Origin of the sequence: Streptomyces sp. NPDC001678 (assembly GCF_042892945.1) — a bacterium.
GTDB lineage: Bacteria > Actinomycetota > Actinomycetes > Streptomycetales > Streptomycetaceae > Streptomyces.
Genome location: NZ_JBIAUP010000005.1, coordinates 397761 through 455431 on the forward strand (window position 1 = coordinate 397761; position 57671 = coordinate 455431).

General features: G+C 71.2%; 45 protein-coding genes (1 of these 45 only partly in view). 22 read left to right on the forward strand and 23 right to left on the reverse strand.

What is annotated here, in order from left to right:
* Positions 1 to 100 precede the first annotated feature (100 nt).
* Positions 101 to 2023, reverse strand: a complete 1923-nt coding sequence (locus tag ACFYZR_RS13660; RefSeq protein ID WP_391909457.1) for an AAA family ATPase — start codon at positions 2021 to 2023, stop codon at positions 101 to 103.
* Positions 2024 to 2545: 522 nt separating this feature from the next.
* Positions 2546 to 3139 (reverse strand): uridine kinase, encoded by a 594-nt coding sequence (locus tag ACFYZR_RS13665; protein ID WP_391909460.1) that lies wholly within the window; start codon positions 3137 to 3139, stop codon positions 2546 to 2548.
* A 172-nt stretch (positions 3140 to 3311) separates the two neighbouring features.
* On the opposite strand from ACFYZR_RS13665, the gene ACFYZR_RS13670 reads away from it, so the two are divergent.
* Positions 3312 to 4679, forward strand: coding sequence for a peptidase C39 family protein (locus ACFYZR_RS13670; RefSeq protein WP_391909463.1), 1368 nt, complete (start codon positions 3312 to 3314; stop codon positions 4677 to 4679).
* A gap of 632 nt (positions 4680 to 5311) precedes the next feature.
* On the forward strand, positions 5312 to 7540 hold the full coding sequence (locus ACFYZR_RS13675; RefSeq protein ID WP_391909466.1) for a putative bifunctional diguanylate cyclase/phosphodiesterase: 2229 nt from the start codon (positions 5312 to 5314) through the stop codon (positions 7538 to 7540).
* A 25-nt stretch (positions 7541 to 7565) separates the two neighbouring features.
* Here the strand turns inward: ACFYZR_RS13675 and ACFYZR_RS13680 are convergent, their stop codons facing one another.
* The 4 genes from ACFYZR_RS13680 to ACFYZR_RS13695 form a co-directional block, all read right to left on the reverse strand.
* Entirely contained in the window at positions 7566 to 7994 is a 429-nt protein-coding gene (locus tag ACFYZR_RS13680; protein ID WP_391909469.1) for a DUF779 domain-containing protein, read from the reverse strand.
* A 157-nt stretch (positions 7995 to 8151) separates the two neighbouring features.
* Positions 8152 to 10683 carry a tetratricopeptide repeat protein gene (locus ACFYZR_RS13685; protein ID WP_391909472.1) on the reverse strand — a complete coding sequence of 844 codons (2532 nt, stop codon included), beginning with the start codon at positions 10681 to 10683 and terminating at the stop codon, positions 8152 to 8154.
* 127 nt (positions 10684 to 10810) lie between these two features.
* Complete coding sequence (locus ACFYZR_RS13690; RefSeq protein ID WP_391909474.1) at positions 10811 to 11548, reverse strand: class F sortase; 738 nt, start codon at positions 11546 to 11548, stop codon at positions 10811 to 10813.
* Between the two features lie 19 nt (positions 11549 to 11567).
* The gene (locus ACFYZR_RS13695) at positions 11568 to 12293 is read right to left on the reverse strand and encodes a hypothetical protein (RefSeq protein ID WP_391909477.1); all 726 of its coding nucleotides are present in this window, start codon (positions 12291 to 12293) and stop codon (positions 11568 to 11570) included.
* 502 nt (positions 12294 to 12795) lie between these two features.
* On the opposite strand from ACFYZR_RS13695, the gene ACFYZR_RS13700 reads away from it, so the two are divergent.
* From ACFYZR_RS13700 to ACFYZR_RS13710, 3 genes are all read left to right on the forward strand, one after another.
* Positions 12796 to 14412 (forward strand): phosphodiester glycosidase family protein, encoded by a 1617-nt coding sequence (locus ACFYZR_RS13700; RefSeq protein WP_391909480.1) that lies wholly within the window; start codon positions 12796 to 12798, stop codon positions 14410 to 14412.
* A gap of 309 nt (positions 14413 to 14721) precedes the next feature.
* Positions 14722 to 15612: a hypothetical protein gene (locus ACFYZR_RS13705; RefSeq protein ID WP_391909483.1), complete on the forward strand. Its 891-nt coding sequence runs from the start codon at positions 14722 to 14724 to the stop codon at positions 15610 to 15612.
* Entirely contained in the window at positions 15609 to 15731 is a 123-nt protein-coding gene (locus tag ACFYZR_RS13710; RefSeq protein ID WP_391909485.1) for a hypothetical protein, read from the forward strand. The genes ACFYZR_RS13705 and ACFYZR_RS13710 overlap by 4 nt, the downstream gene beginning before the upstream one ends.
* A 771-nt stretch (positions 15732 to 16502) precedes the next feature.
* Here ACFYZR_RS13710 and ACFYZR_RS13715 read toward each other — a convergent pair.
* The 4 genes from ACFYZR_RS13715 to ACFYZR_RS13730 form a co-directional block, all read right to left on the reverse strand.
* Entirely contained in the window at positions 16503 to 17237 is a 735-nt protein-coding gene (locus ACFYZR_RS13715; protein WP_391909488.1) for a DJ-1/PfpI family protein, read from the reverse strand.
* A gap of 289 nt (positions 17238 to 17526) precedes the next feature.
* Positions 17527 to 17997 (reverse strand): DUF4265 domain-containing protein, encoded by a 471-nt coding sequence (locus ACFYZR_RS13720; RefSeq protein WP_391909491.1) that lies wholly within the window; start codon positions 17995 to 17997, stop codon positions 17527 to 17529.
* A gap of 182 nt (positions 17998 to 18179) precedes the next feature.
* Positions 18180 to 18557 carry a hypothetical protein gene (locus ACFYZR_RS13725; protein WP_391909493.1) on the reverse strand — a complete coding sequence of 126 codons (378 nt, stop codon included), beginning with the start codon at positions 18555 to 18557 and terminating at the stop codon, positions 18180 to 18182.
* Positions 18558 to 18575: 18 nt separating this feature from the next.
* The gene (locus tag ACFYZR_RS13730) at positions 18576 to 28229 is read right to left on the reverse strand and encodes a DNRLRE domain-containing protein (RefSeq protein ID WP_391909496.1); all 9654 of its coding nucleotides are present in this window, start codon (positions 28227 to 28229) and stop codon (positions 18576 to 18578) included.
* Between the two features lie 561 nt (positions 28230 to 28790).
* Here ACFYZR_RS13730 and ACFYZR_RS13735 point away from each other — a divergent pair.
* Complete coding sequence (locus tag ACFYZR_RS13735) at positions 28791 to 30893, forward strand: tachylectin-related carbohydrate-binding protein (RefSeq protein WP_391909499.1); 2103 nt, start codon at positions 28791 to 28793, stop codon at positions 30891 to 30893.
* A gap of 201 nt (positions 30894 to 31094) precedes the next feature.
* Positions 31095 to 31631 carry a hypothetical protein gene (locus tag ACFYZR_RS13740; protein ID WP_391909502.1) on the forward strand — a complete coding sequence of 179 codons (537 nt, stop codon included), beginning with the start codon at positions 31095 to 31097 and terminating at the stop codon, positions 31629 to 31631.
* Positions 31632 to 31832: 201 nt separating this feature from the next.
* On the opposite strand, the gene ACFYZR_RS13745 is transcribed toward ACFYZR_RS13740, so the two are convergent.
* Together ACFYZR_RS13745 and ACFYZR_RS13750 are read right to left on the reverse strand one after the other, a co-directional pair.
* Positions 31833 to 32237, reverse strand: a complete 405-nt coding sequence (locus tag ACFYZR_RS13745; RefSeq protein WP_391909505.1) for an FKBP-type peptidyl-prolyl cis-trans isomerase — start codon at positions 32235 to 32237, stop codon at positions 31833 to 31835.
* Between the two features lie 198 nt (positions 32238 to 32435).
* The gene (locus ACFYZR_RS13750) at positions 32436 to 32777 is read right to left on the reverse strand and encodes a DUF6083 domain-containing protein (protein ID WP_391909508.1); all 342 of its coding nucleotides are present in this window, start codon (positions 32775 to 32777) and stop codon (positions 32436 to 32438) included.
* Between the two features lie 583 nt (positions 32778 to 33360).
* Between ACFYZR_RS13750 and ACFYZR_RS13755 the strand changes: the two genes are divergently transcribed.
* Together ACFYZR_RS13755 and ACFYZR_RS13760 are read left to right on the forward strand one after the other, a co-directional pair.
* Positions 33361 to 34008 (forward strand): hypothetical protein, encoded by a 648-nt coding sequence (locus ACFYZR_RS13755; RefSeq protein WP_391909510.1) that lies wholly within the window; start codon positions 33361 to 33363, stop codon positions 34006 to 34008.
* Positions 34005 to 34460 (forward strand): hypothetical protein, encoded by a 456-nt coding sequence (locus ACFYZR_RS13760; protein ID WP_391909513.1) that lies wholly within the window; start codon positions 34005 to 34007, stop codon positions 34458 to 34460. The genes ACFYZR_RS13755 and ACFYZR_RS13760 overlap by 4 nt, the downstream gene beginning before the upstream one ends.
* A gap of 1613 nt (positions 34461 to 36073) precedes the next feature.
* Here the strand turns inward: ACFYZR_RS13760 and ACFYZR_RS13765 are convergent.
* Positions 36074 to 37597, reverse strand: coding sequence for an aldehyde dehydrogenase family protein (locus tag ACFYZR_RS13765; protein ID WP_391909516.1), 1524 nt, complete (start codon positions 37595 to 37597; stop codon positions 36074 to 36076).
* A 97-nt stretch (positions 37598 to 37694) separates the two neighbouring features.
* Positions 37695 to 38954, reverse strand: coding sequence for a GAF domain-containing protein (locus ACFYZR_RS13770; RefSeq protein WP_391909519.1), 1260 nt, complete (start codon positions 38952 to 38954; stop codon positions 37695 to 37697).
* Between the two features lie 202 nt (positions 38955 to 39156).
* Between ACFYZR_RS13770 and ACFYZR_RS13775 the strand changes: the two genes are divergently transcribed.
* From ACFYZR_RS13775 to ACFYZR_RS13810, 8 genes are all read left to right on the forward strand, one after another.
* A complete protein-coding gene (locus ACFYZR_RS13775; RefSeq protein WP_391909522.1) occupies positions 39157 to 39414 on the forward strand; it encodes a holin in 258 nt (85 codons plus the stop codon).
* A gap of 454 nt (positions 39415 to 39868) precedes the next feature.
* The gene (locus ACFYZR_RS13780; protein ID WP_391909525.1) at positions 39869 to 40000 is read left to right on the forward strand and encodes a lasso RiPP family leader peptide-containing protein; all 132 of its coding nucleotides are present in this window, start codon (positions 39869 to 39871) and stop codon (positions 39998 to 40000) included.
* 149 nt (positions 40001 to 40149) lie between these two features.
* Positions 40150 to 41838, forward strand: coding sequence for an asparagine synthase-related protein (locus tag ACFYZR_RS13785; RefSeq protein ID WP_391909528.1), 1689 nt, complete (start codon positions 40150 to 40152; stop codon positions 41836 to 41838).
* Entirely contained in the window at positions 41835 to 42098 is a 264-nt protein-coding gene (locus ACFYZR_RS13790; RefSeq protein ID WP_391909531.1) for a lasso peptide biosynthesis PqqD family chaperone, read from the forward strand. The genes ACFYZR_RS13785 and ACFYZR_RS13790 overlap by 4 nt, the downstream gene beginning before the upstream one ends.
* Positions 42095 to 42595, forward strand: a complete 501-nt coding sequence (locus ACFYZR_RS13795) for a lasso peptide biosynthesis B2 protein (RefSeq protein WP_391909534.1) — start codon at positions 42095 to 42097, stop codon at positions 42593 to 42595. Before ACFYZR_RS13790 ends, ACFYZR_RS13795 begins: the two co-directional genes overlap by 4 nt.
* Complete coding sequence (locus ACFYZR_RS13800) at positions 42592 to 43542, forward strand: ATP-binding cassette domain-containing protein (RefSeq protein WP_391909537.1); 951 nt, start codon at positions 42592 to 42594, stop codon at positions 43540 to 43542. Before ACFYZR_RS13795 ends, ACFYZR_RS13800 begins: the two co-directional genes overlap by 4 nt.
* Positions 43539 to 44315 (forward strand): ABC transporter permease, encoded by a 777-nt coding sequence (locus ACFYZR_RS13805; protein ID WP_391909540.1) that lies wholly within the window; start codon positions 43539 to 43541, stop codon positions 44313 to 44315. Before ACFYZR_RS13800 ends, ACFYZR_RS13805 begins: the two co-directional genes overlap by 4 nt.
* 181 nt (positions 44316 to 44496) lie before the next feature.
* Positions 44497 to 45204: a hypothetical protein gene (locus ACFYZR_RS13810; RefSeq protein ID WP_391909543.1), complete on the forward strand. Its 708-nt coding sequence runs from the start codon at positions 44497 to 44499 to the stop codon at positions 45202 to 45204.
* A gap of 203 nt (positions 45205 to 45407) precedes the next feature.
* Here ACFYZR_RS13810 and ACFYZR_RS13815 read toward each other — a convergent pair whose 3' ends face one another.
* A complete protein-coding gene (locus tag ACFYZR_RS13815) occupies positions 45408 to 45584 on the reverse strand; it encodes a zf-HC2 domain-containing protein (protein WP_391909546.1) in 177 nt (58 codons plus the stop codon).
* A gap of 49 nt (positions 45585 to 45633) precedes the next feature.
* Between ACFYZR_RS13815 and ACFYZR_RS13820 the strand changes: the two genes are divergently transcribed.
* Positions 45634 to 46242 (forward strand): sigma-70 family RNA polymerase sigma factor, encoded by a 609-nt coding sequence (locus ACFYZR_RS13820; protein ID WP_391909548.1) that lies wholly within the window; start codon positions 45634 to 45636, stop codon positions 46240 to 46242.
* A gap of 98 nt (positions 46243 to 46340) precedes the next feature.
* On the opposite strand, the gene ACFYZR_RS13825 is transcribed toward ACFYZR_RS13820, so the two are convergent.
* From ACFYZR_RS13825 to ACFYZR_RS13835, 3 genes are read right to left on the reverse strand one after another with little or no spacing between them, the layout of a single operon-like run.
* Positions 46341 to 46844, reverse strand: coding sequence for a copper chaperone PCu(A)C (locus ACFYZR_RS13825; RefSeq protein WP_391909551.1), 504 nt, complete (start codon positions 46842 to 46844; stop codon positions 46341 to 46343).
* Entirely contained in the window at positions 46841 to 49144 is a 2304-nt protein-coding gene (locus ACFYZR_RS13830) for a heavy metal translocating P-type ATPase (protein WP_391909553.1), read from the reverse strand. The genes ACFYZR_RS13825 and ACFYZR_RS13830 overlap by 4 nt, the downstream gene beginning before the upstream one ends.
* Positions 49144 to 49368, reverse strand: coding sequence for a hypothetical protein (locus ACFYZR_RS13835; protein WP_391909556.1), 225 nt, complete (start codon positions 49366 to 49368; stop codon positions 49144 to 49146). The genes ACFYZR_RS13830 and ACFYZR_RS13835 overlap by 1 nt, the downstream gene beginning before the upstream one ends.
* Positions 49369 to 49624: 256 nt before the next feature.
* On the opposite strand from ACFYZR_RS13835, the gene ACFYZR_RS13840 reads away from it, so the two are divergent.
* Entirely contained in the window at positions 49625 to 50962 is a 1338-nt protein-coding gene (locus tag ACFYZR_RS13840; protein ID WP_391909559.1) for a cytochrome P450, read from the forward strand.
* Positions 50963 to 50970: 8 nt separating this feature from the next.
* Positions 50971 to 51906, forward strand: a complete 936-nt coding sequence (locus ACFYZR_RS13845; protein WP_391909562.1) for an L-tyrosine/L-tryptophan isonitrile synthase family protein — start codon at positions 50971 to 50973, stop codon at positions 51904 to 51906.
* A gap of 30 nt (positions 51907 to 51936) precedes the next feature.
* Here ACFYZR_RS13845 and ACFYZR_RS13850 read toward each other — a convergent pair whose 3' ends face one another.
* Complete coding sequence (locus tag ACFYZR_RS13850; RefSeq protein ID WP_391909564.1) at positions 51937 to 52347, reverse strand: hypothetical protein; 411 nt, start codon at positions 52345 to 52347, stop codon at positions 51937 to 51939.
* A gap of 439 nt (positions 52348 to 52786) precedes the next feature.
* On the opposite strand from ACFYZR_RS13850, the gene ACFYZR_RS13855 reads away from it, so the two are divergent.
* On the forward strand, positions 52787 to 53119 hold the full coding sequence (locus tag ACFYZR_RS13855; RefSeq protein WP_391909566.1) for a hypothetical protein: 333 nt from the start codon (positions 52787 to 52789) through the stop codon (positions 53117 to 53119).
* A gap of 2 nt (positions 53120 to 53121) precedes the next feature.
* On the opposite strand, the gene ACFYZR_RS13860 is transcribed toward ACFYZR_RS13855, so the two are convergent.
* Genes ACFYZR_RS13860 through ACFYZR_RS13870 form a run of 3 tightly spaced genes read right to left on the reverse strand, consistent with a single transcriptional unit; the run spans position 53122 to position 56057 of the window.
* On the reverse strand, positions 53122 to 53919 hold the full coding sequence (locus ACFYZR_RS13860) for an ABC transporter ATP-binding protein (RefSeq protein ID WP_391909569.1): 798 nt from the start codon (positions 53917 to 53919) through the stop codon (positions 53122 to 53124).
* Entirely contained in the window at positions 53916 to 54989 is a 1074-nt protein-coding gene (locus ACFYZR_RS13865) for a FecCD family ABC transporter permease (protein ID WP_391909572.1), read from the reverse strand. The genes ACFYZR_RS13860 and ACFYZR_RS13865 overlap by 4 nt, the downstream gene beginning before the upstream one ends.
* Positions 54990 to 56057: an ABC transporter substrate-binding protein gene (locus ACFYZR_RS13870; RefSeq protein WP_391909575.1), complete on the reverse strand. Its 1068-nt coding sequence runs from the start codon at positions 56055 to 56057 to the stop codon at positions 54990 to 54992. It abuts the gene before it with no gap.
* A gap of 138 nt (positions 56058 to 56195) precedes the next feature.
* Between ACFYZR_RS13870 and ACFYZR_RS13875 the strand changes: the two genes are divergently transcribed.
* Entirely contained in the window at positions 56196 to 56927 is a 732-nt protein-coding gene (locus ACFYZR_RS13875) for a PIG-L deacetylase family protein (RefSeq protein ID WP_391909578.1), read from the forward strand.
* Between the two features lie 6 nt (positions 56928 to 56933).
* On the opposite strand, the gene ACFYZR_RS13880 is transcribed toward ACFYZR_RS13875, so the two are convergent.
* Positions 56934 to 57671: the 3' portion of a PP2C family protein-serine/threonine phosphatase gene (locus ACFYZR_RS13880; RefSeq protein WP_391909580.1), read on the reverse strand. The gene runs 405 nt beyond the window's last position; only the last 738 of its 1143 coding nucleotides appear in the window; its start codon lies beyond the right edge, outside the window; its stop codon occupies positions 56934 to 56936.

The window sequence follows — 57671 nt, forward strand, 5'->3', positions numbered from 1 at the left end:
AGGAAACGGGAAGGGGCGGGACCGGGGCCCTTCCCCCGCCGCGACGGTGATCAGCCACCGTGGCGTGGCCCGGCGGTGCCGGAACCCCGGGCGGGAGCCGTCACGGCGCCGGATCCTGCGGATCCCCCTGCCGGCGCCGGGGCGACCCCCACCCCGGCCCCGAGAGAACCTCCCCGTACGCCTGCATGAGATCCGGCAGCCGCAGCGTCGCGAGATCGTCCCGCGTGGGCGTCCCCGCGTACCCCGAGAGCCGCAGATCCCGGTACGCGCAGCTCTTCTCGTACAGGGTGCGCAGGAAGCGCCCGTTGCCGAGCTCGTCGATCCAGCCCTGCTCCACCACGTGGGCGCTGATGCTGCGCAGTTCCTCCAGTGCCTCCTCGTCCCAGGCGTCACCGTTCTCCGCGGCGAGGACCTCGCCGATGCTGGTGAGTTCGGCGGGGCGGTAGCTGGGGAAGTCCACGCGGGTGGTGAAACGGGAGTGGAGCCCGGGGTTGGCGGCCAGCAGGCGGTCCATGCCCTCCGGGTAGCCGGCCAGGATGACGACCAGCCGGTCGCGGTTGTCCTCGGCACGCTTGAGCAGGACCTGGAGGGCCTCGTCGCCGTAGGCGTCGCCCTTGCTGTAGCCGGAGTTGGAGAGGCTGTACGCCTCGTCGACGAAGAGCACCCCGCCGAGCGCGGAATCGATCAGATCGTTGGCCTTGACGGCCGTCTGGCCCAGGAACTCGCCGACCAGGTCGGCCCGCTGGGCCTCGACGAGATGGTCGCCGCCGAGCAGCCCCAGGGCGTAGAAGACCCGGCCGAGGATCCGGGCGACGGTGGTCTTGCCGGTGCCGGAGGGGCCGGAGAAGACGAAGTGACGCTTGGGGGGCTGGACGGGCAGTCCCTGACCGGCCCGCAGCCGGGCCATGTGCAGCTGCGCGGACAGCGCCCGCACCTGCCGCTTGACGGGCTCCAGGCCGACCATCCGCTCCAGCTCGGCGAGGGCCTTGGCCAGCAGGACAGGGTCCGAGCGGCCGGGCGCGGGCGGCGGGCCGCCCTGGGCCGGGACGCGGAACTTCTCCCGTACGCCGTCGGCCTCGACGGGGGCGTTGCCCGGGGTGCCGCCGGGGGTGGGCGCGGGGTCGGGATCGGTGCCGGTCAGCAGGTCGAGGGGGTCGGTGAAGGGCTGGGGCTCCGGCTCCCCGCCGGGCTCTTGCGGCTCGGGGGCGACGGGCCCGCCGAGCGGTACGGGCGCCAGGTCCGCCGGGTCGTCGTCCAGGCCGTCCGCGTCCGCGATGGCGGTGAGCCGGGCGGCGGTGTCCATGAAGGACGGGTCCACCCGGTGGACGGCCCGGTAGAGGGGGAGGGCGGCGGCGCTGCGGCCCGTGCCCTCGTGGGCGCGGGCGAGCCAGTAGCGCAGCTCCTTGCGCTGGGGCTGCTCGCTGCGGCAGCGCATCAGCGCGGCGGCCAGCAGCGGCTCGGCCTGTCCGTACATCTCCAGGCGCACCCGGGCCATGCCGCCGAACAGGCCCGCCTCGATGCCGAGCAGCGCGTCGTCGAGGAGCGGCTCGGTGTGGCGGACGAGCTGCTCCCAGTCCTTGACGAGATACGCGCGGCAGGCGTGGAGGAAGCGCACCTGGGCGTCGGTCTCCGCGGGCGGGCAGCCGGCGAGGGCGCGGTCGAGCTCGGGGACGTGCCGGCTGTCGAGCCAGTGGGAGGCATGGGCGAGCAGCAGATCGCGATGGCTCTCCAGCACCGGCTGTACCCACCAGCCCAGCCAGTACCAGGAGTTAAGGGGCCGCCGGTGGCGGGCGCGCTGCTCGCCGAAGCGGTCGCGGTGCCGGTACATCCGCAGCAGCGCGGTGGTGGTCTCCGCGCGCAGCGCGTGGAGACCGAGCCAGGCGTCGGCCATCCCCGGGTCGGCGCGGACCGCCACCCGGAACTCCTTCTCGGCCTCGGTGTACGCGCCCATGGTGTAGGCGTCGACGGCGCGCAGCCAGGCGAGATCGGCCGGGGCGGGCGGGCCCTGCATGCCGAGATCCATCACGTCCCCCACAAACCTGCCCCCGTAGCGTGCCGTGCCGACGGGCGAGTGCCTTGGCCGCGCCTTTCCGAACCGCTGTGCTGTGGACGGGAGTTGACCATCAATGCCCGGCGCGTCCCGCGCGGCCGGCCCGGGGCCGCCCGCCATCGGGTGCGCCGTCTCGCATCGTACCTGCGCGATCGGTGTCGGCCGAAGGGTGTGGGGGAGCGGTTCGCGGCACGGGCGTGAGCCGGGGGCGGCCGGGAAAGCGATCCGGAGAGCGATCACCCAGGGTGACCCCGTACGGCGGTGCGAGGGGACAAACGGTGCGAATCGCCGGGCGAGGGGCAGTACGAAGCCCCCGATCACGGGGGAACAACCGGGGGCTTCGCGTCTGCAAGCGGCTTTGGCGGGCCGCACATTGAGAACGTAAGTCCTGTAAGCCCCCTGGGTCAAGCCGAGTTGAGGCAGTAGGCGGGGAACCTACGCACCCTTAGCGCGGTTCGGGCGTGGGTGTGCACGGAGAGTGAGGGGGCGTGGGGGTCAGTCGGTTTTCGGGCGCCTCTCCAGCATCTCGTATCCCTCGTTGCACTGGAGTACCAGTAGACCTGCGTAGGGCCGGGAGGGGTCGGCGGCGAAATGCGCGCGCTCCGCTCGCTTCCAGCCGTCCCAGAATTCGGTCAGTTCGGGACCGTCGCGGAGTTGACCCCTTTCCCAGGAGCCCTCGTCCGCCAGCTCCATCCACAGCAGGCACGCGAGAAACGGCCGCAGTTCCCGCCGTCCCGCGCCCACGCCCTCCAGCAGGACCACGGGGGCGGCGGGCAACTCCCGTTCCTCCGGCGGGAATCGGCGTGCCACCCAGTCGTAGACGCGGTACCGCGCTGTCTCACCGCGCGCGAAGGGGTCCAGTACCCACGACCTCAGCCGCCCGGTCCACTCGAACAGCTCCTCGTGCGTCGCGAGGTCGTCGAGGTGGAGCACGGGGGCGCCGCCCAGGGCCGCCGCCAGCCGCTCGCTGAAGGTGGTCTTGCCCGAGCCCGCGTGCCCGTCCACCGCGACCAGCCGTACGGGGCCGACGGACGGGGGCAGCGCGCTCAGCCGGCGGGCCAGGCCGCTCAGCGTGGTTCGTTCGTTCACCTCACCACCCTAGGACCGGGTGGCCGGGACCCGTCCGTGCCCGCCGCGGTATGGGGGACGCGCCGTGCGGGAATCACTGGCCTGGGCCGCCCGGTGGCGCGATAGTGGTCCGGCCTGCCGGGCCGGTCCGGCGGGCCCGCGGCACCGACCACACACGACTCTGGGGGACCACATGTCCAGCAGACCCACACCGCGCCGCACCGTGCTCACCGCGGCCCTCGCCCTCACGGCCGTGACCGGGCCGCTCGCCTCGGTCTCCGCCGCGGGCGCCCCGGCCGGCGGCGCCGCCCGCCCGGAGGGTTCCGTCGACTACCGCGCCTGGTCCACCTTCCCCCAGTGGGCCGGCGGCAAGGGCGCCGGCACCAAGGTCGTCGGCGGTGACCGCCCCGGCCTCGTCATCGACCGCCCCCTCGGCACCGTCGATCACACCGACCCCCACACCGGCACCACGGCCCGCTGGGAGTACGCGACCTGGCTCTCCCCGCTCCGCCGCCCGGACGCGCCCGCCACGGAGATCGTGGTCTCCTGGAACGCCCGTACCCCCGCCGGCACCTGGCTCCAGGCCGAGCTGCGCGCCGCCTACGCCGACGGCACCCGCACCCCCTGGTATGTGATGGGCCGCTGGACCTCCGGTGACGCGCCCGGCGACATCCGGCGGACCTCGGTCGACGGCCAGGGCGACAAGCGCAGCAGCGTCTCCACCGACACCCTCGCCGTCGACGACCGCGCGAGCGGCACGCGCCTGGCCGCGTACGAGCTGCGGCTCACCCTCTACCGCCGGCCCGGCACCGGGCTCACCCCCACTGTCTGGCGGCTGGGCGCCATGGCCTCCGACATCCCCGACCGCTTCACGGTCCCCGCCTCGCGGCCGGGGGAGGGGGCGGGCCACAAGCTGCGGGTCCCGCGCTACTCGCAGGAGATCCACAAGGGCCAGTACCCGCAGTACGACAACGGCGGCGAGGCGTGGTGCAGCCCCACCTCCTCGCAGATGGTGATCGAGTACTGGGGCCGGCGGCCCTCGGACCGTGACCTGGCCTGGGTCGACCCCTCCTACGCCGATCCCCAGATCTGCCACGCGGCCCGGTACACCTACGACAGCCAGTACAAGGGCTGCGGCAACTGGCCCTTCAACGCCGCCTACGCGGCCACGTACCGCGACCTGACGGGCGTGGTCACCCGGCTGCGCTCGCTCGACGACGCCGAGCGGCTGGTCCGCGCGGGGATCCCGGTCATCACCTCGCAGTCCTTCCTCGCCACCGAGCTCGACGGCGCCGGCTACGGCACGGCGGGACATCTGATGTGCGTGATCGGTTTCACCGGGAGCGGCGACGTCATCGCCAACGACCCGGCCAGCCCCTCCGACGCGGCGGTCGAACGCGTCTACAAGCGTCGGCAGTTCGAGAACATCTGGCTGCGGACCAAGCGCCACAACGCCCAGGGGCAGGTCAGGAGCGGCTCGGGCGGCGTCTGCTACCTCTACTTCCCGGTGCGCCCGACGACCCGCCAGGCACGCGCGCTGGCCTCGGTCGGGGTGCGCTGAGCGGTCCGGCCCCGGCCCACCGGGGCCGCCGTCCGGCCCGGCGGACGATCCCCCTCATCCGGGACCCCCCACGTGTACCGCACATACACCCTCCATGTGATCATTTGCAGCGGTGGCCGGGAAGCGGCCGATAGCGATCGATTTCGTGATCATCGCCACGTCTCGCCACCGCGGTGGTCGTGATGAACCCCTGGGGCGGAAGAGATGCATGTCACGCGATCGGGTGGTTTCGAACTGCCGTGGAGGACGCATCCGCAGGAGGCGAAGGTGGCCGATGGCCGAATGCGGATGAGCCATTTCCGCTTGACGCTTCCATTCGAACGAACGATCAGTAGCCTCTGCTCAGCACTCCCCGACACCCTTGTGATGAGCTGGAGACACAGTCTGATGGAGCGTCCCACCAGGGCCCCCCGGGGCATCGACCCGTCCCTGCCGCGCGAGACGGGTCTGCCGAGGGTCACGCCGGAGAAGAAGCGGTACGGCATCGACCGTGCGGTTTGTTCTTCGACGCTGACACGCCCTCAACAGGACGCCGTGACCGTGGCCGCCACCCGCATCCGGAACGGGAATCCCATACGGACGCGGCACGCCGGGGCGGGGTGGCAGCCGTGACCGGACGGTTCAGTGGCAGAATGCTGCCCGTGAAGCAAACCGCCTCCCCGGTTTCGTACGCCGCAAGGGAACCGGCCAACGGAACCGCCGGCTGCGATCTGCGTGACGACCGGCTGCGGCGGTTCGCCGCCATATGGAGCCGGGCGGTCCACCCGTCGCTGACGGCCTCCGTCTCCCGCGCCGAGTTCGAACGTCACCTCGTCCCGCTGGCCGCCGTACTCCGTGACGCCCTCCACGCCCGGCCGTTCGACCCCCGGCCCGCCCATGACGTCGGTGCCGCGCTGGTCGCGGCGCACTGCACCGAGGCCGAGGCGCTGCCCCGGATCCTCGGCGTCATCGACGCCTACCTGGTGCTCTACCTGCCGCCCGGCCACCCCATGCCCGCCGAGGAGAGCCGCGCCCGCTGCTCCCGCCTCCAGCACGCCGTCGCCGCCGGCTTCTCCCAGGCCCTCGCCGAACACGCCCGCGCCGAGGAGGCGGCCGCCGCCAAAGCGGCCCGCGCCGCCCTCGCCGAGGCCGAACGCGCCCTCCACACCAGCGAGGCCCGGTTCCGCGCCGTCTTCGAGGACACCTCCGTGGGGGTGGGCATCGCGGACGTCGACGGCCGCATCATCGACATCAACGGCGCGCTCCAGGGCATGTTCGGCAGCCCCGGCCGCAAGGTGACGGGACGCAACGTCGGCGAGCTCGTCCACCCCGACGACGCCCCCGAGTTCTGGAGCCTCTACCGCGAGCTCGTGCGCGGCGACCGCGACCACTACCGCGTCGAGAAGCCGTACTACCGCAGCGACGGCAGCGTCGTGTGGACCGACATGTCGGTCACCCTCCTGCGCGACGCCGCCGGGGAACCCCAGTACCAGCTGGCGCTGATGGAGGACATCACCGAGCGCCGCCAGCTCCACGCGCGCCTGCGCTACGAGGCCACCCACGACCCCCTCACCGGCCTGCCCAACCGCACCCTCTTCTTCGAACGCCTCGACCAGGCCCTGGAGACCGGGACCGACGGGGAGGGAGCCGAGGAGACAGCCGGCCGCTTCGGCCTCTGCTACCTCGACCTCGACGGCTTCAAGGCCGTCAACGACAGCCTCGGCCACGCGGTCGGGGACCGGCTGCTCGTCGCCGTCGCCGAACGGCTGCGCGCCTGCGCCACCGGGCCCCGGGAACTCGTCGCCCGCCTCGGCGGCGACGAGTTCGTCGCCCTGATCACCGGCCCCGCCGCCCCCGGCGAGACGACCGCGCTGGCCCGGCGGATGCTGACCGCCCTCGCCGAGCCCGTCCACCTCGACGGCCGCGACCTGTCCGTACGGGCCAGCATCGGCATCGTCGACGGCACCGCCGGCGAGCGCGGCGCCGCCGAGGTGCTGCGCAGCGCCGACATCACCATGTACCGGGCCAAGGCCGCCGGCGGGAACCGCTACGAGCTCGCCGACGCCGACTCCGACGCCCGCGCCATCGCCCGCCACGGCCTCACCAACCGGCTGCCCGCCGCCCTCGACAACGGCGAGTTCTTCATCGAGTACCAGCCGCTGGTACGGCTCGAGGACGGCACCGTACGGGGCGCGGAAGCGCTCGTCCGCTGGCTCCACCCGGTGCACGGGGTGCTCGGCCCGGACCGCTTCATACCCCTCGCCGAGAGCACCGGCCTCATCGTCCCGCTGGGCCGCTGGGTGCTGGCCGAGGCCGCCCGTCAGGCCCGCGCCTGGCACACCGAGGGCCTTGAGGGCACCCCCTTCCGCGTCAACGTCAACCTCTCGCCCTCCCAGCTCCGCTACCCCGGCCTCGTCGCCGACACCGTCGCCGTGCTGGACGACGCGGGCCTCGACCCCTCCGCCCTGTGCCTGGAGGTCACCGAGAACGCCCTCATCGGCGCCGACGAGGAGGAGCTGCGCCCGCTGCGCCAGCTCGCCGACCTCGGCGTCGACATCGCCCTCGACGACTTCGGCACGGGCTACTCCAACCTCTCCTACCTGCGCCGGCTGCCCGTCAGCACGCTCAAGCTCGACCGTTCCTTCACCCGCGGCATGCAGTGCGCCCCCGCCGACCCCGTCGATGTGAAGATCGTCGAAGGCATCGTCTCGCTCGCCCACACCCTCGACCTGTCGGTCACGGTCGAGGGCGTGGAGACCGGCACCCAGGCGGACCACCTGCGGCTGCTGGGCTGCGACACGGCCCAGGGCTGGTACTACGCCCGCCCCGGCCCGCCGGACCGGCTCCACACGCTCTCCCTGGCGGACGCGGCCTCCGTCTGACGGACGGAGGCCGGCGGGCGCCGGCTCAGCCGGTGGGGGGTGTGGCGGCGGCGCCGTCGAGGGCGCGGGCCTCCCGGTCCGTCAGCAGCCGGGAGCGGATCAGGAAGCGCACCCCCTCCGGCGCCTCCAGCGAGAAGCCGCTGCCCCGCCCCGGCACCACGTCCACCGTCAGATGGGTGTGGCGCCACCGCTCGAACTGCTCGGCCGACATCCAGAAGCCGACCGGCTCCGCCAGCCCGTCGACGACCAGCTCGGCCAGCAGCACGTCCGAGCCGCCCGTGCGGAACTCACCGCGCGGGTAGCACATCGGCGAACTGCCGTCGCAGCAGCCGCCCGACTGGTGGAACATCAGCGGCCCGTGCCGCTCGCCGAGCCGCCGCACGAGCCCGGCGGCCGCGGGGGTGAGGGCGATCCGCGAGACGCCCTCGCCGTTCCCGTGCCCGTACCCGCTCATGGGTGGTGCCCTTGCCGCCGGCCTAAGTGCGGATTCATGGAATGTCCCTCCTCCATGTGCGCCCATGTGCTGAGGGACGACAGCCTGCCCCGAGCCGGGAGCTGATCGCCAGAGGAACGCGACGGAGTCCGCCACCGGGACCTCACCTCCCGGGGCGTCATCCCGGGGCCGTGTACCAGTCGAACTCGTGGCCGACGAACCGGTAGGGCCCGCCGGGCCGGACGAGCGTCCAGTCGTAGTCGGGCATGCTGTCCCAGGACCGCTGGAAGTCCGCCAGCGCCTCCTGGGTGCGCTGCTGCGCGCAGTACACCGCGCCGCGCCGGGCGAGCGCCCAGTCGTTGTCCGGCCGGATGCGCAGGGCCTCGTCGAGATCGCGCAACGCCTCCTCGAACCGGCCCTCGCGCCGGTGGACCTCCCCGCGGCCGGCCAGGCACCAGTCGTAGCCGGGGCGCAGCTCGATGGCCCGGGTGAGGTCGGCGTCCGCCTCGTCGTACCGCTCCAGCAGCCGGTACGTCGCGCCGCGCACCGCGTGCGCCCACCACGAGTCCGGCTTGAGGCGCAGGGCGTGGCCGCAGTCGGCGAGGGCCAGGTCGTAGTGGCCCGCCCAGCGGTGGGCGCAGGCCCGCCCGATGAACAGCGGCGAGTCGTCGGGCCGGTGGCCGAGCGCGCGGGTGAAGGCGCCGGCCGCCTCCTCGGGCTGGCGGGTGCACAGATAGGACCAGCCGCGTTCGGCGTGCGCCCAGTGGAGTTCGGGGTTGATCTCGACGGCCCGCGCCAGGTCGGCCAGCGCGTCGCCGAAGCGTCCCATCAGCCGGTGGGTGGCACCCCGCCCGGCCAGGGTCACCGGATCGCCGGGGGCGAGCTCCAGGGCGCGGGTGAAGTCCGCGCGCGATTCCTCGAGACGGGACATGGCGCGGTAGAGGGCACCGCGTCCCCGGTGGACGCGCGGGGAGGCCGGATCCAGCTGGAGGGCGTCCCGGTAGTCCGCGAGCGCCTCCTCGGCGCGCCCGGCCCTGCGGTGCCGCTCGCCCCGGGCCACCAGCGCCGCGACCCGCCCGGCGGTGTCCAGACCGGCCCCGCCCAGCAGGACGTCCAGGGCGGGGGTGACGTCGGCGCGTTCGTCCGGCAGGACCTCCAGCAGCCGCTGCCCGAGGCTCCGGACGGCCTCCAGACCGGCCGTCTCGCCGGCCTGCGCCAGCATGCCGGCGCAGTCCCGGACCCGGGGCGGCTCGCAGGCGCAGGCGTCGACGAGGAAGCGCGTCACGGTGCGCGGCGAGCCCTGCGGGAACGCGCACACATGGTGGTAGCGCTCCTCCAGCGCGTACCGCAGCCAGCGGTCGTCGGCCCAGCGCTCCTCCGGGGCCAGGGCCTCCTCCAGCCGCAGCCGCCACCCCTCGAACGCGCCGGCCAGCGCCCGGTGCCGGTCGTGCCAGCGCTGGGGCGAGTGGTGGCGCTGATGGCGCAGGAAGGCCGCGCGGATGGGCTCGTTGTACTGGCAGACGCCGCCCTGGTCGGTGACGAACGCCAGGGTGCGCAGCCAGCCGAAGAGACCGGCGGCCTCCGGGTCGGCCGCGGCCCGGTAGACGTCCTCGTCGAGCAGGCGGGGGACGGCGCACGCCAGCGCCGCGGCCCGCCGGACCGGGTCGTCCACCCCCTTGAGGACCCGTTCGACCGTGGCGCCGCTGACGTCGGCGAGATGCGGGTCGCCGGGGCCGTTCTCGGCCATCAGGGCCACCTGCCGGGGCAGCCTGCCGGACTCGCGCAGCAGCACGGCGACGCCGTGTTCGTCGGTGATGCCCTTCGAGGCCAGCAGCTGCCGGGCCTCCGCCTCGGTGAAGACGTCGAGCGGCATCTGCTGGACCACGCCCAGCCGGTCGCCCCAGCCGGAGTAGCCGAGCGGCTGCTGTCCCGCGAGGGCGATCACGGCGTTGCCGGGGAGCGTGCCGTGGACGTCGCTCAGGAGGAGCTCGCGCAGCCACTCGTCGAGCACCGGCGCCGTGCGCTCGTAGTCGTCGAAGAACAGCGCCACCCAGGGGCGGCGGCCCGCGATGTCGCGGAGGTCCTTGGTGAAGACGGGCGTGAGCGTCCGCACCGGGGACATCACCAGGTCGACGTCCTCGCGGTTGTGGAAATGACCGCCCAGCCACTCCCGCAGCCGGTCCGCCGCCTGGGCGAGCTCGGTGGCGTCGGCCGCCTCGGCGACGAACCCGAGGCCGGGCACCAGCCCCAGCGAAGCCAGCCCGATCCGCGCCGCCACCCGGCTGGAGGCGGAGGGGGAGCCGTCCCGGTCCCGGCCGGGCGCCGGCCGCTCCGCGTGGGCCAGGGCCTCGGCCTCGCGCAGCTTGCGGTGGTAGGTGGCGAGGAGGCCGTCGGACTTCTTGAGGGGGAAGCCCTGGCGCGCCAGCTCCGCGCCGATGGCCGCCATGGCGTCGACGACGGTGCGGGCCGCGTCGGTGACGTACGCGGTCAGGGCGCCCTGCGCCCGGGCGCCGCTGATCATCTGCTGGAGGAGGAAGGTCTTGCCCACTCCGCTGGCGCCGTGGAGGTGGAAGACGAACCGGTGGGAGGGGTCGTCGGCGGGCTGCCGTAAGTTCTCCTGGAAGCAGGCGAGCTCCGCCTGCCGGCCGACGAGTCCCGAGCGATGTTGACGAGCGATCAGTTCCTGTAGTGACGTGCCCTGCTCCGGCATCGAACCCCCCGTGCCGTGTCGGTACGGGGCCAGTATGCGCGCCGGGGCGAACGGTGGCGGACGCAGCGAAGCGCTTCGGACCGGAGTCCGAAGCGCGCGGCGAACGGCACGGGTGGAGCGGCGTGGCCTATGTGTCGGAGGTGCCCTGGGCCTGGCCGTCGGAGGAGCCCTGGGTGTCGGGGGCGACGCGGGGCTCGGGGACGGTCCGGCCGGTCCCGGTCAGATAGGCCGAGACCACCAGGTTGGCGGTGTACTCGTGCTGGGCGCGGTCGTAGTCGCCGCCGCAGGTGATCAGGCGGAGTTCGGCGCGCTGGGTGTCCCGGGGGCCGTAGACCTTGTCGTCGTCCCAGTGGTCCTTGTCAACGACGGTGATGTCGTCGACGGTGAACTCGGCGGTGGAGCCGTCCACACGCGTGACGTTGATCTTCGCGCCGCGCTTGAGGGAGCTCAGTTCGTAGAAGACCGCCGGTGAGGTCGTGGTGTCGACGTGCCCGACGAGCACGGCGGTGCCGGTGCTTCCGGGCGCGGGGCCGTCCTGGTACCAGGAGACGGCGTTGGGCCGCTCGTACGGCGGCGGTTCGACGCCGCCGCGCGGGTCGAGCCCGTGCCCCTCGATCGGGGCCTTCAGCCCCACCGCCTTGATGGCGAGCGCGAGGGGGCCCGCCCCCGGCAACGGTTGGTGTGCCGGGGGCAGGCCGCGCGCAGGGGGTCGGCCCGCGGTGGCCACGTCACCGGGCTTGGGGGCCGAGGCTATCGGCTCCTCCGCGGTGTCGTGACCCCAGAGCCACAGGGCCAGCAGCAGAGCCACCCAGGCCACCCCGGTCAGCAGGCGGCGGTTCGAACCGCCTGTGCGCGCTTCTGACATGACGCCGGTTCGCTCCCTGTCACCGCTTGGCCGCGCTGGCGCGGCGCCGGTACCAGATCAGCCCACCGGCCATACCCACCGTGGCGCCCGCGAGGGCGAGTGCGGGGGCATCGACGGACGTGGACTCGGACGCGGCCACCGGCGCCATGGCGCCACCACCCGCGTGGTTGCGGCCGTGCGGCCGCTCGTGGTCGCGGCCGTGGTCCTCACGTCCGTGATCGCGGCCGTGGTCCTCACGCCCGTGGTCGCGCCCGTGGTCGTCCCGGCCGTGGTCGTCCCGGCCGTGGTCCTCACGTCCGTGGTCGCGGCCGTGGTCCTCACGCCCGTGGTCCTCACGCCCGTGGTCACGTCCGTGGTCGTCCCGGCCGTGGTCACGTCCGTGGTCCTCGTGGTCCCGGCCGTGGTCACGCCCGTGGTCGTCCCGACCGTGGTCGTCGTGGTCGTCCCAGTCGTGGTCACGCCCGTGGTCGCGGCCGTGGTCCTCGTGGTCGCGACCGTGATCACGGCCGTGGTCGTCGTCGCAGTCGTCGCGGTCGCGGTCGTGACGGCCGTGACCGTGGCCGTGGTCGTGGTCGCCACGGCCGTGGTCGTCGTCGCAGTCCTCGTCATGACCGGTGTGCTGCACGACGCCGCTGGTGGGCGGCTTGACCGGGGTGTTGGAGGAGCCGAGGGCGAACGCGGCGGGCGCCGCGCAGACGGCGACTGCCGTCAGGGTGCCGCAGAGAGCGGTACGGATTGACTTCATTGGGTGTACCTCCTTCGTTTCCGAGGTTCACCCCCCACTCCGGACGGAGCATCCGCAGGGTAGTTGTATTGCTCCATTCGGTAAGCAACATGGGCCGGTCGGGGGAGGGCGATGGGGCTCGCGGCTGAATCCGGGGCCTGTACGGCGTGGCGGGGCGGGGAGGAAGCGCGGGGGAGGTAGGGGGGCGGCGGTCGCCGGTGATCGCTGGTGATCGCCACCCCGCGCGCGGGCCGCGGGCGGGTGCGGGCGGGTGCGGGCGGGGCGCCCGGGCCCTCGCGGCCGGTGCGGCCCGTGTCCACGCGACGACGGAGGCGGACCTCCGGAGGGTGAACCGGCCCAACTCCTCGGGCACAGCGGCATCTTGTTTCCGCTCCATTACGCCATGCTGAGCTGAGCGTTCTCGTGGGCGACACGCTGCGCGGCCACACTGCGGCGACAGCCCGCGCCACGACACAGCGCCACGACACAGCGCCACGACACAGAGAGGGCAGGGAGGATAGTGGTGAAGATCAGACGCATGCGCCGGCCGGTGCTCACCGCCGGTCTGGCCGCACTGACGCTCGTTCTGCCCGCCACGGGCCTGCACGCCCAGGCGGCCGCTCGATCCGCCGCTCGTTCCACCGTACAGTCCGCCGCTCAACCCGCCGTACAGCGACTCCCGTTGGGGGACGCCAACCTGCCGGAGACGCGCACGACCACCCAGGTGGCCCCGGGGGTGACCTGGACCCGGATCAAGCGCGGCCGGCCCGACGCCCGTGACCACTGGACCATCGAGGTCGCGCTGCTGAAGGACGAGAGCGCGGCGCGCTCCCTGGCCGCCCGGCTGGACGACGCCGGGTTCGAGCCCGTCGTCAGCCGGGTGGACGAGCGCCCCCAGGACCTGCCCTCGAAGAAGCCGTGGGGCTGGCGCGTACGGGTGGGCGAGCTCGCCGACCAGGAGTCGGCCGCCCGGCTGGTGAAGGACCTGAGGGCGGCGGGCTTCCGCCCCACGCACACCTATTTCACGGGGGAGGACGGCACCGGCCGCACCGGCCCCTGGGTCGTCGACGTGCTGCGGGTCTCCGCCGCGCAGCGGAACCGGGTCCAGGTGCGGCAGTCCCTGGACCGGGTGCCGGGTGGCGAGACGCTGGCCGACATAGTCAAGCACATGGGCGGGATAGCCGGGATCAACGGCAGCTACGGCTCGGACGAGGAGGACGGCACCTTCGGCGACGTCGCCGGCCTGTCGGTCGTCGGCGGCAAGCTCGTCAGCGAGGCGGTGCAGGGGACCAGCGCCCTCGTCCTGCCCTCCGACCGCCGCGCACGCCCCTCCGTCCAGCAGCTGAGCACCAACCTGCGCCTGCGCTCCGCCGACGGCGCCCAGCGCGAGCTCGACGGGCTGAACCGCTCCCCGGGAAAGATCCGCAACTGTGGCGGCACCGGGGGCGACGTCCCCACCGAGCGGCCGCGCCACGACGTCCTGTGCACCGACGACTCCGAGGTCATCCAGTACACCGACTTCTTCTACGGGCCCACGCACGCCGGTGACGGCGTCGCGGTGGTCATCGACAAGAACGGCAAGGTGCTGGAGGTGCGTGACCGGCGCGGCGGCACGTTCCCGTCCGGCACGACGCTGCTCGCCGGCACGGGCGACGGCGCCGACTGGCTGCGCGCCCACGCCCGCAAGGGCCAGGTGGTGAACGTGACGGCCACCGTCCTCGACCGCAACGGCCGGCTCCTGACGGACACCGCCGGACGCGCCATGGACGTCGCCTCGGGCGGCCCACAACTGCTCCGGAACGGTCGCGTCGACATCCCCGCGGACACCGAGGGCTTCAACTACCCCGACGATCCCGGCTTCTTCGACTACTTCAGCACCCACCGTCACCCGCGCAGCCTCGCCGGCGTCACGGACGACGGCTCACTGCTGTTCGTGGCCGTCGACGGCCGGCGCCCGGGCTACAGCTCGGGGCTGTCCTTCCGGGAGAGCGCGGAGGTCATGCGCTCCCTCGGCGCGGTGAACGCCCTCAACCTCGACGGCGGCGGATCCACCACCATGGTGGTCGGCGGCCGGCTCATCAACCGGCCTTCCGACAACACGGGGCCGCGGCTAATGGCCAACGCGCTGATCATCCACTGACGGCCGGCCCTTGCGGCGTGGTCCCGACGGGAGCCGTCCCGTCGGGACCACGGCTCGCGTTCGTGGGGTCTCGACGGGTCTCGTCAGGTCACTTCAGCACTCTTCAGGTGGCGACCGCCGTTTCGGTGGAGGTCCTGGAACGGCAGCTGGATCGGATCTTCATGGAATGAGAAATCCGTGACTCGGTGATTCCGTGACTTGGTGATCCGGGATGTCGTTGATATCCGCATGGGCAGTGCAGGGAATTCATCGGGGCGACGGGACCGGGCCGGGCCGGGCGGCCCAGGGCGCGACGGATCCAGGAAATTCATGGAAGTGGCTGCCTACGTGGTCGCCCCCGGCTCACTCCTGGCCGGTCTTCTCTACTACATGGGCAGGTCGTATACGAACGCCTATTACGCGTTCTTCGGTATCCCGGTGGGCGATCTCCAGCTGTCGTCCCAGAGCTATGTGTCCGCGAGCCCGGCGGCGGTGTTCCTCCCGCTGTGGTTCCTGCTGTGCTGCGGCCTGTTCGTGGCCCTGGTGCAGGGCCCCGTCCTGAGCTTCCTGGCGCGACCGCAGGCCAGGCGACTGCGCTGCCGACTGCGTCTCGTGCTCGCGGGGGCGGGCGGCGTGGTCGTCCTGCTGGGATTCGCCGTGTTCATCGACCCGGCCTGGCTGAATTCGGCCATGAGCCGGATCTCGTCACCCCGGATCCGGGCAGTGCTGCCCTCGCTGGTGGTCGCCACGGGAACCGCGCTTTCATTCTTCGCGTTTCAGCTGTACCGGGTCGACGGATCTCGCGCGATCCGGCGGGTCGGCAGAGCGATCCGCGGCTTTCTGCTCGCCCTGCTGGCGATGAGCCTGTTCTTCGGCGCGGCACGGTTCGCGGACCAGGCCGGCAGCACCCAGGCCGACCGCGCCGCCGCGGATGGATTCCGGGGGAGCGGGAACATCCACGTTCTCATCGACTCGAGTTCCCCCATTCACCATGACGCGCCCGGGATCAGCTTCTACGACCTCGGCCCGAAGTACGCCCCGTTCCGCTACCAGTACCGGGGGTTCGTACTGCTGGCGAAGACCGCTTCGCACTACTACCTCGCGTCCCGGGTCCGTCGCGGTAGCGACAACCGTGACCTGACCGTCGTCCTGCCCGACGACAACACGATCCGGGTCGAGCTCCTCAGCGTGGCGGACGGCCAGTCTATGGAGATGCGGTGACGGGGGCGGTCGGCGTCACGCTGACGGGGGGCGGCGTCGGCGGCGAGGGCGAGGGCTTCGGCGAGGTTGCGATCGATGGCATGGACGATCCCGGCGCCGTCCCCACCCCGGACAGCTGAGCGCGGAAGTCCGTATCCGCGGCCGAGGTGTCCACGGTGAGCTCGGCGGTGTGCGGGCCGACCGAGGCAGGGGCGAACCTGATCGTCAGGTAACAGCGGCTTCCTGCCCGGAGGGTCTTTCCCGTACACGGATTGCCGACCACCGAGAAGCTCCCCTCCCCTCCCACGTGCACGACACCCACGGTGAGCTCACCGCCGCCTGTCGGAGCCGCGAGCCCCAGGGGCGCCTCCGTAGGCTTGAGGGCTTTCCCGCCGCCCCCACCATCCCTACCTCCCCCACTCCCCCCTTCGGCCTCCAAGGCGATGGCCTCGTCCTTATGGCCGCCGACCTTTGTGTCCGGAAACTCGGCTGCCTTGGCCTGGCCTCCCTGACTGCCCGGAAAGAGCGACTCGAGGGTGTTCACGCCCGCATTGGCGGACCCGGTGGCCGTCGGCTTGGGCCCGCTCCCCCCACCACCCCCACACCCGACCACCATCCCGAGCACCCCGACGAGCGCACCGCACACCCGCAGCCCCTGTCCGGCCCTGGACGGCCAACGACCACCGCTCGCTCTCCCAAGGGCCACGCGGCTCGCCTCCTCTGACTTTCGCGCTCGGCCGGGCTTTCTCCCCTCAGCCTGCCCCCTTCGGAATCACTTGTTCCGCTTTACGGAGCCGGGTGTCACCCGTTCGGCGCACAGACGCGATCCGTCGGACAGCACTGCTCAGCGCCCTTGGCGAAACCCCGGTGGGGTTCGGAGCGGATGACGCACCGGACGTCCAGCGGGACGCTCAGTACCCTTCGACCAGCTTCAGCGCCAGCCGCCGCGTCGCCTCATCGGCCTTCTCCGGGTCGCCCGTGTCGAACGGCGGGTGGGGGTCGTACTCGATGGCGAGCTGCATCGCCTTGGCCGTCGCCTCGTCCGAGAGGCGGGCGGCCAGGTGGATGCCCATGTCCAGGCCGGCGGAGACACCCGCGGCGGTGATGATCTTCCCGGTCTCGACGAACCGGCCGGGTGCCGGGACCGCCCCGAGTTTCTCCAGGTAGGGCCGCGAGGCCCAGTACGTCGCGGCCGGGAGGCCCTTGAGGAGACCGGCGGAGGCGAGGAGGAGCGACCCGGTGCAGACGGACGTGGTCCACGTCGTGTGCCGGTGGACGCGGCGTATCCAGTCCAGCAGGGCCGGGTCGTCCATGGCGGCGACGATGCCGCGATTGCCGCCACCGGGGACGACGAGGACGTCGGCGCGGGAAACTTCGGACAGGGACCGCTCGGCACGCAGGGCGAGTTGACCGGTGTCGGTACGGACCGTTCCGGTCCGGCGAGCCACGGTGAACACGCGGACGCCGGGCAGCCGGCAGAGCGTCTCGTAGGGCCCGACCGCGTCCAGGGCGGTGAACCCGTCGTACAGCAGAACTGCGACCCGGATGCGCTTCTCGGCTGCTCGCGCGGGACCGGCAGCCGCGAGGCCGACGGCCAGCGTGCCGACCGCGGCGGTGCCCAGCAGGGCGCGACGGGTGGTTTCCATGGCGCAACTCCCCCTTGAGACACTTGACTTCAAGGGAGTCGGGCGGTGGAGCGGATCAGTTCCATGGGAATGCGCTTGAAGTCGGCTTTCGGGTCGGCTCTGCTCGTGGGCTATGGCCATGCCCACGGCGGTCGGCCTGCATCGGTACTCCACCGAGGATGCACTGCTGCGCAGAGAAGGCGTTGAGGAACCGTCCCTGGGCATCATTTTCTGCCTGGGAACCTTCAATGGGGCTCTGCCTGACGGATCAGGCAGAGCCCCATTGGCTATTCGACCAGATGGCTACGACTCAAAGTTGCCCATAGTGGACCGACGAGATTGCTGCCTCCTCGTAATCCCAGGTCCCACGTTCTGCTTCGGCATCCAGCGCCGAGCGAACCGTGCTGTAGGACTGCTCTGCGGGCACATCGATGGCGAAGAGACCGTTCATGCGCGTCCGGCGGACGGAGAGCCCGAGTTCGGCCATCTTCCGCTCCAGGAGGGCCTCCGCCTGCCGACTGCCCTTCTCGAAAACGATGACCCGCAGCGTGGAATGACCACTGTGCTCCAGGACCTTGTCCACCCAGGGAACTTCAGGCCGGCCGTTGTGCATTACACGCACGACGTCGCCGACGGCAAGTCGCTTGGCGAAAGCCGGAGGACTCGCTAGTCGGTAACGGTGATCGTCGAGAGCGATTGCGGCTACCTCCTCCTGTTCGAAGGGAGGCCAGTCCCCTTCTTGCCGGAGTCGAATGTGAACCACTTCATGTGTGGACGCCATCAGTTCCCTTGCCGCTTGTTCATTGCCATGGGCGCACTCACCAGTGTTGTGGGCCGTCGCTCTTTCTTCTGTTGCAGGGTACCGATGGCCCTCATGGCTTGAAGCAGGGTGGCAGCTTGCGCAGCAGCAAAGAGCAGCCCCGGTGCTCGGAATCCCGGGCACCGGGGCTGCAGATGAAGAGGTCACCCCTGAGTGAACCTCAAGAAGAGCTTTTGGGCCTCCTCCGGGTCATCCATGGCGACCTCGAGCCGTACGACTCCAGGTTGCACAGAGAATTTTCGGCAGAAGTCCTCACCTACGAGGTCCGCAACTTCTACCTCGCCGTTCGGGCAGCTGAGCAACCCTTCGTACACGCGGACGCCCTCAAGCGAGTCGCCTTCGTGGCCTACCGAGATCTCCACCTCGTCGATATCCCCGTGCACTACTCCGGCGACAACGCACGTCTCGTTGGCCTCCACGGGGGACACGACCGGATCGATCTCTGGGATGTCGCCACCAGTACCAGTGGACTCGACCCTGACCACGCCCCAGGGGACACTCACGCGGAAGATGTCCAGCATTCCGAATCCTCTCTTGCCTCAGAGGCCATCGTACGGGTTGATTTTATCCCGTTTCATCTGCGCAGCCGCCCTTCCTTGTGCAGCACTACAACTCCTGCACTGCGGGAGCAAGATCTGCGGTACGTCCTTGTTGATGAAGGTGGAAACGGGCTGGTGATCCTTCACCCAAGTCCCCGTCTTGTAACCAGACTTCTTGACTCCGCAGGAGTGGCATCCGTACTTGTCGCCGATGTCATTGATGCTGTCCTTCTCCCGTTTCAGCCAGTCTCGGCCGGGGCCACGTGCAGGAATTGATTCCTCAGCGAAGGGCCCGGGGAACATGAGTTCGCAGGCTTCTCCGTATCCGCCCTTCTTGCCACCTACATTGTGAACCAGGGCCGACGCCGGGCCTGCTTGGACATAATACGTGTGGATCCCGCTGACCGAGAGGTTGAACACCTGCTGGACCGCGGTCCACGCACGCGTGGCCGTGACCTTGACCCACGTACCCGCCGAAGTGCGCAGGAGCGCCCCCGGCCTTACTTCGCCGGCCTTCGCCCAGGTGTGCTGGTCCTCCAGCCAGAAGGGGTGGCCTTCGGTGGCGGTGATGGTGTCAGTGGCGTCGCCCTTGTCGCCGTCGGTGTCGACCGTGAGCCGCACCAAGTGCTTCTCACCGTTTCCGACAATGACGTCCTCCACCGGACGGGCTTCGGTCCTGCCCGTCGTGGGGTCGGTCGCGAGGATCTTTTCACCGATCTGGATGTCCTTGATCGGCTTGGTGGATCCGTCGGCCATCACCACCAGGGTTTCCGGGGTGAAGCTGTTCGGGACAGGACAAGTAGTGGCCTCGGAGGCTTCCGAGACGAGCTTCTTGGCCTTCTCCATTCCCTTGCCGCTTTCGGCAAGGTGCTCCACCTTGCCGGCCATCCGCGCGGCCTTCGCCCCGCGCACGGCTGCCGTGGACCCCGGAACGAAGACGCTCGCGACCGTGACCGCCGTCCAAAGGCACGCCTCGACGTCACCCTTGGTCGCGCACTTGATCGCGTCGTTGACGCCGGTGACCTCGGCGGCGAACTCCAGCCCCGCCTTCAGGTACGGTGCCGCGGTCTGCGCGAACTCCGACACCGCTGTGATCGCCGTGTCGACGGCCGAGACCATCCGGGCGCTCACATCGGCCACGACCTTCGCGACCTCGGTGGCGACCTTGGCCACGTCCTGGACGAAGTGCTTGGTCTCCTGGACGATCGCCGCCGGGATATTGACCGCGATCTGTACGGCCGTCTTCATGCCGGCATAGACCGGACGGAGTGCCTTGGCCAGCACGGGAATCGGGTTGTGCGTCGCGACGTACTTCTTCGCGGCGCGCGCCTTGTCGCTGATGTATTGCTTGCTCTCGCGGTAGATCTGCGCCGCGGACTTGTAGACCCTTGTGGACTGGTTCCTTATGTAGTTGGCGCCGGACGAGATCTTGTTGCCGAGCCATCGGGTACCGGACGAGACCTTGTCGGCGAGCCAGCTGGCGCCGGACGAGATTTTATTGCCGAGCCACCTGGCGCCGGACGAGATCTTGTTGCCGAGCCATTGGGCGCCGGATGAGATCTTGTTACCGAGCCAGCTGGCGCCGGATGAGATCTTGTTGCCGACCCAGCTGGCGCCGGACGAGACCTTGTTGCCCACCCACTTGGCGCCGGACGAGACCTTGCTCGCCGCCTTCTTGATCCACTTGGGCCAGTGGCCCGTCGGGTCCGTGTAGTCCAGCGGATCCGCGTTGCCGTACGTGTAGCGGTTCGCTTCCACGGACGGGGTCGGGTCGAGGGTGTAGCTGTCGCGTGATGTGAAGGAGCCCGTTCCGGAGTCGTACCAGCGTGCGGCCATGCTGACCTGCTGGGTCTTCGGGTCGGTCCAGTCGCCCTGGTAGCCGATGGAGATCTGCTCACCGGCAGTCGCCGTCGTCTTGCCGAACGGGTCGAAACCCACTGACGAAGCCAGCGACTTCGGGTCGGTGTCCTTCGCGTCGACGGTGCCGACGACATCGCCGTGCCGGTCGTCCATGGAGAGGCGGGTGGTGCCGCCCTGGGTGACGGAGATCAGCTCGCCGGTCAGGCCCCGGCTGTAGACACCGCGCCCGTCGGTGACGACGTCGTCGTCCAGGCCCGAGTAGGTGTGCTGGGTGCCGTCGCGGTCGACGAGGCGGCCGAAGGCGTCGTACTCGTAGGAGGTCTCGCCCTGCTTGGCCAGCTGGCCGAATGCGTCGAAGCGGCTCTCCTCCACCAGACCCGATGTGGACGACGTCTTGCGCGTGCCGCGCGGGGTGTAGGTGTAGGCCGAGTCGCCGTCCGACATGAGCCGGTTGCGAGCGTCGTATGCGGCCTTGCGGTCGCCCGACTGGACGCGGTTGCCGGAGTCGTCCCACCCGTAGGCGGTGGTCTTGCCGGTCTTGTCGGTCCAGGAGGTCAGACGTCCGGCGTCGTCGTAGCCGTACTTCTGCTCGCCCGCGTCAGCGGTGCCGGTCGTCTTCTTCGATATCAGGCGGTCGTTGTCGTCGAAGCGGTACTCGGCCGTGGCCAGTACCGTCTCCGACCCCGCGGACTTGGTGACATCCGAGGTCTGACGGCCCAGCGAGTCGTAGCCGAAACTGCGGCTGACGCCGGGGGAGTCGATGCCTTCCAGGGCGCCGGTCCTGTCGTAGCGGTAGCTGAACAGCTGCTGCGACTGGGCGTCCTTGACGGACTTCAGCCGTCCCTTCTCATAGCCGAACACCGCGGTGCCGGCACCGTCGACACGGGTGAGCAGGCGCCCGTCCTCGTCGTAGCCGAAGGTCGCGTCCCCGGAGCCGCCACGGGCCGCGGTCAGCAGACCACGGTCGTCGTACTCGTAGGTGTTCACGCCCTTCGGCGCGGTGGAGGAGACCACGCGGCCGTTGGCGTCGTACTCGTAGACGCGGTCGGGGGTGGAGACCTCCGCGCCGCTGCCGGTCTCGCGCAGCAGCAGACCCGACGGGTCGTACGTGCGCAGGCGCTCGATCTTGCCGGGCTCGGTCAGCTTGACCGGATTGCCGACGGCGTCGTAGGCCGTGGTCCAGGTGCGGTCGGATGCAGCCGGGTACTCCTTCGTCTGCGGTTCGATCGTCGACTCGGGCAGGCCGAGGGTGTTGAAGGTGTAGCGGGTGGTGTTGCCGCGGCCGTCGGTGTAACGCGTCCGGTTGCCGTTCGCGTCGTAGCCGAAGGTCGTGGTGATGTTCTTGCCGGAGCTGACGGGCTCCGTCTGCTGGACGAGCTGATTCTGCGCGTCGAAGACGAAACCGGTGGTCTTGCCCTTGGCGTCGGTGGAGGAGACGAGGTTGCCCGCGGCGTCGTAGCGGAAGCTGCGGTCGCGCAGCGGGTTGTCGTCCTTGTCCAGCCACACCTGGCCGGTCATCCGGCCCGCCTGGTCGTACGTCTGCCGCACCTGGCGGCCCAGCGCGTCGGTGTTGCTGATGACGCGACCCGACATGTCGTAGCCGGTGCGGGTCTTCACACCGGCCGGGTCCTCCGTGCCGGTCAACTGTCCCAGCGCGTCGTAGGAGTAGCGTGTGGTGTCACCGGACGCCGAGGTCTCCGCGACCATACGGTCCGCGTCGTCGTAGGCGAACGTGGACGTGAAGTACCGGGTCTGCCCGGACTTCCGCTCCACCTGCGTCGCCGTCGCCAGCCGGCCCAGGCCGTCATAGGTGCTCTCGATACGTGCCCCGGTGGGGTCGGTGGCCGAGAGCTCCTCGCCGGTGCGGCTGTAGGTGTACGACCACACGGCGCCCGCGCCCGACGGCACGGACTTGCCAGGCTCCGTCACCAGGCCCAGCAGCTTCGAAGCACGTGGCTCCTCCCGCTGCACCAGACGGCCCAGCTGGTCATAACGGAAACGCTTGGTGTTGCCGAGCGCGTCCGTGGCCGCGGTGATACGGCCCGCCGAGTCGTACTCGTTACGGCTGACCGGGGTGATGGGCTCCGAAGCGCCCGGCGGGGTGTACGACGGGGACGTGCTCTTCGTCGGCTGTCCGGCCTTGTTGAAGTCGATCGAGGTCAGCCTGCCCTGCGGGTCCTTGGACTGGGTCGCCTCGTCGAAGGCGTTGTAGCCGGTGACCGTGGTCGGACGCAGCTTCACCGGCTTGCCGGAGTCGCCCTCCTGGCCGTTCTCGACGTCCGCCGCCGGCTCCGTCACCGAGATGCGGCGGCCCAGCGCGTCATAGGCGTAGGTGGTGGTGAAGTCCTCCGCCTTCGCGCCGTCGACGTTGCCTCGCGGCTCCGTCTCCGCCAGCAGCAGACCGCGCTGATCCCACTGGAAGGTGGTCGTCAGCCGCTGCTTGCCGTTCTGGGTGGTCTCGCTCAGCTCACGCCCGACGGCGTCGTACGTGTAGTCGACGATCTCGGAATTGCTGCTGCTGAACGGGACGTTGGAGGAACGGCCGGTGTGCACGACGCGCGTCACGTTGTCCGCGTCGTCGTAGCTGTAGGCGACCTTGCGGTCCAGCTTGCCGGGGTCCGTGGTAACGCTCTGCGTACGGCCCGAGACGTCGTAGCTGTACTCGGTGACGAGCGAGCCGTTACCGGTCGTCTTGCGGACGAGGCCGCCCAGCGGGTCGTACTCGTTGCGCTCCAGCTCGATGTCCCGCGTGGAGCCGTCCGGCTGCGGTACGTCCAGCGCGCGCACGGACTTCCGCAGGCCGTCGTCGTAGTAACTGAACGCCCGGGTCCGGCCCATGGCATCGGTGTGCCTGGTCAGCCGGCCGGCCATGTCGTAGGCGTAGGAGTCGGTCACGAGGACCTTCTCGTCGCCCGCGCCGTCCTTGGGCGCTTCCTGCGGGTCACCCTTCCAGTCCCGCACCCGCACCTCGGCAACGCTGTTGCGCGGCGTGTAGACGGTCTCCGTGCGGGTACCGCTCGCGTCGACCTCCCAGACACGGTTGCCCAGGACGTCGTAGCCGTAGCTGCTCTCGGAGCCCTCGGCGTCCGTCACCCGCACCGGCCGCGCCGAGTCGTCGTACTCGGTGCGTGTCTCGCGCGCCGGGTCGCCACCGGTGAGGTCGGTGACTTCCGAGCGCAGTTGCAGACCGTCCTTGTCGTACTCGACAGTCGTGCGCTGGGTGTGCGTGACGCCTGTGACCTCGTTCTTCACCCCGGGCTTGGTCGTGGTGACCACCCGGTTGACACCGTCGTAGGTGAAGGAGACGGTCACGCCCTGCGGCTGGGAGTCGCTGACGTCGGTCTCGGTGAGCTTGCGGCCCAGTCGGTCGTATGTGTAGCGCGTGGTCAGCCCCGCCGGGTCGGTGGTCTCGGCGAGATCACCGCTGGCGAAGTAGCCGTACCGGGTCGTCTTGCCCTTGGCGTCGGTCATCGACGCCAGCAGCCCGGCGGGCATCGTGCCCTTGCCGTCGGACGCCGGCTCACTGCCCGTGGTGAAGGTGCGGACCGCCTTGCGGCCGTCCGGCGCCGTCTGTTCGGTCAGCTCGCCCCGGGCGTCGTACGAGTACGCCGTCCGGTAAGTGTTGTCCGAGGCGTTCTTCGACCGTGCGTCACGGGATTCGAGGAGCTTGCCGTTGCGCGGGTCGACCGGGTCCTTGTCGTTGAAGTAGTAGCTGTAGTAGGTGGTCTGGCAGTCGCCCTTGTCGCGGCAGTTGGTGCGTGTGGCGACGTTGCCCTGGTCGTCGAACGTCATGTCGAGCGCGTGACCGTTCTCGTCCACGACGTGGTTCTGCATGCCCCGCTCGTCGTAGCCGAAGCCGCGCACGCCCATGGCGTTGACGGCACCACCGACGAACTCGGGGTCCGGGTAGTCGACCGGAGGCTGGCCGGTGCCCGTCGCACCGCCCTCGAACAGGCCGCCCTCGGCGATACCGGGCGACGCGGAGACGCCCGGCTTCGGCTTCTCGGCGTCCTTGGGCCTGTCGCGCAGCGGCGAGACATAGCGGATCAGCCGGCCCGCGAGCGGGTCGTAGTCGTAGAAGTGCCGACGGTCCTTCGGGTCCGTCACCTGGACGGTGCGGATGAGCTCCTTGTTGTACAGACCGGTGACCGGAGTGCCGAGCTGCCACTGGCCGCCGTTGACGTCGGTCAGCTTGCTGACGCGGTCCACGTTCGTGTCGTACGTGACCTCGGCTGCGGTACGGCCGTTGGGCGTCGTCACCTTGACGAGCTGATCGGCCTGCGCGCGCGCCGCGTACAGCGACTGAACGGCCGCGGTGCCGAGCGGTTTGTGGTGGACGGCGACCTCGCCGATGTCGCCCTTGAAGTACGCGGTGCCCTTGGACGGCGCGGACGGCCACATGTACGCCCAGCCGGTGCCGATCTCGGCGAACCGCTGGACGCTGTGGTCGACCGGCGCGGCGAGGCTGCCGCTGTTCTTGCCGTCGACGAAAAGGGTCTGCCGCGCGCCGTCCGAACTGAGCACGACGTGGTGCCATTTGCCGTCGTTGACGGAGGCGGCGGCGGTGATGGGTGTGATACCGCCGGTGCGGAACTGGCCGCGCAGCTTGCCGTCGGCGCCCACGTAGAGCACGGGGGCGCTGGAGCCGGCCGCGGAGTCGGAGTGCTTGTCCGAGCGGTAGTTCAGCAGCACACCACTGCCGGTGGTGCGGAACCACATGCTGACCGCGAGGTTGCGCTGGAGGTTCAGCAGGTTCTCGGGCAGGGCGACGCGCGAGGAGGTACCGTTGAACGTCGCCGCGTTCACGTCCGTGCCGCTGAGCGGACCGGTCGCGTCGTGGCCGACGTCGACGTACTGTGCCTGATCCTTCCCCTGGTTGACGGTGACCTGGCTGACGGCGTCGTCGCCGGAGTCCTCGCCGAAGCGCCAGTAGGCGTACGGTCCGGAGTCCAAGGCCACGCTGCGGTAGTGCGAACCGGCGGCGTAATCGTAGGTGGTGCAGGTCTTCTCGGGCGAGCAGACCTTGGTCAGCTTGTCGCCGTCGTACTCGTACGTCCACGTCAGCGGCTTGGTGCCCAGCGGGTCCGTGCCGACCGCGGTGACGTGGCCGCCCGACCACTGGAAGTACAGGCTTCGCTTGCTGGTGTCGTTGGTGACCTGGACGAGCTTGCCGTCCACGTAGGTGAGCGTCTGCGTCAGTCCGCTCGCGTCCGTGATCCGGGCGAGTCGGCCGTCGGCGCGGAAGGCGTAGCGCACACCGTTCTTGTCGGCGAGCTCCCAGCCGCCGTCCTTGACGGACGTGAAGACGGCGTCACGGCCCTGCGGCGGCGCGAAGGAGCCGTTGGCATTGCGACCGAAACGGACCTGCTGCCCGTCGGGGTAGCCGATGACGATGTTTCCGGTGCCGTCGTCGTCGGGGGTCACGCGCATGTCGAGGCGCGAGGCCCAGCCGGCGCCGAAGATCCGGCCGGTGACCGGGTCGAGGCTGTTGTAGGTCCGGGTCACGGTGAGGTCCGGACCGACGGTGGGTACCGAGGCGTCCACGGCCGAGGTGGCGAAGTTGCCGACCTGTGGGTCGAACGGCTTGTCCGACGAGCCGTAGGGCGAGCCGGCCAGGTGCGAGGTGACGACCGGCTGCGGGACCGTCGTCAGGAATGTGGTGTACGGCAGCTCGGGGCTGGTGGCGGCGTTGTCCTTGCTCCACGGGCGCCACAGGTACGTCTTGGACCAGGAGAGCTTGCCGGCGGGCACGACCCAGCTGCGGTCGGGGGACCAGTCGGAGAAGAAGCAGTCCTTGGGCTTGTTGTCCTTGCCCGCCTCGCAGACCTCGTAGCGGTACTGCAGTTTCTGACCGGTGTTGTCCATGTCCCGGGCGTTGGCCCACAGCTCGGGCGAGAGCGTCTGCGACTGGTGGCCGTTGGCCGGGTGGAAGGCGTCGACGACCGGCGGGATGGCCACCACGTTCAGCTGCAGCCGCACCGGCGGGATGCCCTCGTCGGTGAAGACGGCCTTGCCCTTGCGGACCATCGAGAAGTCGAAGAGGTACTGACCCGCGTCCGCTTTGTGGACCACGGCGTCGAGCGAGACGCTCGCACCCCGGGGCACGTCCTTGGGCAGCTGCGCGGAGACCGCCTGCTTGACGAGCTTGCCGTCCTTGTAGGCCCGGTAGCCCAGCTCGTATGTGCTGGGCGTCCAGGTCTCGGCACCCAGGTTGGTGACCTTGATCTTGACCTTGCCGTCCGTGCCACGGGAGACCGGTGGCTGCGGCGCGGAGCGCTCGACCGTGTACTTGGCGTTGTACGGAGTGTGCGTCACATACAGCGACGGCGGGTTGGCGCTGCTGGTGCTGGAGAACTTCTTCCAGTTCATCGACTCGGAGTCCGAGCCGCGCAGCGTCAGGCCGTAGTTCGGGCGAGTGCCATTGGCCCAGTCCTCGACCAGGTCACGGCCCTTGGTGCCCAGGTCGATGGCCTCCCAGGCCGCCGGGCACGCCGAGCTCGACTCGCCTTCGGCGATGAAGCCGTGCGCGAAGGAGGAGCCGGCGATCTTGGCACCGTACTTGGGGCCGGGGTAGGTGTGGCCCTTGCCCGCCGTCCACGCCTCGGTGACCGGGTGGACGTTGACCTCGCGGGGGCGGCAGGAGGCCGACCAGTAGTTCAGTACGGTCAGCGAGGCACCGAAGACCTTGTGGTTGCGGAGCTTGGACGCCACGCCCGGGAACGCCAGATAGGTCGCGGCCTGGCTGGTGGTGCCGCCGTCGGTGACCTTGCCCAGCTTGAGGGTGTCCTCGGAGGCCGAGCTCCAGTTGTTGCCGCCGGACTTCTCCACATACATGCTGGAGGAAGCCCCGACGGGCTCGACCATGGGCGGGTCGACGCGTACGGGGAAGGCACGCTCGGGCGCGGAGAGCCAGTCGCCGTCGAGCTCCACGCGCAGCGCCTGACCGCCGTTGTGCTCGACGACGCGGTAGTCGACCCGGGTCGAGATCGCGCCGTCACCGGACTCGGGGTTGACCTTGGAGTCCTCCATATAGCCGTGCGGAATGCGGACGCGCTCCTTGCCGCCCGCGTCCTTCAGGACCACGTCGCCGTTGTCGACGGAGGCCGTCAGTCCCTTGGTCCGCAGCGGGAAGGTCCAGCCGCGCGGGGCGTTCGCCGAGCGCAGCACCATGACCTCCTTCAGACCGCCGGGCCTGGAGATCAGCTCCAGGTCGGCGTCCTTGAGGACGTCGGGGTAGGTGACGGCGGAAGGATTCTTCTCCTCGACGCGGCCGGCCGAGGACCGGGCGCCCTCGAGGCCGAAGGACACCTCGTGGTCGCCGTCCACGACGAGCCGGGCCAGGTCCCTGGCGTCGGCCCGGGCCGCGAGGTTGATGCCCAGGCTGTCGGCGGCATTGCGCCAGCCACCCGCGTCCTTGTCACCGCCGGCGACCAGACGTGCGTCGATGGGCTGCCAGCTACCGTCGGCGGCCCGGTAGTTCAGTCGCTCCTTGGAGAACTGAGTGGTTTGCGACCCATCCTGATTGGTGAATGTTCGTTCGAATTCATCCCGTTTGTCGGTGGCTTCGGTGCTGCTCTTGGGGTCGTAGCCCCTGACGTCCTTGGCCGGGGCCTCCTTGACCTCGGCCTCGTTGCGGGCGTCCGGGGCGGAGGCGTCCGGGTGCTCCACGGCGTACTTGCCGTGCAGCGTCAGCGGACCATCGGCCTTGACGGGCTTGGCGTCGCCGTCGAGGTGGTCCAGTCCGGCGGCGCTGCCCCAGCGCTGGCCGTCGGGGCGCTTCGTGTGCCCCTTCACGCCGGGCAGTCCGGGCCCGGAATCGGGCCGTTCAACGGCCTCGGAGGGTGCGGTGCCGGCGAACACCAGCATGGCTGCGGTGAGTGCGACGGCCCGGCGTAGGCCGGGCCGTCGACTGAACAAGGCGCGATGTCTGAAGACACCGCGGCGGCGGAGCGCACCGGGTCCGGTGCGCCGACTGCCAGGTATCACGAAGAATCTCCACATCGGGAATCGTCCTGAAATGCGACTAAACCCCTGCTAGTGGCAGGGGTTACCGCAGATGCCCACAACCAGTCAGATGGCGGGCATCGGTCGATGTTGTATCCGAATAAAGATAGATATTGCAAAACGTTGGTGTAAATGCGGTGGACCGTTGGGTTCGCCAGTACGGAATCTTTTGTTCCGCACATCACATGACGTTGGATAAGATCATTTGTCCGAAATGTCCGGCGATCACGTGTAAATCCCACGTCAGTTGGAGGTAAGGATGTGGTTAACATGCATGTCGCCCGGCCTGCTTCTCGGCCGGACCTCGGGTCGTGACCGGCCCTTGCCGCCCTGTCATGAAAGCGCTCCCGCATGCCGAAGAGCCGTTTCCGCCCGTCTGCCTCCCGCGCGGCAGCCCTGACCCTGGCCGCCGTCACGGCCCTGCCCCTGGGGCTGGTGTGTGCGCCCACCGCCTCGGCAGACCCGATACCGGAGAAGCCCGCCACGTCCACCCAGCTGAGCTGCCGCCCGCAGACCGAGCTGTACGCCGCGGGCACGGACGGCACGCTGAAGTACTACGCGCACGCCGACCCGGCCAACGGCTCGTTCAACTGGCCCGTCATCGGCAAGCAGATCGGCAACGGCGGCTGGCAGTCACCCCGGAACACCCTCGGCGGGCCCAACGGCTGGATCTACAGCATCAATTCCGAGGGTGACCTCTACCGCCACCACTACGATCCGGCCGCCGACAGCTGGGAGCGCGCCCGCGGCCAGAAGATCGACGACGGCTGGGGTGCCTTCCTCGCCTCCGCCCGCCGCAACCGCGTCACCGTCGACGACCGTGGCAACATCTTCGCCATCTTCGACGACGGCACCCTGCGCTTCTACCAGTACGACCAGAAGACGGGAGCGGTCCTGCCCGGCCGCGGCCGCATCATCGACCCCAGTGGATGGGGCGAGTACGACCTTGTCGTCGCGGCGGGCGACGGCCTGCTGTTCGCCCGCAAGGGCGGCGACATCTACCGTTACCGCTACGACGTCGACCGCCAGCAGTGGCTGGACGTGAAGGTCCCGGCCTGGACGGTCGGCTGGCAGCGCCTGAAGGAGATCCGCTCGGCCGGCGGCGGCACCCTCTACGCCCTGCACGAGGACGGCACGCTCTACTGGTACCGCTGGGACCAGAGTGCCGGCGCCTGGGTGGACACCGGCCGCCGCAAGTCGGGCTGGGGCTTCCAGGGTTACCACGGCATCGCCATGCGCACCGACGCCTGCCACGTCCCCGCACAGCCGGAGCCGGCCCCCGTCGCGGCGCGCCCCCGTATCCCCGCCACCCTTCGCCAGGGCAGCGACCAGCTCGTCCAGCAGTTCTACGTCGACGAGCGCGGCTGGCTCATCCAGGGCGCGCAGCGCGACATCAATGACCTCGGCACCGTGGTGTACAGCGTCGTGCCCGGCGCACAGAACATGGTCGACCAGCCCGTAGTGACCGAGCAGGCGGACGGCACTCCGCTCGCCTTCGTCCTCGGCAAGGACGGCCACATCTACATGACCAAGCGGCAGCCGGGCTCGACCTGGTCCCCGCTCACGGACCTCGGCGGCGACTTCGTCGGCGCCCCGACCGTCGTCCGCAACTCCAAGGGCGTCGTCCAGGTGGACGCCTTCGATCGCGACGGCAAGCTCTGGTACCTGAACCAGCGCACCGCCAACAGCGAGGACTTCATCCCGTGGCGGACCCGGGACGCGTACTCCTCGGTCCCGGCCGGCTATGAGAAGGAGACGTTCGCCGGGGCGAGCCAGGCGGCCGTGGTGGACGGTGAGAGCGACCGCGCGTTCGTCCTCGGCATCGACAAGCAGGGCCGCATCGGGGTGAACCGCGCCGACGGCAACCGCGACGGCTGGTGGGTATGGGGTGTCTCCGACGTCACCGGTCTCGCCGGCACCCCCGCCGCGGCCCGCGGCGCGGACGGCAAGATGGTGGCCTTCGCCCGGAACAAGGACGGCGAGATCTGGACCGCGACGGAGTCCTCCCGCACGGCCGGCGGAAAGGCCCTCAACGGCTTCTTCGGTGACGGGGCATCGATCCCGGGCGTGAAGACCGAGGGCTCCCCCGTGGCCGTCGTCAACAAGGACAAGACGCTCGGTGTCCTCGTCCGTGACGACAAGGGTTACATCCGGTACTCCGCCCAGCGTCCTGACGGCTCCTTCGGCAACTGGGCCATGGTCTGGTCCGGGAAGGCCGCCACCGACCCGTCGGCCGTGCAGCTCGCCGACGGCCGCTGGGGCGTCTTCTTCCTCGACACCGAGGGCGTGGAACGCATGTACTGGCTCACCCCGGCCAACGGGTCGGCGGCCATGGCGGCTCCGAACACCCGGATGAAGCGCAGCATCACGCCGGAGCCGGCGCCGGAGTCCCTGTTCACTGGTGGCCCGACGGCGAAATCCGGCGCGAAGCCGACCGCGCCCGAGACCGAGTAGCCCTGACCTGCCCGAAGGGCTGTCGAGTCCTCGCGGTGGGTCCGTGACCGCGTGAGGACGACGGGGGTGGCGGGGCTCGAGCCCCGCCACCCTGGCCGCACATGGTCGGCCGTTTCACGGACGTATCAGACGCGCCGGGTTCAGCCGAGTCCGGCCGAGTGCGGCCGGGGCCAATGGCCAGGCCAAGAGGAGCGGAAGAGCATGCCGGATCAGCTGGGATCCTCCCCTGCCGGACAGACGACACGGACGAGCGGGCAGCGGTTGGCCAATGTCGCACGCCGTCTGGGCAGCTGGCTGTGGTCGTCACGCCGACGCCGGCTGTCGACACTGGTGGCATCCGCCGCGCTGCTCGTGTCGGCCGCCACCGGGGGCGTGTACCTGTGGTGGTTCCAGGACCCCGGCGCCCAGCCGGGCGAGAAGGGCGCCCGCAAACTGGTCATCGCCTACATCGACGCACTTGCCGACGGTGACATGAACGAGGCATGCCGGCTGCTGCACCCGCGTGTGACCACCTCCATGGGACAGGCGGAAGGCGGCTGCCCGGGAGCCATGCGCGCCCAGATCGGCGAACGGCTGAGCCGCAAGGATCGCAGCCGGGTCGCCGGCATAGACGTGGGGGAGGCCGCCGTCGAGGGCAAGTCCGCTCGGGTCGAGGTGAGTTCGGGGGGCCGTACCGCGAAGAAGAGCACGGTGACCGTGGAGCGGGTCGACGGGCGCTGGCGGGTGCTGGAGGACTGAGCGGGCCGCATGAGCGGGCGGCGGGGACCCACCCTGACCACCCGCTCACAGGAGTACGCCGACGCGCCGCATTCCCGCTCGGCCACGTCCGGCTCGGCCTCGATGCCGTCGGCTTCCTCACGCAGCTCGTCCACCACACCCGCCGTCCGCGAACCCCGGGAGACGGCGCAGCGCGTCGAAGGGGAGGGGCGGCCAGGGGCACTAGGCGTTGCTCCACCCGGCTGTGCTGGAATACGAGTCCAGCAGGTCCACCACGAAGACCAGGGTCGAGCCCGGCGGGATCAACGGTGAGGGCGACTGCTTGCCGTAGCCGAGCCGCGGGGGAACGATGATCTCGCGTCGACCGCCGACCTTCATCCCCCTCACCCCCCGGTCCCAGCCCTTGATGACCCTGCCGCTGCCCAGGGCGAACTTGAACGGCTCGCCCCGGTCCCAGGAGGCATCGAACTCTTTCCCGGACTCGAAGGTCACCCCGACATAGTGGACCCTGACCACCATGCCCGGCTCCACCTCGGCCCCGTCCCCGACGACCAGGTCCCGGATGGTCAGCTCGGTAGGAGCGTCGCCCTCCGGAACGTTGACCTCGGGCTTCGTCAGTTCGCTCATTGCGGCCTCATCACTCTCCGTCGAAAGCCCCCGCACGGACCAGCCGGACACGTGGACATCTATTTGGTAGATGGTCACGCTACCGAGAATGCCGATTCCCGGAGCACACCAAATCCAGCGACCGCACGTGGTGATCTTTCGCGTAGCCGGTGAACGCGACCCCGCATCCAGGTGGCAGTGAGTCGCCCGGCTGTCAGGTCAGGGTTCTGAGGCGATGCTCTCGATGGGCAGTCCGTCGCGGGCCCGGTTGCGGCTCCAGGTGACGGCGTAGATGTCGGGCATGCCGTTCGTGTAGGTACGGCGGCTGCAGACGTAGTGGTGAGCGATGTAGCAGTAGCCGCCGGGGAGAGGTTCGCCTTCGGGTCCGGTGCTGGCCCATCCGCCTGGTGTCATCAGCCAGCGTTGTCCTTGAGGGACTTCAACGCTGGGGAGTGGTTCAGGTTCGAGGAGGATCCAGCGGTCTCCCGGGGCTCGTCGGAGTTGCTGGGGCCAACCACATTCGGGACAGGCGACGGTTCGCGTGGTCTTTTTTACCCCCATTCCTCAGAGAATGCCGCCTTGCGGCCCGCTTGGTCAGTGGCCCGGTCGGTCGTTTGCGCTGGTGGCGGGGGTGCGGGTGGGCTGCCGGTCGGCCAGGGCGTCGGCCAGGGACCTGTAGCGATGCCATGAACTCCCGCTCTCGGCAGTCCTCCGGCCCGCGCGTGCCCCACAGCCGCACTCTCAGAGCCGTCAACAACGAACGATCGAACAGCGCGAGCGTCCCACCGACAGGGGGTTGCGCTTGCGAAGCCCTGGCTGTCCGGCCTGGAGGGTCCGGCTCGGACGCGAAGCGGCACTGGATCACGCCTGCCGGGGCAGGGCCCGGTCACGCCGGTGGAGCGTGGCCCGTATCCGCGTGGGTGTTTACTCGGAGGCGAATCGATCCAGACAGTGGAACGGGCGCCATCTCGCGCTTCAAGAGGACGTTAGCGCCCCGGAGGGGCTCTCATTACGGGATCGGGATCCCGGGCCCGGCCCCGAGACAGCGGGCACGAGTTTTCGATAAACGGTCGCGCGGATCCGAGGCGTAGCTTTCGAGCATCAGGGCCGAGAGCGGCTCCTGATGTCCGATGGAGGTCCCCCAATGACGCATGAACCCCCCGTGTCGCCGATCGAGGGAGAGGGCGGATTCATATCGTTCGGGGGTTCGATCCCACCTCATGTTCAGGCGCAACAAGACATGCTGTATCGCCAGATGGCCCCAGCGCTCAAGAGCGAGGCTTTCTGCTTGTACGGTCACCCTCTGATTGACCTCGACGAATTGATGCCACTCGCGGCCGCTCGAGCGTTTGCCAAGTGGAGTGAAGGTGCCACCGAGCGGGAGATGGCCGTTGCCCTGAATGAAGAGGTGATGAATTTGGTGGCCCATCGCCGAGCTTTCCTTCCGGATCCGACGACGGTGAAGCTCTGCTGGGAGAATCTTGCCGATCTCTTGAAGCCTCAGGCCATCGAGGCCGAAAAAGACAAATCGATCACATGGAATGGTCGGCTGTCGATTTACGAATCCTTGCTCAGAGTGGACGCTCTGCCAGGCCAGCGAAAGGCAGTGTTCCATACGCGCGTAGTCTTCGGTATCGAGGGAGGAGAGGCTGCGCGGCTGCTCGGCAAGAACCCTTCGACGATGCGTACCACTCTTTTTGTGACCCGCAATGTCTTGCGCTGGGCTGGCGTGGACGTGGACAACCTCGTGTCCGAGTTCTTCCCGTCGTGCATGCGAAAGGACAAGGAATGAATTATGCCGGCGCGGGCGGGCTGCCATCCGACCCCGCATCACCCGAGGCTCAACAGCTTGCCACAGTGCGCGAAGAGACGGTGCGCCTTCGTGCGCTTGGCGCACCACTACCTCCGCTGCGCGACTACACGCCCCCCCGAACCTATGCGGCTTGGCTGGCCAACCAGGAACGGATTAGTCGGGACCGCACCCGCGCAAATAGGCGGTTGGTAATCCGCTGGCTGCTTGAGTCCGTGTTCTGGCTGACAGGCATCACTCTGACCTCGCTGCTCTTCCTCAAGGAGGATTTCATGACCGCCGTCTCTGTTGACTTCACGGGACTTGTGTTCCTGATCCGGCAGCGAGTTATTGCGTTGATTGGAACTCCGTATCCGCCCAGAAAGAATCGGCCACTCGAAGAGAGTCAATCCGCGCCGCAATTTCATCCGCAGGAGCGTCTCGCTAATAAGTAGCGAGCGCTCGGCTGCCCGTCGCGATCCCGACAGGCATCCCGTACGACGGGCAGCCATATGGCATCCCTGATAGGAGTAGGCGCTATGACCCACAATGGCACGCCTGCGCAACCACAGTCGGTCTCTGGATCCAGTCTGCAGGCGCACGGCACGCCCTCCTCCTGCGGCTGCACAGCACGGTGCTCAGTGTGCGAGAAACGCGCTCGCTACTGGCAGCTGGCAGGCCGCATGATTTGGGGGGCATTCAGCATTGCATTCCTCTTCGAATCGGTGATCTTCTTCGTGCTGGCCATCATTGCCGCAGTTGAGCATGAGTATCCGCGCGCTGGTGCTTGCACTGGGTGTGGCATTCTGTCCGCAAGCATCCTGGCGACAGGGACAGCGCTCGTGAGGAAAACGCGGTAGACAGGCGGCGCTGCGCGTCGATCAATCGAAAACTTTGCATTCGAAGACGATTCCAGGGCCCGCATGGGTCAGTCGAGCGCTGTCCGGCCGACTGCACAGCACGTCTCGGTCACGCAGTCCGTGAGCCTCCTGAGCTTGGCCAAGTCCTTGCTGGAGGAGCCCTTGCCCCGTCGCTGGGCGCACTCCTGCGGCCTCCTCGAAGCGGTGCGCCAGCAGCGCGGCCGTGGACCACACCTCGCGCCGTTCTTCGGGCGCATGTACTACGCGGCTATGCGCCCGGCCGAAGTCATTCGGCTGCAGCTGGCCGACTGCCATCTTCCAGAGAGCGGCTGGGGGCTGCTTACTCTGCGCCGGGGGATCGTGCCGGCCGGCCGTGAGTGGACGGACGATGGCAAAGCTCACGAGGAGCACACGTTGAAGAAGCGAGCCGCGGAGGAAGACCCGGCCGGTACCGATCTCGCCGGAGTTCGTCACGGCGCTGCGGACCCACATCGACCGATACGGCACTGCCCCGGACGGTCGGCTCTTCTATAGCGAGAAGGGGCTGTACGTCCAGTCCGCGGCATACGGCAAGACCTGGCAGAGGGCCCGAGCGGAAGCCCTCTCCGAGCAGGAACGTGTGACGCTCGTGGCAAAACGCCCCTATGGCCTATGTCATGCGGGTATGTCGTTTTGGCTCCACTCCGGCGTCGACCCAGCGGAGTGCGCGCGGCGCGCCGGGCAGACCATCGAGGTCATGTTCAGGGTGTACGCGAAGGTCTTTGCGCAGTCCCAGGAGCGTGCGAACCGACGCATCGAGGCTGCCATGAGGGAGTGGGAGAAAGGGGATGGCGCGGACTCCTATTAGGTATGGGGTGCCCTGGTCCGGGGCGATAGCGCGTTCCGTACCGAAACCCGCATCTCGAAAGCCTGTTGGAGTGGCGGGGGGTGTGGCGAGGGGTGGCGAACCATAGTTAACTTCCGCACCAAAAACGCCTCTGAGCTGCAGCTTCTCATGGACGCGCAGGCTCTAGTGGCGTGGGCGCGCTGCCCAGGCGACCGGGAGATGCTGGCGAGCAGACGCCCGATCAGACCTGGGCAGCAGGACCCGCTCCACCTAATGTGAAAGAGCAGTACTTGTGATGAGCGAAGCGGGAAGGGCTGGACGTCGTTAGTGGAAAGGAGCTCCAACCCCGCTCCACCGTAGGTCAGAGGCCCTTCCGCCACCCCTAGAAGAACCCCAGCTTCTTCGGGGAGTAGCTCACCAGCAGGTTCTTCGTCTGCTGGTAGTGCTCCAGCATCATCCGGTGCCCCTCCCGCCCTATGCCCGACTGCTTGTAGCCGCCGAAAGCGGCGTGGGCCGGGTAGGTGTGGTAGCAGTTGGTCCAGACGCGGCCGGCCTGGATGGCGCGGCCGGCGCGGTAGGCGGTGGTGCCGTTGCGGGTCCAGACGCCGGCGCCGAGGCCGTAGAGGGTGTCGTTGGCGAGGGACATGGCGTCGTCGAAGTCGGTGAAGGACGTGACGGCGACGACCGGGCCGAAGATCTCCTCCTGGAAGACGCGCATGCGGTTGTGGCCCTCCAGGATGGTGGGCTGGACGTAGTAGCCGCCCGCGAGTTCGCCGCCCAGGTCGGCTCGGGTGCCGCCCGTCAGGATGCGGGCGCCTTCCTGCTTGCCGATGTCGAGGTAGGAGAGGATCTTCTCCAGCTGGTCGTTGGAGGCCTGGGCGCCGATCATGGTGTCGGTGTCCAGGGGGTGGCCGGGGACGATCGCCTCGGTGCGGGCCTTGGCCGCTTCCAGGAATGTGGCGTAGTGGCCGTGCTGGACGAGGGCGCGGGAGGGACAGGTGCAGACCTCGCCCTGGTTGAGGGCGAACATCGTGAAGCCTTCGAGGGCCTTGTCGAGGAAGTCGTCGTCGGCGGCGGAGACGTCGTCGAAGAAGATGTTCGGGCTCTTGCCGCCCAGTTCGAGGGTGACCGGCTTCAGGTTCTCCGAGGCGTACTGCATGATCAGGCGGCCTGTTGTCGTTTCGCCCGTGAAGGCGATCTTGGCCACGCGGGGGCTGGAGGCCAACGGCTTGCCCGCTTCCACTCCGAAGCCGTTGACTATGTTGACCACCCCCGGCGGGAGCAGGTCCGCCACCAGGTCCAGCCAGACGTGGATCGACGCCGGGGTCTGCTCCGCCGGCTTGAGGACGACCGCGTTGCCCGCCGCGAGCGCCGGGGCCAGCTTCCAGGCGGCCATCAGGATGGGGAAGTTCCAGGGGATGATCTGGGCGACCACGCCCAGCGGCTCGTGGAAGTGGTAGGCGACGGAGTCCTCGTCGAGTTCGGAGAGGCTGCCCTCCTGGGCCCGTATCGCGCCCGCGAAATAGCGGAAGTGGTCTATCGCGAGGGGAATGTCGGCGGCCAGCGTCTCGCGGATCGGCTTTCCGTTGTCCCAGGTCTCGGCCACGGCCAGGATCTCGAGGTTGCGCTCCATGCGGTCCGCCATGCGGTTCAGGACGAGGGCGCGTTCCGCCGGGGAGGTGCGGCCCCATGCCGAGGCCGCGGCGTGGGCGGCGTCCAGGGCGCGTTCCACGTCCTCGGCCGTGCCCCGTGCGATCTCCGTGAAGGGGCGGCCGTCGACAGGGGACGGGTTCTCGAAGTACCCGCCCTGCTTGGGCGGTACGTACTCGCCGCCGATCCAGTGGTCGTACCGCGAGCGGTAGGTGACGATCGCGTCCGGGGAACCGGGGGTGGCGTAGCGGGTCATGGCGGCCCTTCGGGTGGGTGGGTTCGTCGTGCGTTCCGGGGTGGTTCGCGGTGGTTCGGGGTGCGCCTTGCGTGCACGTCCTTCGCGTCACGCGACGCTAGTCCCGGCCACGTTGCGCGAACGTTGCCCGCAGCCGTCCCGCCCGCTCCGCCACCGGGCCCCGGTGTGCCGCGTCCTCGGGGAGCGTGGTCAGCAGGCGCTCCCACACCTCCAGGTCCTCCTCGCCCCACGCGCTGTCCGCCCACATCTGGAGCGCCCCCGCGTCGCCGCCACCCAGCACCGCCCTGCGCAGTCTGTCCTCCAGGAGGCGGCGCAGCCGCTGTATCCCCGGAGCCTCGGACAAAGGGAGCAGTGGTCCCGCGTAGGTCCGCAGCGCGGCGCACAGGTCGCCCGCCGCCAACTCCCGTTCCACGTCCGCCGCGTCCGTCTCCACCGGGACGCTCAGCCGGTACGGGCGCGAGTGCAGCAGCCCGCCGACCAGCCGCCGCAGCCGGGAGAGTTCCGCGCGCAGCGTCACCGGCGGCACCGGGCGTTCCCCGTAGAGGGAGAGGGCGAGCTGGTCGCCCGTCAGGCCCGCCGGGTGGGCCGCCAGCAGGGCCAGGATCTCGCTGTGCCGTCTGCTCAGACGTAATCGGTGCCCCTCCGTCACCAGCAGTGCCTCGTCCCGGCCCAGGACGGAGAGCGTGGGGTGTCCGCCGGCGGGCCCCGTCGCCAGCTGTGCCTCGGCCGCGCGGGCCGTGGCCTGGACGAGGGCCAGGCTGTGCGGGCCGGCCAGGTGGTCGCCGCCGGTGATGTCCACCGCGCCCAGCAGCCGTCCGGTGACCGGGTCGTGGATGGGGGCCGCGGCACACGTCCACGGCTGGACCAGGCGGTTGTAGTGCTCGGTGGCGAAGATCTGCACGGCGTGGTCCAGGGCGAGGGCCGTGCCCGGGGCGTTGGTGCCGGCGTGCCGCTCGTCCCAGCGGGCTCCGGGGACGAAGTTCATCCGCTCGGCGCCCCTGCGCACCCCCGCGTGCCCCTCCACCCACAGCATCCGGCCCGCCGCGTCGCAGACGGCGAGCAGATGGGCGCCGTCGTCCGCGATGGTGCCGAGCAGTTCGCGCAGGAGCGGCATCACACGCGCCAGCGGGTGCGCGTGCCGGTAGCGTTCCAGTTCGTCATCGGTCAGCTCCACCGGAGCCATGAACTCCGGCCCGGGCAGCACGGCCGCCGAGCGCCGCCACGAATCCGCGACGACCGCGCGGACCCGGGGGCTCACCACCCCGTCCGAGACGAACGCCGAGTGCGCGCCGCCCATCGTCCGGCTCCGCTCGGCGGGGTCGGCGCCGGACGCCATCGCCAGCCAGGGGTTGACCACGTGGACCCTCCCGGAGGTCGGCCGCCTCCGTGACCATACCGCCGCGCGGAGGCTTGTCGAACGCCGGAGAGGAGGGCTGCCGCCACCGGCCGGTGGGTAGGACACGGACAACGGAGAGTTGCGGTGGACACGTCACAGTGGTGACGTTGGTACCCGTCGCCACCTCCGCACGTACATCAGGAACTCCCGGAACGGAAACACAGTGGACCGTAAGGTACTTCTCGACATAGCCGAGCGAACCCTCGCCGCCTATGTGACCACTTTCCTCGGCATCGTCATCGCCGACGGATTCGACCTCACCAGCATCTCCGCGCTCAAGGCCGCGGCCATCGCCGCGCTCCCCGCCGCGCTCTCCGTGATCAAGGGCGCGATCGGCAGCCGTTTCGGGGACAAGAGCAGTGCCGCCTGGTTGCCCGAGCGCGACAAGCCAGGCGCGGGGACTCCGGCCGGCGGTCGGTAGCGCTTCCCGCCGCGACCGCGGAAGTCCCGCGGAAGCCGGCATTTCACACGGGGTGTGCGCGGCGCACCCGCGCCCACCCCCTCGCACACGCTCCCGCCCGGGCCGTCCGCGCGGTTGACTCGAGAACGCGAGTCCCACTGGCGCGACGGGACCGGTGCCGCCGGTCATTCCCCCCGAGCCTGGCGGCCCGCCGCCCCATATCGCCGGGCGGACGATATGGGGCGGGTGCCGTGGGCCTACGAGCCGGCCCCGCGCCCGCCTCCTCATGGCCCCGTCCCCTCACCGCTCCCTGGGATTCCCGATTATCCGCAAAGAACCCCATACCTCTTTTCATGCTTACGAGTGCAAATCCTCGCCGACCGGTGTGGCGAGTTGCCGGCCGGGCATTCCCGATTCGCAGTGCGAATACCGCACTGAAATCGGTAAGGATATCGGCACGGAAAGAGGATCTTCCATGGAAGCCCACGAGCTCTATGAAGCGCCCGAGATGGTCGAGGTCGGCGAATTCGCCGAGCTGACGCGGGGCCCCTACTGCTGCTACTACTACGACGGTTACCTCTACTACTACAGCAGCGCGCAGGGCTGACGCCCATGGCCGGCGAGGCGTGGTTCGCGGTTCTTCCCGACGGTGAAGCAGGCCTCGCCGCAGCGCGGGTGCTGCGCCCCTGGACGTCCGAATCGGTCGACCATGGTTCCGGACGTCCGTGGCTGCTGGGCAGTTGGCCGGAAAGTCAGGTGACGGTGGCTCACGCGGGGGCGGTACGGCTGGCGGTGATCGGGCGATGCCCGGTCACCGCCGGTGCGCTGCTCGCGAGGGCGAGACGGATCGGGGACGTCTCCGACGTGGAGCGGGCGGTCCAGGGCCTCGCGGGCAGCTTCCATGTGGTGGCCTCGGTCGCGGGCCGGGTGAGGGTGCGCGGCAGCGCGTCCGGTCTGCGCCGGGTCTTCCACACGCGGGTCGGCGGTGTGACGGTGGCCGCCAGCCGCGCCGACAGACTCGCCTCGCTGACCGGGGCGGGCGTGGACGAACGGCTCCTGGCCCCCTTCCTGCTCGCCACGGCCCCTCCGCACCCGCTCGGCGACCGGTGCCCATGGCACGGAGTCCGGGAGGTGCCCCCCTGGGACTGCCTGATCGTCGAACCGGACGGCCGCGCCCGTACCCGGAGGTGGTGGACGCCCCCGGAACCCGTACTGCCGGCGGCCGAGGGGGCCCGGGAGGTGCGCCGGGCCCTGCTCGCGGCGGTGGCGTCCCGTACGGCCGGTGGCGGCACGGTGAGCTCGGACCTCTCCGGAGGGATGGACTCCACCAGCCTGTGCTTCCTGGCGGCCCGGAGCAGGGCGCACCTCGTCACCCTGCACTGGGAGGGTCTCGACCCGGGTAACGACGACACCGCCTGGGCCGCGCGCGCCGCCGCCGAACTGCCCACCGCGGAACACGTACGCACCGACCGCTCCCGGCTGCCACTGTGGCTCGGGGGACTGACCGGCTTCGCGATCCCGACCGAGGAGCCCGGCTGTTGGGTACGGGACACCGCCAGACGCGAGCGGATCGTCACCTTGCTGATCGGCAGGGGATCGCGTCTGCACCTGACCGGTATCGGTGGTGACGAGCTGTTCACCGCGTTCCCCCCGCACCTGCACGACTACTTCCGCGCCCGGCCGCTGGCCGCCCTCGCCCGCATCCGCAGACAGTCCTCCCTCCACCGCTGGCCGCTGCTGCCCATGCTCCGTGGCCTGGCCGACCGCAGCACATACCGCCAGTGGGTGGCCGGCTCGGCGCGAGGCCTCACCCGTACCCCTCCGCCACAGCGTGCCGGTACTCCTCCGTCCCTCGCCTGGGGCTCGGATCCGCACCTGCCCCCGTGGGCGACACCGGACGCGGCCCGAGAGGTGCGCGGCATGCTCCGCGACGCCGCCGCCGACGCGGAACCCCTGGCCCCGCAGCGGGGCCAGCACGCGGCACTCGCCTATGTGCGGGCAGGGGCCCGCAGCGCCCGCCAGCTGCACCAGGTGTCCTCCGCCTTGGGGCTGGAGCACGCCGCGCCCTACTTCGACGACGGCGTCGTCGAGGCCGCCCTGTCCGTACGGGTGCCGGAACGCAACGCGCCCCACCGGTACAAGCCGGTCCTCGCCACGGCGATGCGCGGCACGGTGCCCGAGGCCCTCCTCGGACGTTCCACCAAGGGCGAGTTCACCGGCGACTTCTACGCCGGACTGCGGCACAACCGCGCCGAACTGCTGCGGCTGTTCGAGGACTCCCGGCTCGCCCGCGCGGGCCTCGTGGACGCCGCCGCCGTCCGCGCGATCCTGCTCGGCCTGCACGCCACACCGGAGGCGCTGCGCCACCTGGAACCCACCCTGGCCTGCGAGGTCTGGCTCCGCTCCCTGACCGTCCCCGGCGCGACCCCCGGAGGCCCGCCATGACCCTCGCCCTGCGCCGCGGCGTCTCCGCCGCGGACACCGACGACGGAATGGTGCTGCTCGACGAAACCACCGGCCGCTACTGGCAGCTCAACGCCACGGCCGCCTTCATCCTGCGCACCCTGCTCGACGGTGCCACCCCACAGGACACCGCACGCCGCCTCGGCGAGCGCCACCCGCGGCTCACCGCCGAGCGGACGGCACAGGACGTGACCTCCCTCCTCACCGCGTTGCTCGACGCCCGCCTGGCGGTGCGGACATGAGCCAGCCGATGATCCCGGCCACCGCCCGGGAAACCCTGCCCCTCCACCGGCGGCCGCCCGTCCTCCTGGCCGTCGCCGTCGCCCGGCTGCTCGTCCTCCTCCCGCCCGGCCGCATCCGCCGGGCGCTCCTGGTGATCCGCCGCGGAGCCGCCCCCGCCACCGCCGCGCAGGCCCTCGCCGCCCGCCAGGAGGTCGTCGCCGTCAGCCCCCGCTGTGCCGGAGAGGGCTGCCTCCAGCGCTCCGTCGCCACCGTCCTGTTGTGCCGCATGCGCGGTGTGTGGCCCGACTGGTGCACGGGAGTGCGCACCGCTCCGTTCCGCGCCCACGCCTGGGTCGAGGTCGACGGGCAGCCGATCGGCGAGCCGTACGGGTCCGCGGGCTACTACCGCCGCATGATGACCGTCCCGAGCCGGCCCCGTCGTGTCCCGAGCCGGCCCCGTCGTGTCCCGAGCCGCCCCCGCCGTGTCCCGGCCCGGTCCCGTCGTGCCCGCCCATGACCGGCGAGCGGGCCGCGATCCTCGCGCGGGATCTCCGGAAGACCTACCCCGGCGGCGTGGCGGCCGTCCGCGGCGTGGACCTGACGGTCCGCCCCGGCGAGACCTTCGGCTTCCTCGGCCCCAACGGCGCCGGCAAGTCCACCACCATCGCGATGCTGTGCACGCTCGCCCGCCCCACCGGCGGCCGCGCCCGCGTCGGCGGCGCCGACGTGACCGCCGACCCCCACGCCGTACGCCGCCGCATCGGGCTGGTCTTCCAGGACCTCACCGTCGACGGCGATCTGACGGCCGCCGAGAACCTGCGCTTCCACGCCGAGCTCTACGGGCTGCCCAGACGCGCCACGCGCGCGGGGATCGACAGGATGCTCGACCTCGTGGGCCTGGCCGACCGCCGGGACAGCCTCGTCCGCACCTTCTCCGGCGGCATGAAACGCCGGCTCGAAATCGCCCGGGGTCTGCTGCACACACCCCGGGTGCTGTTCCTGGACGAGCCGACGCTCGGCCTCGACCCGCAGAGCCGCGCCCAGCTGTGGGCGCATCTGCACCACGTACGCAGAGAGCACGACATCACCCTCTTCCTGACCACCCACTACCTCGACGAGGCCGAACACTGCGACCGCATCGCCATCATCGACGACGGCCGCATCGTCACCGAGGGCACGCCGGCGGCCCTCAAGGCCGCCATCGGCACCGACCGGGTCCAGCTCCGCACCGCCGACGACCGCGCCGCCCTGGCCGCGCTCCGGGAGCGCTTCGGCCTGGACGACGCCACCGCCGGACCGGACGGGCTGTGGGCCCGGGTTCCCGACGGCGCCGCCTTCGTCCCCGTCCTGTGCGCGAACCTCGGCGTCCCGCTGTTGTCGGTCGCCGTCACCCGGCCCAGCCTCGACGACGTCTTCCTGCACTGCACGGGCCGTACGATCCGTGACGCGGAGGCCGTGCGATGACGGTGGCCCTGACCGGCGAGCTGCGCGCCGTCCGCGTCGTCTGGCAGCGCGAGATGATCCACTTCCTGCGCAACCGGGGCCGCGTGGCCCTCGGCCTCCTGCAGCCGCTGCTCTTCCTGCTGGTGCTCGGTACGGGGCTGGGCTCCTTCGCCGGCGCGGATTCCGCCGCCTACCGCGCCTATCTCTTCCCCGGCGTCCTCGCCATGACCGTGCAGACGCCCGCCATCGGCGCGGGATCCTCCATCGTCTGGGACCGGGAGACCGGCTTCCTGCGCGAGATGCTCGTGGCACCGGTGCGACGGAGCGCTCTGCTGCTGGGCAAGTGCGCGGGCGGGGCGACCGTGGCCACCTGTCAGGGCGCCCTCGTCCTGCCCCTGGCCTGGACGGCCCGTACCCCCTACGATCCCGCCCTGATCGCCACCCTGGTCGCCGAGCTCTTCCTCACCGCCTTGTCCCTGACCGCCCTCGGCGCCCTCGCCGCCGTCTGCATCACCCGCATCCAGACCTTCCAGGCGGTCCTGGGCTTCGCCCTCGCGCCGATGCTCTTCCTCTCCGGGGCGATGTTCCCGCTGTCCGGCCTGCCGAGGTGGCTGGCCCTGGTCTGTCTGGCGAACCCGCTGACCTACGCGGTCGATCCGCTGCGTCGCGCGATCGGGGTCGCCGGGCCGCCCGCCGTGCCGCAGCTGCCCGTCGCGGCGGAGCTCGCCCTCACGGCCGTGCTCGCGGCAGCGGCCCTCGCGGTGGCGGCCCGCCGCTTCGCGCGCCCGGGCTGAGCGTGAGCGTGTCACGGAGCACGCACGCGGGAGGAGCGCCCGACCGGCGCGCACGCGCCACACCGAGGCGCCTACTTCTTCTGATCCGCACCCGTGTCTGCACCCGAGCGGGGGGTCGTACGGGCGTCAGCGCGCCCCCCGCTATCGGCCCGCGCCGGGCGGGTGCAACGATGTCCTCGTCATGAGAGCAGGGCAGCAGACCGGACAGGTCCCGCGTGCGCTGCGAGCCGGTGTGTTCGCAGCGGTCTGTGTGCTGCTCGCGGCCCTGGGCCACGCCGTGATGTCCGGCACCACCGTCCCGTGGTGGGCGATAGCCGTCGCCCTCACGACGACGGGCGGCTGCGCCTGGTTCCTGGCCGGCCGTGAACGCGGCCCCCTGCTGATCACGCTCGCCACGGTGGGCGCGCAGACCGGGCTGCACTCCTTCTTCACGGTCGCCCAGAGCGTCGCCGACCGTGCGACGGGGCCGGTCGCCGGCGGTGAGTCGGCGACCGCGTCCGATCTCGTCTGCGGTGGGTTCACCGCTTCCACGGCCATGCCCATGGATCACGGGAGTATGCCGCCCATGGACCACGGCATGGGCGGGATGTCCATGTCCATGCACGCGGGCCATGGCGCCCTGGGCATGTGGTCCGCCCACGTCCTCGTCGCCCTCATCTGCGGCATCTGGCTCTCCGGAGGCGAACAGGCCGCCTTCCGGCTCGGCCGGACCATCGCCACACGGCTGCGCGGCCCGCTGGTCCTCCTCTTCCACGACGTACCGGCGCGGCCCCGGCCGCCCCGCGTCCGGGCCGGTTTCGGGCGTGCCGCGCAGCGGCTGCGCCAACTGCTCTACGCCCATGTCCTCGCCACGCGCGGTCCGCCCGGACCCGTCGTCGCCGTCGGCTGAGCCCTTCCTCAATTCGGGATTCCGGGCTCGCGGCGGTGACCGACCGGGCCGAATCACCTCACCGGGCCCGCCTGTCCACGGCTGCCGTCCTCGTCACCACGAGCGACACCACGCCGTGCTGCCGGGCGCCCGGATTCCAGGAAGGACCCAGGGCGATGACCCCTGCCCTCACACCGGCGGTCCGCTCGTACGGGACTCACCCGTCACACGAGCCTCAGGCCCGCCGTGAGCACCTTGAGCCGGTGCACCCGTTTCTCCCAGTCACGGCACTCGGTACAGACCGGAAGATGCGCGTCGAGCGCCGCGCCGGACACCCCCGGCGGCAGTTCCTCGCCGTCGGCGCGGGCGGATATGGCGGTACGGACGTCAGCGCAGTGCACCCCGCCATCGTCCCCGGCACCGGGCCGGCCGCTGCCACCGGGGGCCGCCGTGCGTGACGACGAGAGCGTGACCGCCTGGGCGCTGGCGGCGCGCGGTGGTGACGCCGACGCGGTGGAACGATTCATCCGCGCCACCCAGACCGACGTCCGGCGGTACGTGGCACGGCTCAGCAACGACCCGCAGGGCGCCGACGACCTCGTCCAGGAGACGTTCCTGCGGGCCCTGCGCTCGCTGCCGCGCTTCGAGGGCCGCTCGTCGGCCCGGACCTGGCTGCTGTCCATCGCCCGCCGCACGGTCGTGGACCGGATCCGCTTCCAGGCGGCGCGGCCCCGGCTGTCGGACACGGACGACTGGCAGTCGGCGGCGGAGCGCACCCAGTCCGCGGAGCTGCCCGGCTTCGACGAGGGCGTCGCGCTCTCGCAGCTCCTCGACCGGCTGCCGTACGAGCGCCGCGAGGCGTTCGTCCTGACGCAGCTGCTGGGCCTGCCCTACGCGGAGGCCGCGGTCGTCGCGGGCTGCCCGGTCGGCACGGTCCGCTCGCGCGTGGCGCGGGCGCGCGAGACGCTGATCGTGCAGCTGGACGCGGCCGAGCGGGGGGCGGCGGTGGTACGGGTTCCGGCGCCGCTGCCGGAGCGGGTGCCGGCGCTCGCCGGGTGATCGATTGACGGAGTGAGGGGCTGCGGTGCCAGGTGGCGCCGCAGCCCCTCACTCGTTCTCAGTGCTGCTCAGTGCTGCTCAGTGCTGCTCAGTGCTGTTCAGTGCTGGGTGAGCGGCCTGTTGCCGGGGCGGACGACCACCGCGTCCACCCGTACGACGCCGCTCTTCCTGAACCGGAAGACGAACGGGAGCCGCTCGCCGACGCGCACCAGGGGCGGCCGGTAGACCATGACGTCCAGCTCGTGCGGGGACATCTCCACCGTGCCGCGGGCGGGGACGGTCGTGGACGCGATCATCTTCATCGTGCCCGCGCCGTTCTTCACGGTCGTACGGCTCAGCATCGCGCCGCCCGCTGTGGGGACGTCGACGCCGATGAGTTCGTCGTCCGCGTCGCCGGTGTTGCGCAGACGGAACATCGCCGCCGTGCTCTCGATCCCGAAGGGCTGGAAGACCCGGCCGTCCTCCACCGTCACGGAGGCGGGACGGCCCGCCGCGCCGGAGGCCGTCCAGGCCGTCAGCCCGCCGAGGGCCACGGCGCAGGCCGCGACCGGGACGAGGGCCGCTCGCGCGGTGCGGAGCAGGGAGTCCTTCGTGTCGTTCATCGGAGCGTCCTCCGCTTGTTCGCAGTGGCGCGCGCGGGGCGCGGTTGCCAGCCGCGCAGCCGCAGGCTGTTGCCCACGACCAGCAGCGAACTGGCGGACATCGCCGCCGCCGCGACCATCGGGCTGAGCAGCCCGACCGCGGCGAGCGGCACGGTGACCATGTTGTAGCCGAAGGCCCACAGGAGATTGGACCGGACGGTGACGGAGGTACGGCGGGCCAGCCGGACGGCGTCGGCCAGCGCGCCCATGTCCTCGCGGACGAGCGTCACGTCGGCCGCCCCGATGGCGGCGTCCGTGCCGCCGCCCATGGCGATGCCGAGGTCGGCGCCCGCCAGGGCGGCGGTGTCGTTGACCCCGTCGCCGATGACCGCGACGCGGTGGCCGCGCTCGCGGAGCGTGCGGACGAGCTCCGCCTTGTCCTCGGGGGTGGCCCGGGCGTGGACCTCGGCGATGCCCAGCTCGTCGGCCACGGCGTGGGCGGCCGCCGCGCCGTCGCCGGTGGCCAGCACGGGCCGCAGGCCGAGGCGCTTGAGGTGGTCGACGGCGCGGTAGCCGCCGGCGCGGACGGTGTCGCCGAGGGCGATCACGGCCCGGGGCTCGCCGTCGACGCGGGCGAGGACGGCGGTGCGGCCGTGCCGCTCGGCGCGGGCGAGGGCGTCGGCGAGGGGGGCGGGGAGTTCCGGCCGTTCCGTCCCTTCGCCGTCCGGCCGCGTCACCTCCACCACGCGGCCCTCCACCACCGCCCGTACGCCCACGCCCGCCGTCGCCGTGAAGTCCGTCGCCCGCGGCAGCGGCGCGTCCTGCGGCGTCGTCTCCCGTACGTGGGCGTGGACGGCGCGCCCCACCGGGTGTTCCGAGCCCGACTCCGCCGCCGCGGCCAGGCGCAGGGCCGCCGTGTCGCCCGTGACCTCCGTGACCGTCATCGAACCGGTCGTCAGCGTGCCCGTCTTGTCGAGGACCACCGTGTCCACCCGGCGCAGGCCCTCCAGCGCCTGCGGGCCGCTGACCAGGATGCCCAGGCCCGCGCCCCGGCCCGTCGCGGCCAGCAGCGCGGTGGGGGTGGCCAGGCCCAGGGCGCAGGGGCAGGCCACCACGAGCACGGCGACCGCCGCCGTGACCGCCGCCTGCGGGGCGGCGCCCGCGCCCAGCCAGAAGCCGAGGACCGTGACCGCGACGGCCAGTACCGCCGGGACGAAGACGCCCGCGACCGCGTCCGCGACGCGTTGCACCCGGGCCTTGCCCGCCTGCGCCTCCTCCACCAGCCGGGCGATCCGGGCCAGCTGGGTGTCCGCGCCGACGGCCTCGGCACGTACCTCCAGCAGCCCGCCGGAGTTGACCGCGCCGCCGACCACGGCCGTGCCGGGACCGGCCTCGACGGGCGCGCTCTCGCCCGTCACCAGCGACAGGTCCAGCGCTGAGCTGCCCGCGACCACCACACCGTCGGTGGCGACACGCTCCCCGGGGCGTACGACGAACACGTCGCCCACCCGCAACCGGGCGATGGGAACGCGCCGTTCCGTGCCGTCCGCGTCCCGGACGACCGCGTCCTTCGCCGCGAGCGACGCCAGCGCGCGCAACGCCGAGCCCGTGCCGCGCCGGGCCCGGGCCTCCAGCAGCCGGCCCGTCAGCACGAACAGCGGTACGCCGACCACCGCTTCCAGATAGACGTCCGCCGTACCCCCCGTCATCGAGGGCACCAGCGTGAACGGCATCCGCATCCCCGGCCGCCCGGCGCCGCCGAGGAAGAGCGCGTACGCGGACCAGCCGTAGGAGGCCAGGACGCCGAGCGAGACCAGGGTGTCCATGGTGGCGGCCGCGTGCCGCAGCCCGCGCAGCGCCCGCTCGTGGAACGGCCAGGAGCCCCACACCGCGACCGGCGAGGCCAGCACGAAACACAGCCACTGCCAGTTGTCGAACTGAAGGGCGGGCACCATGGAGAGCACCAGGACCGGCACCGACAGCAGGGCGGTGACGAGGAGGCGGGTGACGGCGGGGCCGTCCGGCCGGCCGTTCCCGGCGGTGTCCCCGGCGTCCGTCGCCGGCTCCTCCGGCTCCGGCTCCGGCAGCGCGGCCGTGAAGCCCGCGCCCTCCACCACCGCGATCAGCTCCGCCACCGGCACGGTGGCCGGGTGGCTGACGCGCGCCCGGCAGGTGGCCAGGTTGACGGTGGCGCTCACGCCCTCCAGCCGGCCGAGCTTCTTCTCGATGCGGGCCACGCACGCGGCGCAGGTCATCCCGCCGACGATCAGTTCGGTGACGACGGCGGCGTCCGTGGCGCCCTTGGTCGTGGTCGTACTCATCAGTGGCCCATCCCGGGCATACCGCCCATGTTCCCGTCGGTTCCGCCGCCGGAGCCGTCACCCGATCCGGGGTTCGCGCCGCCCACGCGGTGGAGGCCGGGCGCGACGGGGCCGGCGGCCGAACCGGCCGCGTAGGAGACGCCGAAGAGAACGGCCAGCAGCAGGACGAAGCCGGCCAGGGTGGCGTAAGGGCGGAGCGGAGGGCGTGCCAGACGTGCGGTCATCGCCGCATCGTGACACGGCGCGAGCCGGTGCCCGGGCGCTTCGGCCACTTCCCGGCGCGTGAGGATTGTCCCTTTCCCGGCCGGGAACCAGCGGGCCCCCGCGGCCGACTACCCGGAGATCGAAGGACCCCTCGCCGACCCCTTCCCGGACCCGGCGCGCACCTCGCCGAAATGGCCGGGAACTCACCCCCGGAACGGTACGACTCCTCAAGGGACCATCACTAAGGGTCCATCATTTCGCGAGGAGACTCCCACCGTGCCGCTGCCCGATCCCGTGCCCCTCTACGGCCCCGAGTACAAGCGCGATCCGTACCCGCTGTACGAGCGGATGCGCGAGGCCGGCCCCATCCACCGGGTGCTCTTCCCCAGCGGGGTCACCGCCTGGCTGGTCACCGGGCACACCGCCGCGCAGCGGACCCTCGCCGACCCCCGGCTGGGCAAGAACCACGCCCTCGGCAACGACCGCTGGCGCGCCCGCGCCTCGATCATGCCCGAGCCCCAGCACTCCCAGCTCCAGGTCCACCTCCTCCACCAGGACGCGCCGAAGCACACCGCCATGCGCCGCCTGATCACCGATGCTTTCGCGCCACGGCGCGTGGAGGCGCTGCGGCCGCGCTTTCAGGAGATGGCCGACGCGCTCGTCGACGCGATGCCGGCACCCGAAGGCGGGGCGGCGGGCTCCGTCGACCTCGTGCGCTGCTTCGCCGCCCGTTTCCCCTTCCAGGTCCTCGCCGAGGTCATCGGCCTGCCCCCGCACCTCGCGGCCCGCTTCCGCCGCGAGTGGGGCAAGGTCGTCGCGCCCGTCGGCCCCACCGACCCCGGCCGCCCGGCCTACGAGGCGCTGCTGCGCGGCCTCCAGGAGTACATCGCCGAGATCGTCGCCGACCGGCGCGAGCACCCCGGCGACGGTCTGCTCTCCCGGCTCGTCACCGCCCGCGACGAGGGCGAGCTGAGCCCCGAAGAGCTCGACTCCATGATCTTCCAGCTGCTCGTGGCCGGCCAGGAACCGGTCACCAACCAGATCACCACCGCCCTGGTGGCCCTGACGCGCCATCCGCAGGCCCTGGAGCGGCTGCGCGCCGAACCCGGTCTCATGCCGCGCGCCGTAGAGGAGCTGCTGCGCCTCGACAGCGCCTTCGAGCTCACCACCTGGCGCTTCTTCGCCGAGGACGCCGAGCTGCACGGCACCCGCGTCCCGGCCGGCGACTCCGTGATCGTCTCCCTCTGCGCGGCCAACCGCGACCCCGAGCGCTTCCCCGACCCCGGCGTCCTCGACCTCGACCGGGCGCAGGGCCCGCACCTGGCCTTCGGCCACGGCACCCACTTCTGCCCGGGCGCCGCCCTGGCCCGTATCGAACTCCAGGTCGCCCTCGGCACGCTGATCGCCCGGCTGCCCGGACTGCGGCTCGCCGTGCCCGACGGCGAGCTCGAGTGGATCCCCGCCGTCCTCGGCCGGGGCACGACCGCGCTGCCCGTCGCCTTCGACGCGCCCGACGCGCCTGATGTGTCCACCGACGCGCCCGTCATGGCTGACGCCACCGTCGTGCCCCACGCGCCCGTCTGCCCCCTTGATCCGAAGTGGCCCCGCACGTGATACCCGCCATGACCTCCACGGCCCTCGCGGCCGCGACCTCCCCCGAAGCCCGGATCCTCCGGCTGCTCCTGCCCTTCCACCGCACCACCGGCGCGTCCTCCCCGGACCCCGCCGACCACCCGGAACAGCTCGCCCAGATACGGGAGTTCACCGACACGGGCGAGCCGGTCGTCCTCACGCTCCCCGGTTTCCCCTGCAAGTCCCCCAACCCGGCCAAGGTCCTCGGCCACCTGCCCGACGAGGGCGAGCGGCTCTCGCTGGCCTTCCTCGACCGGCTCTGCGACCGCATCGGCGAGATATACGCGCCGGGCGCGCGCCTGGTCATCTGCTCGGACGGGCATATCTTCGGCGACCTCATCCGCGTGCCCGACGAGCACATCGACGCCTACGGGGACGAACTGCGCGCCCTCGTACAGCGGGAGGGCCTCGCGCACCTCGACACCTTCGACCTGCGGCAGGTCCACGGCGACCTGCCGCACGACGAGAAGCGCCGCCTGGTCGTCGAGGCGTACGCCCCGTCGCTCGACTCGCTGCGCGCCCTGACGCGCACGGACATGGAGACGGCCAGGCTCTACCGGGGCATCACCCGGTTCCTGGTGGAGGACACGGCGGACTTCGAGGGCAGCCGGTCGGCGTTGCAGCGGGAGTGCCGCACGCGGGCGTACGGGGTGATGGCCCGCAGCCGCGCGTGGGGCGATCTCATCGCCGAGCACTTCCCCCGGTCCGTGCGGCTGTCCATCCATCCGCAGCGACCCGGCTCCGCCAAGTTCGGGATCCGGCTGCTGGACGCGGACGACGCGTGGGCCACTCCGTGGCACACGACGGTGCTGCGGATGCCGGACGGCGCGGCGCGGCTGGTGCGGCGCGAGGAGGCCGAGCGGCTGGGGCGGGTCGTCCGGCGGGACGGGCGCGTCAGCCACTTCGTGGCCGACGCGGGGGACTAGCGGGGGAGCAGGGGACGGTCGCGACGGTGGTCAGCCGCGCGTCCAGGGGGTCCAGGTGCCGGAGTCCAGACGGTGCCGGGACCACTGGTTGCCGTCGGTGCCGGTGGCCGAGATGGTCGGGTTCCAGGTGCCCTCGCCCTTGACGGTGACGCCGCTGCGGAGCGTCCCGCCCATCGACTCCCAGCTGGACCAGTCGCCGTTCGCGAAGTCGTAGGTGGTCCACACCGCGTAGTCCGTGCCGATCACGAAGATCTGCTGCTGACCGTTGGGGAACTTGATGGTCTTCTTGCCGTACTCGCAGATGTACGAGCCGCCGTGCCCCTGGACGGAGCACGTGGAGGCCTGCGCCGGGGTCGCGGTGACGACGCCCGCGAAGGCGGAGGCGGCCAGGGCGAGGGCGCCGGCGGTGACGGCACGACGGCGGAGGAAAGCGAGGGCCATGGAAATCTCCTTGCTGAAGGGGGGCGGGGCCGGCTGATGCCGACCGGCGCGGAAACCACCCTGCCCGGCGCGCGGATCACCGGACCATCGTGGAAGACCACGAACACAGCGGGGCGTGTTCGATGCTGCGGTTTTCCGTAGCCGCGACCCGATCGCTCCACAAGGGAGATCGCGGCTGACGGCGGTCCTCACCTCCGCGCTGATGGCGGCCGGACTGCTGGTCGGAGGTCGGCAACGGACCGCTTCGCCGTCGGCGGCAGCCCCGACGATCCGGGTGCCCCCGGCGGTCCGCTGCGCCGGCACAACTCGGTCCATCCGGATCTGTGCCTGACCGGTGCGGGCAACGAAGAGCCGGTCGGGGCCCTCCCGTGCGGCGACAGCCCCGCCCAGCAGCGGTGGGACAACTCCCGCGCGGTGGACGCGCGCGCGTGGGAGTCCCGTGACAAGCTGGTCCGGCTGCGTGCGTGGAACGGCCTACCTGGACACCTTCGGCCGGTCCGGCCGCGACGGCACCGCGCTGAGCACCAGCCGCGCCGGCAAGGCCGGCACCCAGCCCGGTGAGCGCACCTTGGTGCACAGCTGGATGGACCGCGGCGCCGGGGAGGACGGCGCGGGCCACCGCTGGCAGGTGGAGACGTACGGCGACGGCACCCTCCGCTTCCGCAACGACAGGGCGCACCTGTGCCTGGTGCCGGCGGTGCGGGAGGCGGCCTATGTGACGATCGAGAAGTGCGGCGACGACGCCCGTCAGCGCTGGACGGTCGTGCCGTGATGTCACCCGGCCGTCGTCAGGTCCGCCCCCGCCGGCGCCCGGTGGTCGAACGCGATCAGCGGGTCGCCCGTCAGCGGGTGTTCCACCACCGCCGCCCGCACCCCGAACACCTCCGCCAGCAGCTCGGCCGTGAGCACCTCGCGCGGGGTGCCCGAGGCGACCACCGCCCCGTCGTGGAGGACGTGCAGCCGGTCGCAGACCGAGGCGGCCGCGTTGAGGTCGTGGAGGGCGAGAAGGGTCGTACGGCGCTGGGCGCGCAGCAGGGTCAGCAGCTCCACCTGGTGGCGGACGTCCAGGTGGTTGGTCGGCTCGTCCAGCACCAGCACCTCGGGGGCCTGGGCCAGCGCCCGGGCCAGCAGCACGCGCTGGCGTTCGCCGCCGGAGAGCGCGGAGAAGCGGCGCCGCGCCGCGTGGGCCATGCCCACGTGGGCCAGGGACTCGCTCACCACGTCCCGGTCGGCGGCGTCCTCGCCGGCGAAGGCCCGCTTGTAGGGGGTGCGGCCCATGGCGACGACCTCGCGGACCGACAGCTCGAAGTCCGTGCCCCGCTCCTGCGGCAGCGCCGCCACCCGGCGGGCGGAGGCGACGGCGGACAGTTCCCGGATGTCCGTACCGCCGACCAGCACCCGGCCCGCGTGCGGGCGCAAGTGCCGGTAGACGGTGCGCAGCACGGTCGACTTGCCGCTGCCGTTGGGGCCCACGAGACCCGCGATCTCGCCCTCGGCGGCGAGCAGGTCGACCCCGGAGACCACCGTCCGTCCCGACAGCCGGACCTCCAGGCCCTCGACGGAGATCCTCATGGCCGCTCCAGACGTCGGTCCAGCAGGTACAGCAGGGTCGGCGCGCCGATCAGGGAGGTGACCACGCCCACCGGCAGCTCCTGGTCGGGCAGGGCGGTACGGGCCACCAGGTCGACGACGGTGAGCAGCACGGCGCCGAACAGCGCGGTCACCGGCAGCAGCCGGCGGTGGTCGCCGCCCACGAGCATCCGGCAGGCGTGCGGGACCATCAGGCCCACGAAGCCGATCGCCCCGGACACCGACACCAGCACGCCCGTCAGCAGGCTCGTGGCCACGAACAGCTCGCGCCGCAGCCGGGTGACGTCGACGCCCAGGCTCGCGGCCGTCTCGTCGCCCATCAGCATCGCGTTGAGCGCCCGGGCCCGGGCCAGCAGGACCGCCGTGGCCGCCACGACGGCGGCCGCGGGCAGCGCGAGGGTGGCCCACTGGGCGCCGCCGAGCGAGCCCATCAGCCAGAACAGCGCGCCGTGCGTGCGCTGTTCGTCGCCCGCCTGGAGCACCAGGTAGTGGGTGAAGCCGGACAGGAACTGCCCGATGCCCACCCCCGCCAGCACCAGGCGCAGCGGCCGGAAGCCGCCCCCGCGCCGGGCGAAGGCCCACACCAGCGCGAACGAGGCGAGCGCCCCGGCGAACGCCGCCGAGGACAGCCCGATGCCCAGCGCCCCGCCCGCGCTCGCCCCCAGGACGAGCGCGCCGACCGCGCCCAGGGACGCGCCGCTGGAGATGCCCAGCAGATACGGGTCGGCCAGCGGGTTGCGGACCAGGGCCTGGACGGCCGTGCCGACCAGGCCCAGGCCCGCGCCCACCACGGCCGCCAGCAGCGCGCGCGGCACCCGCAGCCGCCACACGATCAGGTCCTGGGTGCCGGGCGCGGGCTCCCGGCCGCTGATCCCGCGCACCACCGCCGACCACACCTGCTCCAGCGGCACCCGGGTCGAGCCCAGGCACACGGACGCGGCGAGCGCCGCCACCAGCGCGACGGCCAGGGCCGCGCAGACCCAGCCGGCGCCCACGGTACGGACGCCCGGCTCCCCCTCCTCCGCCGTGCCGGCGGCGGCGAGCGCCGTCATCTACTTGACCCGGTCCGGGTGGAGGGTGTGGGCGATCTCCCGCACGGTGTCCGCGCTGCGCACCCCGCCGATGGTGGTGCGCTCGGAGTTGATCCGCACGAAGTGCCCCTCCTTGACGGCCTTGAGGCCGGCCGTCGCGGGGAAGGTCTTCAGGAACTCGGCGGCCTCGTCGAAGGCCTTGGCGTTGGCCTCCTCGCTGCCGCGGTTGCGGACGGCCAGCTGGATCCAGTCCGGGTCCTTGGCCACGACGTCCTCCCAGCCGACGGGCTTGAAGTCGCCGTCGCAGTCGGCGAAGACGTTCCGGCCGCCCGCCATGCCGATCACGGCGTTGGCCACCTGGCGGTTGCACACGGCCATGGGCTGCTTGGTGCCCGCGTCGTAGTCGAAGAGGAAGTAGGTGGGCCGCTTGTCGGCGGGTACGTCCTTCAGGGCGTCCCGGACCTCGGCGGTCTTCTTGCGCATGCCCGCCACCAGCTCGGTCGCGCGGGCCGAGGTGCCCGTCACCTTGCCGAGCTCCTCGATGTCGGCCTCGACGCCGGAGAGGTCCGTGCGGGGGGCCTTGGCCATGGAGGCGCAGGCCGTGGACTTCAGGAAGACGTGCTTGATGCCCGCGGCCTTGAACTCCTCGGCCGTGGGGGCGTCGCCCATCTTGCCCATGTTCTTCATGGAGGAGAACGCGTCCACGTAGAGGTCGGCGCCCGAGCCGAGCAGCTTCTCCTTGGGGATCACACTCCTGCCGAGCACCGGCACCTTCGCCCCGGCCTCGCCGTACTGCTCCGGCAGCGCGCCCTTGCCGGGCGGGAAGCCCGTACCGGCGACCTTGTCGCCCGCGCCCAGCCACATCAGCAGCTCCAGGCCGGCGGCGTTGCTGGTGACGATCTTCTTGGGCGCCGCGTCGAACGTCGTCCTCGCCCCCATGCAGTCGCTGACGGTCACCGGGAAGCCGGCCCGCGCCGAGGCGGCCGCCCCGGCGCCGTCGGTCTTCTCCGCCTCACCGCCACCGCCCCCACAGGCCGTCGCCGACAGGGCCACAGCGGCCAGCACACCGCACCACGCACGAGGGCGCATCAGTAACTCCACAAAGCTCGACGTTCCGGGGCCATTGCAGCGGACCCGGACCAGATAGTCGGACCGCGCGTCCACCTGGTTCCCGCGTGTCGCGAGGAAGAGTGAAAAGGAACGGTGCCACCGGCCTACGCTGCCGTCATGAGCGTCCCCCTCGCCGAGATGCCCACCGACTGGACCCGCGCCCTGGCGATCGTCGCCCACCCCGACGACCTGGAGTACGGCGCCTCGGCCGCCGTCGCCGCCTGGACCGACGACGGCCGCTCGTGCGCCTATCTGCTGGCCTCCTTCGGGGAGGCGGGCATCGACACGCTCGGGCCCGGCGAGGCCGCGCCCCTGCGGGAGCGCGAGCAGCGCGAGAGCGCCGCGGCCGTGGGGGTGCGGGCCGTCGAGTTCCTGGGGCACACCGACGGCGTCATCGAATACGGCCTGCCCCTGCGCCGGGAGTTCGCCGCCGCGATCCGCCGCCACCGCCCGGAGCTGGTGGTGACCCTCAACCACCACGACACCTGGCCCGGTGGGTACTGGAACTCCCCCGACCACCGGGCCGTGGGCAGGGCCGCGCTGGACGCCGTGGCCGACGCGGGCAACCGCTGGATCTTCCCCGACCTGGTCGAGGACGACCTGCCGCCCTGGACCGGCGTGCGGTACGTGGCCGTCGCCGGTTCCCCGCACTCCACCCACGCCGTCGACGTGGGCGCCGGTTTCGAACGGGCCGTCGCGTCCCTGCTCTGCCACCGCACCTATATCGCGGCGCTCACCGAGGAGGAGCCGGAGCACTACTGCCGGACGTTCCTGACGGGCACCATGTCGGCGGTGGCCGAGCGGTTCGGCGGCCGGCCGGGAGTGGCGTTCGAGCTCTTCCGCTGCTGAGGTGTTTCACCGCCGGCCGTCGGGACCCGGGTCGTGCTCGGGCGCCCGTTCCACGACCAGCACCGCCACGTCGTCCTGGAGCCGTCCGCCCGTGTGCGCGGCGAGGTCGGCGCGCAGCCGCCCCAGCAGTTCGGGGGTGGGCAGGGCGGCCCACGCGTCCAGCCGCTCGGCCAGCGGGTAGAAGCCGCCGTCCCGGCCGCGCGCCTCGGTCACCCCGTCGGTGCAGACGAGCACCCGGCAGTCCGGGGGCAGGGTGACGCGCTGCCGGGCCCTGGGCACGTCCACCAGCTCGCCCAGCCCCAGCGGCAGCCCGGGCTCCGCCGAACGCAGCTCGCGCACCCCGCCGTCGGCGCCGATCAGGAAGGGCGCCGGGTGCCCGCAGTCGACGAACACCACCGGCACCTCGCCGGGCGCCCCGTCCCGCGCGGCCGGGTCCTCCTCGGTGCCCATGACCAGCGCCGTGACGAACTCCTCCGCCGCGTGGGCGTCCGCCGTGCGCGCCTGGTACTCCGCCGAGCGGTGGTAGCGGGTCAGGCCCTGTTCCATCGCCGCGACCCCACTGCCCAGGTCCCGCCGGTGGTAGGCCGCCTCCCGGAACGCGGTGAGCACCGCCGCCCCCGCCCCCAGCGTGGCGAGCCCCTTGCCCCGGACGTCCCCGATGAGCACCCGGGTGCCGTACGGGGTGTCGACGACCTCGTAGATGTCGCCGCCGACCAGCGCGTCCCGCTGCGAGGAGACGTAGAA

Excerpts from the sequence above, each read along its gene's own strand:
- ACFYZR_RS13660 (WP_391909457.1), bottom strand. The coding sequence starts at position 2,023 with ATGGATCTCGGCATGCAGGGCCCGCCCGCCCCGGCCGATCTCGCCTGG.
- ACFYZR_RS13670 (WP_391909463.1), top strand. The coding sequence starts at position 3,312 with ATGTCCAGCAGACCCACACCGCGCCGCACCGTGCTCACCGCGGCCCTC.
- ACFYZR_RS13675 (WP_391909466.1), top strand. The coding sequence starts at position 5,312 with ATGCTGCCCGTGAAGCAAACCGCCTCCCCGGTTTCGTACGCCGCAAGG.
- ACFYZR_RS13680 (WP_391909469.1), bottom strand. The coding sequence starts at position 7,994 with ATGAGCGGGTACGGGCACGGGAACGGCGAGGGCGTCTCGCGGATCGCC.
- ACFYZR_RS13685 (WP_391909472.1), bottom strand. The coding sequence starts at position 10,683 with ATGCCGGAGCAGGGCACGTCACTACAGGAACTGATCGCTCGTCAACAT.
- ACFYZR_RS13690 (WP_391909474.1), bottom strand. The coding sequence starts at position 11,548 with ATGTCAGAAGCGCGCACAGGCGGTTCGAACCGCCGCCTGCTGACCGGG.
- ACFYZR_RS13695 (WP_391909477.1), bottom strand. The coding sequence starts at position 12,293 with ATGAAGTCAATCCGTACCGCTCTCTGCGGCACCCTGACGGCAGTCGCC.
- ACFYZR_RS13705 (WP_391909483.1), top strand. The coding sequence starts at position 14,722 with ATGGAAGTGGCTGCCTACGTGGTCGCCCCCGGCTCACTCCTGGCCGGT.
- ACFYZR_RS13715 (WP_391909488.1), bottom strand. The coding sequence starts at position 17,237 with ATGGAAACCACCCGTCGCGCCCTGCTGGGCACCGCCGCGGTCGGCACG.
- ACFYZR_RS13720 (WP_391909491.1), bottom strand. The coding sequence starts at position 17,997 with ATGGCGTCCACACATGAAGTGGTTCACATTCGACTCCGGCAAGAAGGG.
- ACFYZR_RS13725 (WP_391909493.1), bottom strand. The coding sequence starts at position 18,557 with ATGCTGGACATCTTCCGCGTGAGTGTCCCCTGGGGCGTGGTCAGGGTC.
- ACFYZR_RS13735 (WP_391909499.1), top strand. The coding sequence starts at position 28,791 with ATGCCGAAGAGCCGTTTCCGCCCGTCTGCCTCCCGCGCGGCAGCCCTG.
- ACFYZR_RS13740 (WP_391909502.1), top strand. The coding sequence starts at position 31,095 with ATGCCGGATCAGCTGGGATCCTCCCCTGCCGGACAGACGACACGGACG.
- ACFYZR_RS13745 (WP_391909505.1), bottom strand. The coding sequence starts at position 32,237 with ATGAGCGAACTGACGAAGCCCGAGGTCAACGTTCCGGAGGGCGACGCT.
- ACFYZR_RS13750 (WP_391909508.1), bottom strand. The coding sequence starts at position 32,777 with ATGGGGGTAAAAAAGACCACGCGAACCGTCGCCTGTCCCGAATGTGGT.
- ACFYZR_RS13755 (WP_391909510.1), top strand. The coding sequence starts at position 33,361 with ATGACGCATGAACCCCCCGTGTCGCCGATCGAGGGAGAGGGCGGATTC.
- ACFYZR_RS13760 (WP_391909513.1), top strand. The coding sequence starts at position 34,005 with ATGAATTATGCCGGCGCGGGCGGGCTGCCATCCGACCCCGCATCACCC.
- ACFYZR_RS13765 (WP_391909516.1), bottom strand. The coding sequence starts at position 37,597 with ATGACCCGCTACGCCACCCCCGGTTCCCCGGACGCGATCGTCACCTAC.
- ACFYZR_RS13780 (WP_391909525.1), top strand. The coding sequence starts at position 39,869 with ATGGAAGCCCACGAGCTCTATGAAGCGCCCGAGATGGTCGAGGTCGGC.
- ACFYZR_RS13790 (WP_391909531.1), top strand. The coding sequence starts at position 41,835 with ATGACCCTCGCCCTGCGCCGCGGCGTCTCCGCCGCGGACACCGACGAC.
- ACFYZR_RS13795 (WP_391909534.1), top strand. The coding sequence starts at position 42,095 with ATGAGCCAGCCGATGATCCCGGCCACCGCCCGGGAAACCCTGCCCCTC.
- ACFYZR_RS13800 (WP_391909537.1), top strand. The coding sequence starts at position 42,592 with ATGACCGGCGAGCGGGCCGCGATCCTCGCGCGGGATCTCCGGAAGACC.
- ACFYZR_RS13805 (WP_391909540.1), top strand. The coding sequence starts at position 43,539 with ATGACGGTGGCCCTGACCGGCGAGCTGCGCGCCGTCCGCGTCGTCTGG.
- ACFYZR_RS13810 (WP_391909543.1), top strand. The coding sequence starts at position 44,497 with ATGAGAGCAGGGCAGCAGACCGGACAGGTCCCGCGTGCGCTGCGAGCC.
- ACFYZR_RS13825 (WP_391909551.1), bottom strand. The coding sequence starts at position 46,844 with ATGAACGACACGAAGGACTCCCTGCTCCGCACCGCGCGAGCGGCCCTC.
- ACFYZR_RS13830 (WP_391909553.1), bottom strand. The coding sequence starts at position 49,144 with ATGAGTACGACCACGACCAAGGGCGCCACGGACGCCGCCGTCGTCACC.
- ACFYZR_RS13835 (WP_391909556.1), bottom strand. The coding sequence starts at position 49,368 with ATGACCGCACGTCTGGCACGCCCTCCGCTCCGCCCTTACGCCACCCTG.
- ACFYZR_RS13845 (WP_391909562.1), top strand. The coding sequence starts at position 50,971 with ATGACCTCCACGGCCCTCGCGGCCGCGACCTCCCCCGAAGCCCGGATC.
- ACFYZR_RS13850 (WP_391909564.1), bottom strand. The coding sequence starts at position 52,347 with ATGGCCCTCGCTTTCCTCCGCCGTCGTGCCGTCACCGCCGGCGCCCTC.
- ACFYZR_RS13860 (WP_391909569.1), bottom strand. The coding sequence starts at position 53,919 with ATGAGGATCTCCGTCGAGGGCCTGGAGGTCCGGCTGTCGGGACGGACG.
- ACFYZR_RS13865 (WP_391909572.1), bottom strand. The coding sequence starts at position 54,989 with ATGACGGCGCTCGCCGCCGCCGGCACGGCGGAGGAGGGGGAGCCGGGC.
- ACFYZR_RS13870 (WP_391909575.1), bottom strand. The coding sequence starts at position 56,057 with ATGCGCCCTCGTGCGTGGTGCGGTGTGCTGGCCGCTGTGGCCCTGTCG.
- ACFYZR_RS13875 (WP_391909578.1), top strand. The coding sequence starts at position 56,196 with ATGAGCGTCCCCCTCGCCGAGATGCCCACCGACTGGACCCGCGCCCTG.